The sequence below is a fragment of the Burkholderia sp. COPS genome (genome assembly GCF_019425585.1).
GTDB classification, from domain to species: domain Bacteria; phylum Pseudomonadota; class Gammaproteobacteria; order Burkholderiales; family Burkholderiaceae; genus Burkholderia; species Burkholderia cepacia.
Window position 1 is genome coordinate 223831 of sequence record NZ_WIXR01000009.1, and the last position, 56359, is coordinate 280189.

The 56359-nt window shown below is 66.1% G+C and carries 54 protein-coding genes and 2 pseudogenes (2 of these 56 running past the window's edge); 33 read left to right on the top strand and 23 right to left on the bottom strand.

The features are described from left to right. Nucleotides 1-150, bottom strand: the 5' portion of a protein-coding gene (locus FOZ70_RS06920) for a hypothetical protein (protein ID WP_011356723.1). It extends 84 nt beyond the left edge of the window; only the first 150 of its 234 coding nucleotides appear in the window; it begins with the start codon at nucleotides 148-150; the stop codon falls past the left edge of the window. Nucleotides 151-428: 278 nt separating this feature from the next. Between FOZ70_RS06920 and FOZ70_RS06925 the strand changes: the two genes are divergently transcribed. The 3 genes from FOZ70_RS06925 to fnr all read left to right on the top strand — a co-directional run bounded on the left by FOZ70_RS06925 (nucleotide 429) and on the right by fnr (nucleotide 2740). After that, nucleotides 429-839 carry a DUF3005 domain-containing protein gene (locus tag FOZ70_RS06925; RefSeq protein WP_048021258.1) on the top strand — a complete coding sequence of 137 codons (411 nt, stop codon included), beginning with the start codon at nucleotides 429-431 and terminating at the stop codon, nucleotides 837-839. A 583-nt stretch (nucleotides 840-1422) separates the two neighbouring features. Then, complete coding sequence (locus FOZ70_RS06930) at nucleotides 1423-1890, top strand: universal stress protein (protein WP_021157579.1); 468 nt, start codon at nucleotides 1423-1425, stop codon at nucleotides 1888-1890. 103 nt (nucleotides 1891-1993) lie between these two features. After that, nucleotides 1994-2740, top strand: a complete 747-nt coding sequence (fnr, locus tag FOZ70_RS06935) for a fumarate/nitrate reduction transcriptional regulator Fnr (RefSeq protein WP_042973551.1) — start codon at nucleotides 1994-1996, stop codon at nucleotides 2738-2740. 56 nt (nucleotides 2741-2796) lie between these two features. On the opposite strand, the gene FOZ70_RS06940 is transcribed toward fnr, so the two are convergent. Next, the gene (locus FOZ70_RS06940; RefSeq protein ID WP_039344521.1) at nucleotides 2797-3690 is read right to left on the bottom strand and encodes a LysR family transcriptional regulator ArgP; all 894 of its coding nucleotides are present in this window, start codon (nucleotides 3688-3690) and stop codon (nucleotides 2797-2799) included. Nucleotides 3691-3800: 110 nt separating this feature from the next. Between FOZ70_RS06940 and FOZ70_RS06945 the strand changes: the two genes are divergently transcribed. From FOZ70_RS06945 to FOZ70_RS06965, 5 genes are all read left to right on the top strand, one after another. Then, nucleotides 3801-4421, top strand: a complete 621-nt coding sequence (locus tag FOZ70_RS06945) for a LysE/ArgO family amino acid transporter (RefSeq protein WP_021157577.1) — start codon at nucleotides 3801-3803, stop codon at nucleotides 4419-4421. A gap of 381 nt (nucleotides 4422-4802) precedes the next feature. Further along, nucleotides 4803-5750 carry an aldo/keto reductase gene (locus FOZ70_RS06950; protein ID WP_219705293.1) on the top strand — a complete coding sequence of 316 codons (948 nt, stop codon included), beginning with the start codon at nucleotides 4803-4805 and terminating at the stop codon, nucleotides 5748-5750. A 252-nt stretch (nucleotides 5751-6002) separates the two neighbouring features. Next, nucleotides 6003-6743 (top strand): hypothetical protein, encoded by a 741-nt coding sequence (locus FOZ70_RS06955; RefSeq protein ID WP_346656394.1) that lies wholly within the window; start codon nucleotides 6003-6005, stop codon nucleotides 6741-6743. 203 nt (nucleotides 6744-6946) lie between these two features. Then, a complete protein-coding gene (locus tag FOZ70_RS06960) occupies nucleotides 6947-7927 on the top strand; it encodes a helix-turn-helix domain-containing protein (protein ID WP_219705296.1) in 981 nt (326 codons plus the stop codon). A gap of 145 nt (nucleotides 7928-8072) precedes the next feature. After that, nucleotides 8073-9638: a GMC family oxidoreductase N-terminal domain-containing protein gene (locus FOZ70_RS06965; protein WP_219705297.1), complete on the top strand. Its 1566-nt coding sequence runs from the start codon at nucleotides 8073-8075 to the stop codon at nucleotides 9636-9638. 94 nt (nucleotides 9639-9732) lie between these two features. On the opposite strand, the gene FOZ70_RS06970 is transcribed toward FOZ70_RS06965, so the two are convergent. Next, nucleotides 9733-10713 carry a helix-turn-helix domain-containing protein gene (locus FOZ70_RS06970; RefSeq protein ID WP_059489722.1) on the bottom strand — a complete coding sequence of 327 codons (981 nt, stop codon included), beginning with the start codon at nucleotides 10711-10713 and terminating at the stop codon, nucleotides 9733-9735. A gap of 184 nt (nucleotides 10714-10897) precedes the next feature. Between FOZ70_RS06970 and FOZ70_RS06975 the strand changes: the two genes are divergently transcribed. The 6 genes from FOZ70_RS06975 (at nucleotide 10898) to FOZ70_RS07000 (ending at nucleotide 16770) form a co-directional block, all read left to right on the top strand. Continuing rightward, complete coding sequence (locus FOZ70_RS06975; protein ID WP_021157568.1) at nucleotides 10898-11431, top strand: 2,4'-dihydroxyacetophenone dioxygenase family protein; 534 nt, start codon at nucleotides 10898-10900, stop codon at nucleotides 11429-11431. 18 nt (nucleotides 11432-11449) lie between these two features. Continuing rightward, nucleotides 11450-12754: an MFS transporter gene (locus FOZ70_RS06980; protein ID WP_060057851.1), complete on the top strand. Its 1305-nt coding sequence runs from the start codon at nucleotides 11450-11452 to the stop codon at nucleotides 12752-12754. A gap of 1 nt (nucleotide 12755) precedes the next feature. Next, a complete protein-coding gene (locus FOZ70_RS06985) occupies nucleotides 12756-13877 on the top strand; it encodes a 2,3-butanediol dehydrogenase (RefSeq protein WP_219705299.1) in 1122 nt (373 codons plus the stop codon). Further along, nucleotides 13855-14577 carry an SDR family NAD(P)-dependent oxidoreductase gene (locus FOZ70_RS06990; protein WP_059863578.1) on the top strand — a complete coding sequence of 241 codons (723 nt, stop codon included), beginning with the start codon at nucleotides 13855-13857 and terminating at the stop codon, nucleotides 14575-14577. Before FOZ70_RS06985 ends, FOZ70_RS06990 begins: the two co-directional genes overlap by 23 nt. 175 nt (nucleotides 14578-14752) lie before the next feature. Further along, nucleotides 14753-15844: a porin gene (locus FOZ70_RS06995; protein WP_219705301.1), complete on the top strand. Its 1092-nt coding sequence runs from the start codon at nucleotides 14753-14755 to the stop codon at nucleotides 15842-15844. 386 nt (nucleotides 15845-16230) lie between these two features. After that, entirely contained in the window at nucleotides 16231-16770 is a 540-nt protein-coding gene (locus FOZ70_RS07000) for a cytochrome b/b6 domain-containing protein (RefSeq protein ID WP_060331826.1), read from the top strand. A gap of 49 nt (nucleotides 16771-16819) precedes the next feature. Here FOZ70_RS07000 and ansP read toward each other — a convergent pair whose 3' ends face one another. The 3 genes from ansP to FOZ70_RS07015 form a co-directional block, all read right to left on the bottom strand. After that, nucleotides 16820-18310 carry an L-asparagine permease gene (ansP, locus tag FOZ70_RS07005; protein ID WP_048021232.1) on the bottom strand — a complete coding sequence of 497 codons (1491 nt, stop codon included), beginning with the start codon at nucleotides 18308-18310 and terminating at the stop codon, nucleotides 16820-16822. Between the two features lie 498 nt (nucleotides 18311-18808). Beyond that, the gene (locus tag FOZ70_RS07010; RefSeq protein ID WP_258025561.1) at nucleotides 18809-21598 is read right to left on the bottom strand and encodes a TOMM system kinase/cyclase fusion protein; all 2790 of its coding nucleotides are present in this window, start codon (nucleotides 21596-21598) and stop codon (nucleotides 18809-18811) included. Then, a complete protein-coding gene (locus FOZ70_RS07015) occupies nucleotides 21595-22596 on the bottom strand; it encodes an FHA domain-containing protein (protein ID WP_060049883.1) in 1002 nt (333 codons plus the stop codon). The genes FOZ70_RS07010 and FOZ70_RS07015 overlap by 4 nt, the downstream gene beginning before the upstream one ends. Nucleotides 22597-23675: 1079 nt before the next feature. Between FOZ70_RS07015 and FOZ70_RS07020 the strand changes: the two genes are divergently transcribed. After that, entirely contained in the window at nucleotides 23676-25187 is a 1512-nt protein-coding gene (locus FOZ70_RS07020; RefSeq protein ID WP_258025562.1) for an AlkA N-terminal domain-containing protein, read from the top strand. Nucleotides 25188-25254: 67 nt separating this feature from the next. Then, the gene (locus FOZ70_RS07025; RefSeq protein WP_219705305.1) at nucleotides 25255-25905 is read left to right on the top strand and encodes an alpha-ketoglutarate-dependent dioxygenase AlkB; all 651 of its coding nucleotides are present in this window, start codon (nucleotides 25255-25257) and stop codon (nucleotides 25903-25905) included. Between the two features lie 305 nt (nucleotides 25906-26210). Here the strand turns inward: FOZ70_RS07025 and FOZ70_RS07030 are convergent, their stop codons facing one another. Next, nucleotides 26211-27770, bottom strand: a complete 1560-nt coding sequence (locus FOZ70_RS07030; protein WP_258025563.1) for a fatty acid desaturase family protein — start codon at nucleotides 27768-27770, stop codon at nucleotides 26211-26213. Here FOZ70_RS07030 and FOZ70_RS07035 point away from each other — a divergent pair. Next, entirely contained in the window at nucleotides 27769-28458 is a 690-nt protein-coding gene (locus tag FOZ70_RS07035; RefSeq protein WP_224052336.1) for a hypothetical protein, read from the top strand. The genes FOZ70_RS07030 and FOZ70_RS07035 overlap by 2 nt on opposite strands. 4 nt (nucleotides 28459-28462) lie before the next feature. Beyond that, entirely contained in the window at nucleotides 28463-29569 is a 1107-nt protein-coding gene (locus FOZ70_RS07040) for a hypothetical protein (protein WP_219705309.1), read from the top strand. Here the strand turns inward: FOZ70_RS07040 and FOZ70_RS07045 are convergent. Both FOZ70_RS07045 and FOZ70_RS07050 read right to left on the bottom strand, forming a co-directional pair. Then, nucleotides 29557-30477 (bottom strand): hypothetical protein, encoded by a 921-nt coding sequence (locus FOZ70_RS07045; protein WP_059857940.1) that lies wholly within the window; start codon nucleotides 30475-30477, stop codon nucleotides 29557-29559. The genes FOZ70_RS07040 and FOZ70_RS07045 overlap by 13 nt on opposite strands. Continuing rightward, complete coding sequence (locus FOZ70_RS07050) at nucleotides 30474-31358, bottom strand: metal-dependent hydrolase (RefSeq protein ID WP_258025564.1); 885 nt, start codon at nucleotides 31356-31358, stop codon at nucleotides 30474-30476. Before FOZ70_RS07050 ends, FOZ70_RS07045 begins: the two co-directional genes overlap by 4 nt. A gap of 50 nt (nucleotides 31359-31408) precedes the next feature. Between FOZ70_RS07050 and FOZ70_RS07055 the strand changes: the two genes are divergently transcribed. Genes FOZ70_RS07055 through FOZ70_RS07065 form a run of 3 tightly spaced genes read left to right on the top strand, consistent with a single transcriptional unit; the run spans nucleotide 31409 to nucleotide 35116 of the window. Then, nucleotides 31409-32407 carry a fatty acid desaturase gene (locus FOZ70_RS07055; RefSeq protein ID WP_226167908.1) on the top strand — a complete coding sequence of 333 codons (999 nt, stop codon included), beginning with the start codon at nucleotides 31409-31411 and terminating at the stop codon, nucleotides 32405-32407. Nucleotides 32408-32414: 7 nt separating this feature from the next. Further along, entirely contained in the window at nucleotides 32415-34001 is a 1587-nt protein-coding gene (locus FOZ70_RS07060) for a GH3 auxin-responsive promoter family protein (protein WP_258025565.1), read from the top strand. After that, nucleotides 33995-35116 carry an aromatic ring-hydroxylating dioxygenase subunit alpha gene (locus tag FOZ70_RS07065; RefSeq protein WP_081052588.1) on the top strand — a complete coding sequence of 374 codons (1122 nt, stop codon included), beginning with the start codon at nucleotides 33995-33997 and terminating at the stop codon, nucleotides 35114-35116. The genes FOZ70_RS07060 and FOZ70_RS07065 overlap by 7 nt, the downstream gene beginning before the upstream one ends. 145 nt (nucleotides 35117-35261) lie before the next feature. Here FOZ70_RS07065 and FOZ70_RS37995 read toward each other — a convergent pair. Next, nucleotides 35262-35413: pseudogene (locus FOZ70_RS37995) on the bottom strand (aromatic alcohol reductase); the annotation flags it as partial. A 28-nt stretch (nucleotides 35414-35441) separates the two neighbouring features. Then, on the bottom strand, nucleotides 35442-35840 hold the full coding sequence (locus FOZ70_RS07070; protein WP_021157545.1) for a nuclear transport factor 2 family protein: 399 nt from the start codon (nucleotides 35838-35840) through the stop codon (nucleotides 35442-35444). Nucleotides 35841-35922: 82 nt separating this feature from the next. On the opposite strand from FOZ70_RS07070, the gene FOZ70_RS07075 reads away from it, so the two are divergent. Further along, on the top strand, nucleotides 35923-36864 hold the full coding sequence (locus FOZ70_RS07075; protein ID WP_059857938.1) for a LysR substrate-binding domain-containing protein: 942 nt from the start codon (nucleotides 35923-35925) through the stop codon (nucleotides 36862-36864). Between the two features lie 29 nt (nucleotides 36865-36893). Here FOZ70_RS07075 and FOZ70_RS07080 read toward each other — a convergent pair whose 3' ends face one another. The 11 genes from FOZ70_RS07080 to FOZ70_RS07130 all read right to left on the bottom strand — a co-directional run bounded on the left by FOZ70_RS07080 (nucleotide 36894) and on the right by FOZ70_RS07130 (nucleotide 46587). Continuing rightward, on the bottom strand, nucleotides 36894-37331 hold the full coding sequence (locus FOZ70_RS07080; protein ID WP_021157543.1) for an Lrp/AsnC family transcriptional regulator: 438 nt from the start codon (nucleotides 37329-37331) through the stop codon (nucleotides 36894-36896). Beyond that, the gene (locus tag FOZ70_RS07085; protein WP_219705312.1) at nucleotides 37328-38257 is read right to left on the bottom strand and encodes a homocysteine S-methyltransferase family protein; all 930 of its coding nucleotides are present in this window, start codon (nucleotides 38255-38257) and stop codon (nucleotides 37328-37330) included. The genes FOZ70_RS07080 and FOZ70_RS07085 overlap by 4 nt, the downstream gene beginning before the upstream one ends. Before the next feature lie 104 nt (nucleotides 38258-38361). Then, a complete protein-coding gene (locus FOZ70_RS07090) occupies nucleotides 38362-39531 on the bottom strand; it encodes an aminotransferase class I/II-fold pyridoxal phosphate-dependent enzyme (protein WP_021157541.1) in 1170 nt (389 codons plus the stop codon). 43 nt (nucleotides 39532-39574) lie between these two features. After that, nucleotides 39575-40270 carry an ABC transporter permease subunit gene (locus FOZ70_RS07095; RefSeq protein ID WP_021157540.1) on the bottom strand — a complete coding sequence of 232 codons (696 nt, stop codon included), beginning with the start codon at nucleotides 40268-40270 and terminating at the stop codon, nucleotides 39575-39577. Between the two features lie 13 nt (nucleotides 40271-40283). Then, a complete protein-coding gene (locus FOZ70_RS07100; RefSeq protein ID WP_021157539.1) occupies nucleotides 40284-40961 on the bottom strand; it encodes an ABC transporter permease subunit in 678 nt (225 codons plus the stop codon). A 71-nt stretch (nucleotides 40962-41032) separates the two neighbouring features. Next, nucleotides 41033-41812, bottom strand: coding sequence for a transporter substrate-binding domain-containing protein (locus FOZ70_RS07105; RefSeq protein WP_219705314.1), 780 nt, complete (start codon nucleotides 41810-41812; stop codon nucleotides 41033-41035). Nucleotides 41813-41843: 31 nt separating this feature from the next. Further along, a complete protein-coding gene (locus FOZ70_RS07110; RefSeq protein WP_219705316.1) occupies nucleotides 41844-42641 on the bottom strand; it encodes an ATP-binding cassette domain-containing protein in 798 nt (265 codons plus the stop codon). A 78-nt stretch (nucleotides 42642-42719) separates the two neighbouring features. Continuing rightward, nucleotides 42720-44150, bottom strand: coding sequence for an aldehyde dehydrogenase family protein (locus FOZ70_RS07115; RefSeq protein ID WP_219705318.1), 1431 nt, complete (start codon nucleotides 44148-44150; stop codon nucleotides 42720-42722). After that, nucleotides 44147-45226 carry a homoserine dehydrogenase gene (locus tag FOZ70_RS07120; protein WP_060321457.1) on the bottom strand — a complete coding sequence of 360 codons (1080 nt, stop codon included), beginning with the start codon at nucleotides 45224-45226 and terminating at the stop codon, nucleotides 44147-44149. The genes FOZ70_RS07115 and FOZ70_RS07120 overlap by 4 nt, the downstream gene beginning before the upstream one ends. A 151-nt stretch (nucleotides 45227-45377) precedes the next feature. Beyond that, complete coding sequence (locus tag FOZ70_RS07125; RefSeq protein ID WP_048021211.1) at nucleotides 45378-45875, bottom strand: Lrp/AsnC family transcriptional regulator; 498 nt, start codon at nucleotides 45873-45875, stop codon at nucleotides 45378-45380. Nucleotides 45876-45906: 31 nt separating this feature from the next. Further along, complete coding sequence (locus tag FOZ70_RS07130) at nucleotides 45907-46587, bottom strand: hypothetical protein (RefSeq protein ID WP_193093221.1); 681 nt, start codon at nucleotides 46585-46587, stop codon at nucleotides 45907-45909. A 36-nt stretch (nucleotides 46588-46623) separates the two neighbouring features. Between FOZ70_RS07130 and FOZ70_RS07135 the strand changes: the two genes are divergently transcribed. Further along, nucleotides 46624-46839 (top strand): hypothetical protein, encoded by a 216-nt coding sequence (locus tag FOZ70_RS07135; RefSeq protein ID WP_155643698.1) that lies wholly within the window; start codon nucleotides 46624-46626, stop codon nucleotides 46837-46839. Here FOZ70_RS07135 and FOZ70_RS07140 read toward each other — a convergent pair. Beyond that, complete coding sequence (locus FOZ70_RS07140) at nucleotides 46815-47735, bottom strand: LysR family transcriptional regulator (RefSeq protein WP_059489803.1); 921 nt, start codon at nucleotides 47733-47735, stop codon at nucleotides 46815-46817. The genes FOZ70_RS07135 and FOZ70_RS07140 overlap by 25 nt on opposite strands. A 132-nt stretch (nucleotides 47736-47867) precedes the next feature. Here FOZ70_RS07140 and FOZ70_RS07145 point away from each other — a divergent pair, with 132 nt between their 5' ends. The 10 genes and pseudogenes from FOZ70_RS07145 to FOZ70_RS07190 form a co-directional block, all read left to right on the top strand. Further along, nucleotides 47868-48818, top strand: a complete 951-nt coding sequence (locus FOZ70_RS07145) for a 2-dehydropantoate 2-reductase (RefSeq protein ID WP_059863561.1) — start codon at nucleotides 47868-47870, stop codon at nucleotides 48816-48818. Further along, nucleotides 48815-49207, top strand: a complete 393-nt coding sequence (locus FOZ70_RS07150) for a VOC family protein (protein ID WP_219705320.1) — start codon at nucleotides 48815-48817, stop codon at nucleotides 49205-49207. Before FOZ70_RS07145 ends, FOZ70_RS07150 begins: the two co-directional genes overlap by 4 nt. Nucleotides 49208-49209: 2 nt before the next feature. Then, nucleotides 49210-49668, top strand: coding sequence for a MaoC family dehydratase (locus FOZ70_RS07155; RefSeq protein ID WP_059496710.1), 459 nt, complete (start codon nucleotides 49210-49212; stop codon nucleotides 49666-49668). Continuing rightward, nucleotides 49668-50888, top strand: coding sequence for a CoA transferase (locus FOZ70_RS07160; protein ID WP_219705322.1), 1221 nt, complete (start codon nucleotides 49668-49670; stop codon nucleotides 50886-50888). Before FOZ70_RS07155 ends, FOZ70_RS07160 begins: the two co-directional genes overlap by 1 nt. Beyond that, nucleotides 50888-51721, top strand: coding sequence for a shikimate dehydrogenase (gene aroE / locus FOZ70_RS07165; RefSeq protein WP_060341423.1), 834 nt, complete (start codon nucleotides 50888-50890; stop codon nucleotides 51719-51721). Before FOZ70_RS07160 ends, aroE begins: the two co-directional genes overlap by 1 nt. Nucleotides 51722-51740: 19 nt before the next feature. Beyond that, a complete protein-coding gene (gene aroQ / locus FOZ70_RS07170) occupies nucleotides 51741-52184 on the top strand; it encodes a type II 3-dehydroquinate dehydratase (RefSeq protein ID WP_021157525.1) in 444 nt (147 codons plus the stop codon). Nucleotides 52185-52389: 205 nt separating this feature from the next. Then, nucleotides 52390-53817: an MFS transporter gene (locus FOZ70_RS07175; protein ID WP_059496704.1), complete on the top strand. Its 1428-nt coding sequence runs from the start codon at nucleotides 52390-52392 to the stop codon at nucleotides 53815-53817. A gap of 144 nt (nucleotides 53818-53961) precedes the next feature. Continuing rightward, nucleotides 53962-55164 carry an MFS transporter gene (locus FOZ70_RS07180; protein WP_219705525.1) on the top strand — a complete coding sequence of 401 codons (1203 nt, stop codon included), beginning with the start codon at nucleotides 53962-53964 and terminating at the stop codon, nucleotides 55162-55164. A gap of 52 nt (nucleotides 55165-55216) precedes the next feature. Then, nucleotides 55217-55504 (top strand): annotated as a pseudogene (locus FOZ70_RS07185) (helix-turn-helix domain-containing protein); the annotation flags it as partial. Between the two features lie 17 nt (nucleotides 55505-55521). Further along, nucleotides 55522-56359, top strand: the 5' portion of a protein-coding gene (locus FOZ70_RS07190) for a LysR family transcriptional regulator (RefSeq protein ID WP_027790154.1). It continues 86 nt past the right edge of the window; 838 of the gene's 924 nt are visible here — the first part of the coding sequence; its start codon is at nucleotides 55522-55524; its stop codon lies beyond the right edge, outside the window.

Sequence of the window (56359 nt, forward strand, 5' to 3'; positions counted from 1 at the left end):
GAGCTCGATCGGGAAAAAGCGGTTCGCAACGAGCTCCCCGTCGCTCGATCGGGAGATCACGACGTAGGGCTTGAATGAACCGTCGCTGGCACGCGCGGGCGCGCAGTTCAACAGATAACCGCGGTGCGTGAAGGCAGTAGTCGCTTGCATGAATCCGCCACCTCTAGTCCCTTGCTTTGTTGTTCACTGCCCGTCTTTAAGGGTGCTGCGGCGCCCCGGCGCGGGCAGAGGCGGCGCGACTCAATCCCCTGTCGCCGCTTCGCAGGAAAAGAATCATACTCTGTAGAAAACGCGTCTTCTAGCTGAAATAAATCACGACAAATCAGTGCGCGTCGCGCGACCGCGGCGATCGCCCGCGCGCCTTTTCCCGTCATGCCCGGAACGGGATTTGCTTCGATCCGGAACGCTTCGCCGCGAGGAGAGCCGCGATGGAATCATCCGGTCAAACCGAGCGCTCGCGCCCACGCAGCATCGAGCTCGACAACGACGACACGCACGACAGCACGGTCGACACCGACGGCAAGAACCGCGAGGCGTCGCGTCTCGCCGGCGGCGGGCCGATCTCGCCCGACCAGATCACGCGCAGCAACGCGTCGCTCGTCAATGCGATGCCGGAAGCCGGCGACGGCTTCGCCGGGTTCGACAGCCGCCCCGGCGGCAACCATCCGGCGTTCGCGCTGCGTGCCGGATACATGGTGATCGAGAAAGGCTTCGACGCGCCGCCGGCGATGAGCGATGCGCCGTTCGGCCCCGTCCACCGGATGTACGGCAGCACGTACTGGCCCGGCCACCAGCGGCGGCCGGAGCGCGTATTCGAGCTGACCGCCGTCCCGAGATAGCCGGCGCGGCGTTTGAATCGATCGTTCGTTTGCCAACCGGTATCGGCCGACAGCCGATGGCCGAGGATCGGCGCACGCGACAGTGCGCCGACCGTGGGCCGTCAACCGCGCGATGCAGAAACGAACGATTCCGCGCGACGGCGCCGGCGGTCTCATGCACGCCGGGAATCGCACCGATGCAGATGCGTTGATCGAGGTCATGTCGAAACGGCGCGATTGCGATTGAATGGCGAGGCGGGCGATGCATCCGCGTGACCGTCGCGCGGTGTCGCCTCGATCGGCGCGCGTGGCGATGCACATGCATGCGCATGTGCCGCGCGCGACAACGCTGCCTGCGCATGCATTTCCACCGACGATGCGGACGACGGCGGGGGCCACGCCGCACGACACGCCTCGCACGTCACTGCATGCACCCTGTGCATGGCGTGCGCCGCGCAATCGGAGGCGGCACCGCCGCGCGGCACGACCGGCACCTCGCTGCAAAGTCCCGGCCATTGGTTTACCCTGCCTCGCAGCATCGCGCATCACCCAGCCCGATCGGCCATTCGGCCGACTTCGTTTCAACCCGCCACTCGGAGACACTATGTACAAGCGTATTCTGGTTGCCGTCGACGGCAGCGACACGTCCCGCCATGCGTTCGATGCCGCGCTGGCGCTCGCGAAATCGCACGGCGCCGAGCTGCAACCGTTCTACGTCGTCGAGAACGCCGCGATCTACTACAACGTGCCCGGCTACGATCCGTCCGTGCTGCGCGACCAGCTCGTCGCGCAGGGCGACGCGCTCGCGAAGGATTTCACGGCGCTGATGCAGGCAGCGGGCGTGAAGGGCGAGACGCGGCGGAGCGAAGCGACGTCGCTCAACGACGTATCGTCGCTGATCCTGGACGGCGCGAAAGCGTTCGGCGCCGATCTGCTGGTGCTCGGCACGCACGGCCGCCGCGGGTTCCGCCGTCTCGTGCTCGGCAGCATCGCCGAGCAATGCGTGCGCCACGCGACGCTGCCCGTGCTGCTGATCCCGGCGGCCGCCAACGCCGACGAGCCGGCCGCGTGAACGGCGTTCGGCATACGCGGCCGGTCGCGACGTTTTGTCACCCGACAGCGGCAAGTTGCGGTGGGACAATGATTCCGTCGATTCAATGCCGGAGTAAACGATCATGCTGACGCCCGTCGCCACACGTCCCGCCGCCACGCCTCATGCCGGTAGCTGGGCGCCTCGCCAGGCCGCCCACTGCTCGACGTGCGCGATGCGGCACCTGTGCATGCCGCAGGGGCTGGCGCCCGAAGCGCTCAGCCGCCTCGAATCGGTCATCTGCGCGGCGCGCCCCGTCAAGCGCGGCGAAGCGCTGTTCCGCGAAGGCGACGCATTCGACAACCTGTACGCGGTGCGCTCGGGTTCGCTGAAAACCGTCGCGACGCGCCACGACGGCCGCGAGCAGGTCACCGGCCTGCATCTCGCCGGCGAAGCGCTCGGCCTCGACGGCATCTGCGACGACACGCATCCGCGCACCGCGGTCGCGCTGGAAGACAGCTCCGTCTGCGTGATTCCGTACAGCGCGCTCAAGGCATTGTGCTCGGAAGCCGGTTCGATGCAGTTGCGCATGCACAAGCTGATGAGCGAACAGATCGTGCGCGAAACGTCGCAAACGATGCTGCTCGGTTCGCTGAATGCCGAAGAGCGCGTCGCCGCGTTCCTGCTCGACGTATCGTCGCGTTACCTGAAGCGCGGCTACTCGCCGTCGGAATTCAACCTGCGGATGACGCGCGAAGACATCGGCAGCTACCTCGGCATGACGCTCGAAACGGTCAGCCGCACGCTGTCGAAATTCCAGAAGCGCGGCCTGATCGAAATGCAGGGCCGCCACGTGCAGATCATCGATTTCGACGGCCTGCACCACGTCTGACGTGATGCCGCACGGCGCGCATCTCGCGCGCCGCGCTACCTGTGTCACGCGATCGGTCAATCGAGGAACAGCGCGGCGCGCGCCTTCAGCGCCGCGCTGAAATCGTCGAGCCAGCCGATCGACAAACGCCAGCTCTGCCAGTAAAGGTCGATATCGATCGTTCGCCCGCGCGACATGTCGACCAGTTCACCCGCCGCCAGTTGGCGATCGACCATCCGGTCCGGACACATCCCCCATCCCAATCCCGTCTCGCATGCGCGCAGATAGCCCGCGACGTGCGGTATCCAGTGCTGCGGCGGATCGAGATCCGCGCGCGTCACGCGCCGGATGAAACGCGCCTGCAACCCGTCCTTCGGATTGAACATCACACACGGCGCGCGACGCAGCGCATCGCGCGTAATGCCCGCGCCGAAGTAGCGTTCGTAAAACGCCGGCGAGCATACCGCGCGATAGCGGATCCGCCCGAGCCGCTCCGACCGGCATCCCTGGATCGGCTCGGCCTGCGCGGTCACGGCGCCCTGCACGCTGCCGTCGCGGATGCGCGACGCCGTGTAATCCTGATCGTCGATCACGAGATCGAGCAACGTTTCGCGCTCCGTGCAGAACGGCCCGACCGCGTCGATGAACCACGTCGCGACGCTGTCGTCGTTGACGGCCACACGCAACGTCGGCCATGCGCTCGCGATCTGGCCCGGCAGTGCTGGCATCCGCCCGCCCAGCTCGGCCTCGAGCAGCTGCACGCGCTCGGTGTGACGGCACAGCAGCGCACCCGACGTCGTCGCGACGCACGGTTGCCCGCGCTTGACGAGCACGCTGCCGACCCGCTCCTCCAGCAATTTCACGCGCTGCGACACGGCCGACGGCGTGACATTCAGCTCCTTGGCCGCACGCTCGAACGAACCGTGCCGGATCACCGCCGCGAGGGCATCGAGCAACGCGTAGTCGAGCATTAGATTTCCTTAATCTGCATTAGGTGATTTAGCTTCTCTTATTTTCATGCTGACCGCAGACTAGCGCTACCCGATTCATCCGTCTACTGCTTCTCCTGCTGTCATCCATCATGAACTGGCTCGCTTTTTCCCACGGCGCCGCGCTCTGCGGGTCGCTCATCGTCACCATCGGCGCGCAGAACGCATTCGTGCTGCGGCAGGGCATCATGCGCTCGCATGTCGGCAAGATCGTGCTGCTGTGCGCACTGTCCGACATGATCCTGATCGGCGCAGGCGTCGGCGGCGCATCGGCGCTCGTCGAACGCTATCCGACCTTCGTCCATGCGGTGCTGTATGTGGGCCTCGCCTATCTCGCGTGGTTCGGCATCAACGCGCTGCGCCGCGCGTTCAAGCCGGGCCACGAAACACTCGACGTGCGCGGCGATGCGGTCGCCCCGCCGCCGCAGAGCGGCCTCGCGATCGTGCTGATGACGCTCGCGTTCACGTGGCTCAACCCGCACGTGTATCTCGACACGTTCCTGCTGATCGGCACGGCCGGCGCGCGTGAACCGGAAGGCGCGCGGCTCGCGTTCGCGATCGGCGCGATGTCGGTCAGCGTCGTGTGGTTCCTCGGGCTCGGCTATGGCGCGCGATTGCTCGCGCCGTGGTTCCGCAAGGCCGTTGCGTGGCGCGTGCTGGACGGCGCGATCGGCAGCATGGTGCTGTTTCTCGCGGCCGTGCAGTTGCGTTGACCGGCTCACCGACGCACGGGCGGCCGCTTGTCGCCCGTCTTCCCGCCCGCGCCGGCGCAACGCCGGCACATCCGCCTTCGCGCCCTCCCGCCCGCGCCACCCACACGCCGTTGCGCATCCCACTGCGCCAGCAGCAACAAAAATCGGTTCTCGATCGAACGCAGCCATACAAAGCGCTCACGAAGCGGACGAGGTGTTCGTCATGCACGTCAAGCCGTCCGTCATCACGACGGCGCGCCGCCTGCACGAATCGGAGCGATCGGCGAGAATGTCCGGCGCCCCGCGACAACGGCGTGACCGCACGCACCCGTCGTCTCGCGGTGATCGATTCGGCCCATCCCGCAGTTCAATTCCGTCATCCCGCAGAAATCGGAGCAGAACATGGCACACCGCCCCCTCGGCACATCGAACATCCAGGTTTCGCCGCTCGCATTCGGCGGCAACGTCTTCGGCTGGACCGTCGACGAAAACGCATCGTTTGCGCTGCTCGACGCGCTCGCCGACACCGGCATCAACTTCATCGACACGGCCGACGTCTATTCGGCCTGGGTTCCCGGCAACCACGGCGGCGAATCGGAAACGATCATCGGCAAGTGGCTGAAGCGCTCGGGCAAGCGCGAGCAGGTCGTGATCGCGACCAAGGTCGGCCTGCTCGCCGCGCGCGCGGGGCTGTCGAAAGGCAACATCCTGAAAGCCGTCGACGATTCGCTGCGCCGCCTGCAGACCGACTACATCGACCTGTATTTCTCGCACCGCGATCTCGCCGACACGGCCCCGCTCGAAGAAACGCTCGGCGCGTATCAGACGCTGATCGATGCGGGCAAGGTGCGGATCATCGGCGCGTCGAACTACAGCGGCGCACGCCTGCGCGAAGCCGCCGCGATCAGCGCGCGCGACGGGCTGCCCGCGTACCAGGTCATCCAGCCCGAATACAACCTGCTCGACCGCGCCGACTACGAACGCGATCTCGAGCCGGTCGTGCGCGACCTGAAACTCGGCGTCGTCAACTACTACGCGCTCGCGAGCGGATTCCTGTCGGGCAAGTACCGCAGCGAGGCCGACCTGAAGAAGAGCGTGCGCGGCGACCGCGTCGCCGGCTACCTGAATGAACGCGGGCTACGCATCCTCGCGGCACTCGATGCGGTGGCGGCGAAACACGGCACGCAGCCGGCCGCGATCGCGCTCGCCTGGCAGATCGCGCGGCCGACGATCACCGCACCGATCGCGAGCGCGACGTCGCTGGCGCAGCTGGAATCGCTCGGCGACGCGATCCGCGTCACGCTCGATCAGGACGACATCCGCCGGATCGACGAGGCCAGCGCGCCCTGAAGTCATCGGCAGCGGGCCGGCCGACCGGATCGCGCGGCCCGCGCGGTTCCGCGACCGGCCCGTGTCGTGTGCGCGCCCTTGTCACCGCATGCGTGGAGGCGGGGCATTCGGGTGGGGCGGATGGATACAATGGCGGCGCACGGCTCGACACGGCCGGACCGATATCCGTGACGCCCGGCCCCACACCTCGCACAAAAAACGCCCATGCCCCGGAACACCCACCGCGCCCGCTACGCCTCCCCGTTCGCCGCCATGCTCGCCGTGCCGTTCGCCTGCGCGCCGGCCGCGTCTTACGCGGGCTGGTACGAAATCGCGAACTACACCGGCACGATCGGCAACGCGCAGGTACACGTGTCGCTGCAGACTTACGACGCGATCAACCACAACGACGCGGGCCGCTGGCGCGTCGACGGCAGCTATTACTACGACGCGCATCGCAAGCCCATCCCGTTGCAGGGCCGCCGTGAGCCCGATGGTCGCATGACGCTGTGCGAAGCATCGCCGCCGGCATCGAACGCCGACTCGCCGGTCGTACCGGCCGCCTCGCCGTCACGGCCGAAGCCCTGCCCGATCGCGCTGAACGTCACCGGGAAAACGGCAACCGGCACGTGGGACGACGGCCGCAAGACGCTGCCGATCACGCTGGACGAAGTCGGCCGGCTGAACGACACCGACGACCAGCACCCGCAGTTGGACGGCAACGTCGATATCCCGATGTGGTATCGCACGAAGACGCACATGCTGGTCGGCGTCTACGCGCTGTCCGACAAGTGCGGCGTGGCGATGCAGTCGCTGCGGGCCGTGAACATCGCGACGGGCCGCGTCGACCGCACGATCGCGCTCGACTGCGACGCGGGGATGGTGATGACGTCGATCTACGCGAACGTCACCGACGCGCGGCGGGCCGGCCACGTGAGCGTCGAGTACCGCGGCGGCAAGATGGGCTACGAGCAGGACGTGTCGCTCGGGCTGCCGTCGTCTTCGTCGAAGTAAGCCGGCCACGCTTAGCCCAAAGCCGCATCCGTGTCTTGACTCGCACGGCCGCTTTCGTTGATCCGAACGGACATCGATCGCGCAATCGCCCGCCGCGCCCCGCTGCAAGCGCGTCACGCGCGTGCCCCGGGTCTTTCACGGATTGACCACGCGCTCCGGCGTGCCCGAGACTGCGCCGCTCAGGCGGTCATCGGGAGAACGTCATGCCGGACACCAGCACGGAGATCGCGACGATCTCGACGCGCGCCGTGCGCGGCCACGAACGCGTCGACTTCTGGGTCGACCATGTCGCTCGCACGCTCGTGCGGATCGAATGCAGCGGCAAGTCGTCCGAAGGGATCGATGCGTCGCTGCGCAAGCGCGATCTCGGGCTGTTCCGCGCGTGCGACATCGTCGCGAACCGGCACGCGGTCGTGCGCACGTCGCACAACATCCACGCGGACCAGCGCGATGCCGTGTTCATCTGCCTGATGCACGCAGGGCAAGGCTATACGTTCCAGGACGTCGACTGCATGCAGCACGGGCCCGGCGACCTCGTGCTCTACGACACGTCGATGCCGTACGGGCACGGTTTTCCCGCCGACATGGCGATGACCGTGCTCGACGTGCCGCGCGACGTGTTCGAGGCGCGCGTCGGCCCGTGGCGCTACCGCAGCCTCGTCAAGATCGACCGTGACGACGGCGTCGCATCGTGGGCCGTGCGGCAGGTGTATGCACTGCTCGCCACGCCGCAGGAGCCGACGCCCGGTGCGCGCGAACGGCGCGCCGCCACGATCCTCGATCTCGTGCAGTCGATGCTGCGGCTGCGCGACGGCGACGCGTCGCCGACCAGGTCGACCGTCCACACGCTGTCGCGCGCAAAAGCGTTCATCGACAGCCATCTCGCCGACGACGATCTCGACAGCCGGTCGGTGAGCCGCGCGATCAACCTGTCGCCGCGCCAGCTCTCGCGCGTCTTCGAGATCGAAGGAACGCCGCTCACGCGCTACATCCTTGCGCGGCGGCTCGAACGCTGCCGCGCCGACTTGCGCGACCGGTCGCTGAAGCACCTGACGGTCAGCGAAATCGCGTTCCGCTGGGGCTTCAACAACAGCGCGCACTTCAGCCGCAGCTATCGCGCGCGCTTCGGCGAGACGCCGAGCGAGTCGCGCGCGTCGGCGACGGCGCCGGCCGACGCGCGCTAGCCCGCCACCGTCCACCCGCCGCCGTGTCCCGGCGAGGCAAACACCCCGTCCGTCCCGGTCAAACGGGGCCGCATGGCGGTCGCTAAGCTGGCTTCCTGCGCGGCGGCACTCGTTTCGCCGCCCGACAACAAGGAGAAGAAGCGGGATGGAGACGTACGACCATATCGTCGTCGGCGGCGGCTCGGCCGGCTGCACGGTCGCGCACCGGCTGGTGAAGGCCGGCAGGCGCGTGCTGCTGCTCGAGGACGGCCCGAAGGACGACAGCCTGTTCATCCGGATACCGGCGACGTTCATCCGCGTACTCGGCACGCGCCGCACGGTCACGTTCGAGAGCGAGCCGCAAGCCGGTGCGGCGGGCCGCAAGACCTACGTGCCGCAGGGCCGCACGCTCGGGGGCGGCAGTTCGGTCAACGCGATGCTGTACGTGCGCGGCACGCGCGACGACTACGACGACTGGGCCGCGCTCGGCTGCACGGGCTGGGGCTGGGACGACGTGCTGCCCGTGTTCAGGCGCGCCGAATCGCACCTGCGGCTCTCCGAGCCGTTTCACGGCACCGACGGGCCGCTGAAGGTCGGCGACACGCGCTTCAGGCATCCGCTGAGCCTCGCGTTCGTGAAAGCCGCGCAGGAAACCGGCATCGCCTACAACGACGATTTCAACGGCGCCGCGCAACATGGCGTCGGGTTCTACCACACGACGATCTTCGACGGCCGGCGCGGCAGTACCGCGGCCACCTATCTCGCCGACGCGCTGCGGCATCCGAACCTGCGCGTGCTGACCGGCTGCCGCGCGACGCGCATCCTGTTCGACGGTCGGCGTGCGACCGGCGTCGAATGGCTGACGGCAAGCGGCGCGACGGGTTCGGCCGCCGCGCGCGCCGACGTCGTGCTCGCAGCCGGTGCGCTTAGCACACCGAAGCTGCTGATGCTGTCGGGCATCGGGCCCGGCGCGCACCTGCACGCGCACGGCATCGACGTGCGGCACGACAGCCGCGACGTCGGCGCGAATTACCAGGATCATCTCGAAGTCTCGATCTACGGCCGCAGCCACGCGCCCGTGAGCCTGCTGGGCGAGGATCGCGGGCTGAAGGCATTGCGGCACGGGCTGCAGTGGATGCTGTGTCGCACGGGCCTGCTGACGTCGAACGTCGTCGAATCCGGCGCGTTCGTCGACACGACCGGCAGCGGCCGCCCGGACATCCAGTTCCACGTGCTGCCGACGCTCGTCGGCGACGTCGATCGCGAGCCGTTGCCCGGCCACGGCCTGTCGATCAACCCGTGCCTGCTCAGGCCGCGCTCGCGCGGCTCGGTGCAACTGCGCGGCAACGATCCGGCCGCGCCGATCCTGTTCGACAGCGGCGCGCTGTCCGACCCGGCCGATGTCGACGGTCTCGTGCGCGGCGTCGCGCTCGCGCGGCGGATCATCCGCGCGCCGTCGCTCGCGCGCATCGTGCGCGAAGCCGAGACGCTGACCGAGTCGGCACTCGCCGACTACGTGCGGCGCCGCGCGAAAACCGTCTATCACCCGGCCGGCACCTGCCGCATGGGCAACGACGAACACGCGGTCGTGACGCCGCGCCTCTCGGTGCAGGGCGTCGACGGCTTGCGGATCTGCGATGCGTCGGTGATGCCGCGGATCGTGTCCGGCAACACGAACGCGCCGACGATCATGATCGCGGAGCGCTGCGCCGAATTCATGCTGGCGGAATGACGCGGCGCGGCGCATCTGCGCCGTCGTTCACTGCACGAAAAAAAAGCGGCGCATGGGACACGCGCCGCCGCTCCATCCGCATCGACCGCCGGTATCAGCGGCCGGCCGCGTGCGCCGCATCGCGCAACGCCATCGGCGACGCGCCGTAGCGCTCGCGAATCGCCCGGCTGAAGTGCGCCTGGCTCGAGAAACCCCAGCGAAACGCGATCTCGCCGATGCTCGTCTTGCGCAGCCGCGCATCGGTCAGCTCGCGATGCGCGTGCGCCAGCCGCTCCGACCAGATGTGCTGCGTGATCGACTCGCCTTCGGCCGCAAAGAGCCGGCTCAGATGGCGCAACGACAGCCCGACCGCGTCGGCAACCGCCTGCGGCCCGAGCTCCGGGTCGCCCAGGTGCGTCGCGACGTACTGCTTCGCGGTCAGCAGGTACGACAACGACGCGCGCGACGCGCCCGCGCCGTTCACTTCCGCATCGACGAGTTCCGCGATCAGCGTGCGCGTGTGCTCGGCGAATCGCGCGGCATCGCGCTCGAGCGGGTCCTTCATGAACCGCTCGACGCTCGCGCGCAACGTCGCGCCGAGCATCGCGCCCGCGCCCGGCTTCGGCGCGATCCGCAGCGGCAGCGCCGCCAGTTCCGCGTCGAGCCGGTCGTCGAGCGTCGTGACCGGGATATCGATCAGCAACTGCCGCATCGGTGTCAGGAATCCGAACAGATAAGGCACACGCGTGTCGTAGACGACGACATCGCCGGCTTCCGCGAGCAGGCACCGGTCGTGCTGGATGAAATACGCACGCCCGCTCAGGATCTGGCACGCGAACAACGACTCCTTCGGCAACTGGCGCACCAGCGCGGGGCTGCGTTCGATCACGTGATCCTGGCCGCTGATGTCGGCGATGCCGAGGCCCGGCAGCGCGATGTCGGTCTTCTCGACCTCGAGCCCGGCCGGCGACAGCGACGAGCAGCGCAGGCCGACCAGCGTCTCCGCATTGAACGCGTCCCAGTACGCCATCCGGTCGCGCACCGGCACGTCGGCCGTCGAGCCTCGCGTGCGTGAAAAAACGGTCGAATTCGTCACGTCGCCTCCTGCTGGCGCCCGTCGTGCGGAGCGCCATGCATTGCGAAATTGGGGGATGGATCGTTTAAACGTCGTGCGGTGCGATGTCCGGCCCGATCAAGCAATTCGTCCAGCCCAGTCAAGAGCGGCGCGCACCTGCTGGCTAAAGTCGAGCCCACGACACTCATACACAAGGAGACGAACCGTGGTCGACCAAGCCGTAGCCGAATTCTGGCAAAACATCCCGCCGATTGCCAATCCGTTCAAGCCCGATGCGCTTCCGGAAGCCTACATCGCGAACGCGGCCACCGACGACGAGCGTTATTACGTTCCGTTCACCGAAACGGTTTCGTCGCGGCCGCTGTGGATCTCGCCGTCGCAGAACAAATGGTGCGACATCCTGATGGCGAAGGAAGCCGGGCTCGTGAACCGGCACTATCACCCGCACGAGGTGTTCGCTTACACGCTGTCGGGCAAGTGGGGTTACCTGGAGCACGAATGGACCGCGACGCGCGGCGATTTCGTATACGAGACGCCGGGCGAGGGCCACACGCTCGTCGCATTCGATCACCCCGAGCCGATGCGCGCGTTCTTCATCGTCAAGGGGCCGCTGATCTGGCTCGACGACGAAGGCCAACCCGACGGCTACTTCGACGTGCACTCGTACATCGCGATGTGCAAGGCGCACTACGAGAAGGTCGGCCTCGGCGCGCAAGCGATCGAGAAGCTGTTCCGCTGACGCGCGGCGAGGCTCACCATGACATCCCCCTCCTCCTCCCGGCCCGCCTGGACGTACGAGAACAGGCTGCTGCTGATCCTGTTCATGACGTTCGGCTTCGTGTTCTTCGACCGCCTCGCGCTGTCGTTCCTGTTCCCGTTCATGTCCGCCGAGCTGCACCTGACGAATGCGCAGCTCGGCATGGTGTCGTCCGCGCTCGCGCTCACGTGGGCGCTGTCGGGCGCCGCGACCGGCGCGTGGTCCGACGCGCGCGGCACCCGCAAGCCGCTGCTGATCGCCGCCGTGATCGGCTTTTCCGTGTGCTCGGCGCTGTCGGGGCTCGTCGGCGGTTTCGCGAGCCTGATCGCGTTCCGTGCGCTGATGGGCATCGCCGAAGGCCCGGTGCTGCCGCTCTCGCAGTCGCTGATGGTCGAGAGTTCGACGCCGAGCCGCCGCGGGCTGAACATGGGCCTGCTGCAAGGCTCCGCCGCCGGCCTGCTCGGCGCGATGATCGGCCCGCCGGTCGTGATCGGCATCGCGACTGCGCACGGCTGGCGCCACGCGTTCTTCGTATCGTGCATTCCCGGCTTCCTGATCGCGTTCTGCATCTGGCGCTGGGTGCGCGAGGTGCCGCCCGGCGGCGCACGGCATGCGCAGGCCGACACCGTCGGCGCACCGGCCGCGGGAGGCGCGGCGATCAGCCGCTGGGCGCTGCTGAAGGAACGCAACATCCTGCTTTGCGTGCTGATCAGCTGCTTCTTCCTCACGTGGTTCGTCGTGATCATCTCGTTCGCGCCGGTGTTCCTCGTCGACAGCCGCCACCTGTCCCCAGCCGACATGGGCGTCGTGATGACCTGCCTCGGCGCCGCGTGGGTGTTCTGGGGTTTCGCGGTGCCCGCGATCTCCGACCGGATCGGCCGCAAGCCGACGATGGTCGTGTTCGCGCTGATCGCCGCCGCGTGCCCCGTCGCGATGATTCACGCGAATTCGCTGTGGGCGCTCTGCACGCTCGTGCTCGCGACCTACACGGGCCTCGGCTGTTTCACGCTGTTCATGGCGACGATCCCGGCGGAAACGGTGCCGCCGCGCGCGATCGCCAGCGCGCTCGGGCTGATCATGGGCGCCGGCGAGCTGATCGGCGGCTTCGTCGCGCCGACCGTCGCCGGCTTCGCCGCGGACAAGTACGGCCTGCAGTTCGCGATGTGGACGTCGGCCACCGGCGCGATCCTCGCGTGCGTGCTGTCGTTCGGCCTCGTCGAAACCGCGCCCGCCGTGCTGCGCAAGCGCGCGCTTGCCGGCACGGCCGCGAACCGTCTCGATACACAGAACCTCGGAGGACGCTGACATGCGTGCGCTTCAATGGCATGGCCCGCGCGACGTCCGTCTCGTGGAAGTCGATACGCCGCGCGCCGGGCCGGGCGAGGTGCGCATCGCGGTCGCGTATTGCGGCATCTGCGGCAGCGACCTGCACGAATACGCGGACGGCCCGCACGCGATTCCGGTCGACACGCCGCATCCGCTGTCGCGCCGTACCGCGCCGCTGACGCTCGGCCACGAATTCTGCGGCACCGTCGTCGAAGTCGGCGAAGGCGTGACGACGCTGAATCCAGGCGATTGTGTCGCCGTCGAGCCCGAATATCGCTGCCACCAGTGCGCGTACTGCCGCTCGGGGTCATACAACCTGTGCGTGTCGATGGGCTTTGCCGGGCTGATGGGCGACGGCGGGATGGCCGACTTCGCGGTCGTGCCCGCCTACATGCTGCACCGGCTGCCCGACGGCGTGAGTCTCGAGCAGGCCGCCGTGATGGAACCCGCGGCCGTCGCGCTGCACGCGCTGCGCCGCGCCGAGCTCCGGCTCGGCGACACGTGCGCGGTATTCGGGCTCGGGCCGATCGGCCTGCTGCTGATCCAGCTCGCGAAGCTGCAGGGTGCGACGACTCTCGTCGCGGTCGACGTGTCGACCGAGCGCCTCGCGGCCGCCGCGCGCTTCGGCGCGACGCACACGTTCAATGCGCGCACGCTCGACGCGTCCGTGCTGCGCGATGCGATCCACGAGGCATCGGGCGGACTCGGCGTCGACGCGAGCTTCGAGGCGGCCGGCTTGCCGGCCACGTTCGAAGCGGCGATGCAGGCGCTGCGCAAGGGCGGCCGCGTCGTGATGGTCGGCCTGATGCCGCAGGCGGGCTTCGACGCGTTCCGCGCGGTCAACGACGAACTGACCTTCACGGCGAGCGTCGGCTACCGGCATGCGTACGAGGACCTGCTGCGCATCGTCGCGTCGGGTGCGCTCGATCTCACGTCGATCGTCACGCGCACCGTGTCGCTGGAGGACGCCGTCACCGACGGCTTCGACGCGCTGCTCGCCGATCGTACGCAGATCAAGATCCTGGTTTCCCCCGCGCAGCGGCATGCGCGCGCCACCCACGCCGTCGAGAGTGTCCAACATGAGTCGCCAGTGGTTATTTGAGGGGAAAACCGTCGTTGTAACCGGCGGCACATCGGGCATCGGCGCAAGCACGGCGTGGCGTTTCGCGGAAGCCGGCGCATCGGTCGTCGCGCTCGGGCTCGATGCTACCGGCCCGCATGCGCCGGTGCATCCGCGTGTCCGGTGCGTCGAGCTCGACGTGACCGACAACGCTGCACTGACGCGCACGATCGCCGCATTGCCGCGGCTCGACGTGCTCGTCAACGGCGTCGGCATCAGCCGGCACGCCGACGAATACCGGATGGACCAGTTCGAACTCGTGCTGAACGTGAACCTGACGTCGGTGATGCGCGCCTCCGACGCTGCGTTGCCGGCGCTGTCCGTACAAGGCGGCAGCATCGTCAACGTCGCATCGATGTACACGTACTTCGGCAGCAAGGACCGCCCCGCGTACAGCGCGAGCAAGGGCGGCATCGCACAGCTCACGCGCTCGCTCGCGCAGGCGTGGGCCGATCGCGGCATCCGCGTGAACGCGGTCGCGCCCGGCTGGATCGACACGCCGCTCAGCAGCGGCCTGATGGCCGACACGCAGGCGTCACGACGCATCCTCGAACGCACGCCGCTCGGGCGCTGGGGCACGGCCAACGAAGTCGCGGACGTGATCCTGTTCCTGTGCTCGCCCGCTGCGTCGTTCGTGACAGGTGCGGTCGTGCCGGTCGACGGCGGTTATTCGACGGTCTAGCGCGCGCGTTCGACAGGCATCGTCGGGCACGCGGTTCCAGCCCATGCCTACCGCATACCGGTCGCTCCGGTTGCCACCGAACCGGGAATCGCCCGGCTCGGGTTTGTTCATATCAATCAGTAGTCCAATCAAAAATATCCGATCCGACCGGAAACATGTGAGGAGCACATTGGAGATGACGAAAAAGACCCTTCTGGCGCTCGCGGCATGCGCCCTTCCCGCCGTGTCGTTCGCGCAGAGCAGCGTGACGATGTTCGGGCTGATGGATGCCGGCATCAGCTACGTCAGCAACGAAGGCGGCCACGGCAACGCGAAGTTCGACGACAACATCTTCTTTCCGAACCTGCTCGGTTTCGAAGGCAAGGAGGATCTCGGCGCGGGCACGCGCGCGATCTTCCGGCTCGTGAACCAGTATTCGCTCGGCAACGGCTCGATCATCGGCGGCGGGCTGTTCGCTCGGCAGGCCTACGTCGGGCTGGAGAACGACCGTTACGGCAAGCTCACGCTCGGCAACCAGTACGAGTTCATGGTCGATGCGCTCGCCGCCAGCGGCAACGAGATCGCGCAGGATCTCGTCGGCCTGTACGGCTTTCGCAACGGGCCGTTCGACAGGCTCGCGTTGCCGAACAACCCCACCGGCGCGTTCGACTGGGATCGCGTCGCGGGCAGCAATCGCATCGCGAATTCCGTCAAGTACGCGAGCCCGTCGCTGTCGGGCCTGACCTTCGGCGCGTTGTACGGCTTCGGGAACGTCGCGGGGTCGGTCGGTGCGAACAACACGGTCAGCGTCGGCGCGAGCTACGACAACGGCCCGTTCGGCGCGGGCGCGGCCTATACGAACCAGAAATACGGCGCGTCGGCGGGGCTCCCGCCGACCAGCGTGCGCAACTGGGGCGCAGGGGTGCACTACACACTTGGCACGGTCACGGGGAAAGCGCTCGTGACGACCGTACGGAACTCGGCGAACGGCGCGGGCGCGTGGTCGGCGGAAGCCGGGGCGTCGTGGCATCCGTCGCCTGCGTGGGTGGTCGGCGCGAGCTACACCTACATGAAAGGCAACGACACACTCGACAATGCGCACGCGCACCAGTTCCTGGCGGCCGTCCAGTACTGGCTGTCGAAGCGCACGATGGTGTACGTGGCAGGCGTGTATCAGCGCGCGAACCACGGCAGCAATGCGCAGATCAACGGCGTGATGGACGCGAACGGTGCGTCGAGCGGCGCACTGCAGTCGATCGCGCGGGTCGGATTCAGTACGCGGTTCTGACATGCAAGGCGGCCGGCCGCGCGACCCGCGTGGCCGGCCCGAAGCTTTCGTTGCGGCACATGCTCGACTGCAACGACTTCGGTACGACGAGGGTCGGCTTCACGCAGAAGCCATCGCGCGCATCGCAGCTGCGCGCCAGGGCCTGTCGCCCGACCGGCTGGCAAGCACATCGAACGCATCGACGCGCACGCGCTACGGCGCACTCGCCGCAACCGACCATACGCCGCAGAACCGGATCCGGGAATACCGGCTGCAAGCGAGACACGGCGGTCGACACATGCAACGGGAATAAATCCGGCCCGGCTCCGGTATATCGGAGGTCGCCACGCCGTTCGCGCCCCGGACGTGCGGGCGGGCGAACCCCACCCGAAACAGCGAGACCGCTCATGTCACAGCCCAACCACACCGCGTACGCACGCTTCGCGATCGCCCTGCACTGGTCGATCGCGATCCTGATCCTGTCGAACCTGTCGATCGGGCTCTACATGGATACGTTCCCGCACAGCTCGCCGCAGTTCAACGGCATCCTGTTCTATCACGCGTCGATCGGCAGCCTGATCTTCATGCTGACCGTGCCGCGCCTCGTGTGGCGCGCGACGCACACGCCGCCGCCGCTGCCTGGCAGCGTTCCGGCGTGGCAGGCGCGGATCGCCGGCGCGCTGCACGGCGTGCTGTACCTGCTGCTGTTTCTCGTGCCGCTGACCGGCTACGTGCACCGCCTCGCCGGTGCGCATCCGGTCAGCTTCTTCGGCATCGCGGACCTGCCGATGCTTGTCGGCCGCGACGAACCGTTGCGACTCCTGACCGACGCGCTGCATCGTGCACTGGTGCTCACGCTCGGCTTGCTGCTGGCCGTGCACGTCGCGGCCGCACTGAAACACAAGTTCGTCGATCGCGACGGTGTTGCCGAGCGGATGGGTATTTGAGCGGGCGCGCCACAATCGAGCCGGCGCCCGCCCCTCGTCGCGCATCCCGTCAGTCGCCGTCCTTCTCGAGCACGTTCTGCGTGAGCGCGACCGATGGAATCGTCGGCTTGAGCGACGCGCGGTGCGCGCGGCCGCTCAGCCACTTCCAGCCGGCCACGAGCAGCAGCGCAACGAGCGGGATCGACGCGATCGTCCACGTGCCGTTCGGATAGTCGAATGCCATCAGGACCAGCACGCCGAGCAGGAACAGCAGCGTCAGCCATGACGTCACGGGCGCACCGGGCATCCTGAACGACACGTCGTCCACCTCGCCGCGCGCGACCGCCGCGCGGAACTTCATCTGGCACACGACGATGAATGCCCACGTACTGATGATGCCGAGCGACGCGATGTTCAGCACGATCTCGAACACGCTCGACGGCACCAGGTAGTTGAGCAGCACGCCGACCACGTAGATCGCGACCGTCACGAGAATGCCCGCGTACGGCACGGATTGCCCGCTCATCTTCCCGAGGAACGCCGGGGCCGAGCCGCCCATTGCGAGCGAACGCAGCACGCGCCCGGTCGAATACAGTCCCGAGTTGAGACTCGACAGTGCCGCGGTCAACACCACCAGGTTCATCACCGAGCCGATGCCGGGCACGCCGAGCGCGCCGAAAAACGTGACGAACGGGCTCTGGCCCGCCTTGTACGCGCTCCACGGCAGCAGGCAGACCAGCAGGACGACCGACGCGACGTAGAAGATCGCGATGCGCCAGATCACGTTGTTGATCGCGCGCGGCAGCACCTTGCGCGCGTCCTTGCATTCGCCGGCGGCGGTGCCGACCAGTTCGACGCCCGCGAACGCGAACACCACGCCCTGCACCAGCACCAGCGCCGGCATCAGCCCGTGCGGGAAGAACCCGCCGTTGTCGGTGATCAGGTGCATGCCCGTGTCATGGCCTGCGACATGCCCGCCGGTGCCGAGGATCGCGCTGCCGATCACGAGAAACAGCACGATCGCGGCGACCTTGATCAACGCAAACCAGAATTCCATCTCGGCGAACCACTTCACGCCGATCAGGTTCATCGTCGCGACGATGCACAGTGCGGCGAGCGCGAAGATCCACTGCGGCACGCCCGAAAACGGCGCCCAGTAATGCATGTAGAGCGCGACCGCGGTGATGTCGACGATGCCGGTCATCGCCCAGTTCAGGAAATACATCCATCCGGCGACGAACGACGCTTTCTCGCCCAGGAATTCGCGCGCATACGACACGAAGCTGCCGCTGCTCGGGCGATGCATCACGAGCTCGCCGAGCGCGCGCAGGATCAGGAAGGAAAACACGCCGCACACCAGATAGACGATCGCGAGCGACGGCCCGGCAGCCTGCAGGCGCGCGCCCGCGCCGAGGAACAGGCCGGTACCGATTGCGCCGCCGATCGCGATCATCTGCACCTGACGATTGCCGAGGGTCTTGTGATAGCCGGCCTCGTGGGATTCGAGCCAGTTCCGTTTGCTGGTGTCGCCGGTCGGCGCGGGTTCGGGAATCGATGCCATGACTGCATCCTCATGTGCTTGCGTGATCTCGTTCGGACCGTACCGCGATCCGGGCCCGTCGGCGCCCGCAGCCGTGCGACGCGCCATCACGCCGCGCATCGAGGCCGCTGCGCGCCGGACATGGCGCGCGGCACCGTCAACCGCGAACGTATGCAGCCGTAATTCCGTTCACAAACGCTATGCAAATTTCGACTGTCCCGGCATCGAATCGCGCATGCGGCATGGATGGAAAGCATTTTGAAATACGTCAGGATTTCGAAAGACGAAAGCGGGAGCACGAGATGAAACTACGCCACGCCCGACGTTGCGCCCGGAACCCGGCGCCACTGGCGGACGACCGGTCAAGTCACGGAAACAGCCGTGCCGGATTCAACTTCGCTTCGCTGCGTGGCCGGGTGCACCACCCCGGTTCCACCGGCACCGGGTAAAGCCGTCGTGCCCAAAACGCAGCCAGAAATGAGCGACGCCAAACGCATGCGCACCGGCGCCGCGAGCGGCTCACGCAACCCGCGCGCGGCCGACGCGCGCATGGTTGCCGCGCCGCAGGTCGGGCGGCATCGACGCATACACCGCATCGCGAATCAACGCATGGCGGAACGAATAGACCACGCGATCGCGCCGATGTTGCGCGTACAGGATCCGTTCCTCGAGCAGCAACTGCAGGTGCGCGTCGAGCGTCGCGCGATCATGCGGCGAAGCCGCGACGAGCAGTTGCGCATCGACCTCGAGCCCGATCGTCGCGGCGAGCTGCGCGGTGTCGCGCGCGTCGTCGATCCGGTCGAACGCTCGACCGAGTATCCCGCCGAGACTGAGCGGAAGCGGGCGGGGTTCCGTCGTCAGCAGCCCGGCGAGCGTGTCGTCCGCGCCGCCCATCGTCAGCTCGCGCGCGACGGCCTCGATGAACAGCGGAATGCCCGCCGTGCGCCGGGCGAGCGGGTCGAGCCAGAGCGGATCGAGCTCGCCCGGGCCCAGGCATGCCGACATCAGGCGCTGCGCGTCGTCGCGCGGCAGGCGGCGCAACAATAGGCGCTTCGTCGCGCCGCGCCAGCGCGCGAGCTTGTCGGGGCGCGACGTGAGCACGATGCCGAGCGCCGCCGCGCGCGGCGAGCGCCGCAGGTACGCAAGAAAATCCTCGGTCGTGCGGTCGATCCACTGGACATCCTCGACGACGAACAACACCGGCGCGCCATTGCCGAGCGACACGATCAACTGCTCGAGGACGTCGAACAATGCGTGTTGTTCGCGCGCACTCGACCATGGAGCCCTCGTCCCGCCGCAGGGCACCCCCAGCCAGGTCGCGAGCGCGACACGGGCCGCCGCGTGATCGCATTCGAGCGGCGCGATCATGGTGTCGATCGCCGCGAGCGCGAGACCCGCCGGGTCGTCGGCGTCGATATGCCAATGCGCGGCGATGAATCGCAGGACCGGAAACAGTGCGTGATTCTCCCGCTCGGGCAGGCACCCGCAATACGCGCACGCAGAACCCTCGCCCCGGACGGCCTCGCACAACTCGTGTACGAGGCGCGATTTGCCGAGCCCCGCGTCGCCGACGACCAGCCGCGTCACACCGCTCGGCACAGGCTCGCCGCGCATCACGCGACGATGTCGTTCGAGCGTTTCATGCCATGCGCGCAACAGCACGTCGAGTTCGCGCGCGCGGCCGATCATCGGTGCCCGCATGCCGGCGTCGAGCGAATCGAACGGCGTATCGGCGCGCCGCTCGCCGAGCAATTCGTGAACCGGCTGCGGCACGAGGCCCGCCCGCGCGAGCCGCAACGGCGTCGGCCGACAGTCCGCATGCCGTTCGAGCACCAGCCGCGCATCGTCGCTGATCAGAATCTGTCCGGGCCCGGCAAGCCGCAGCAGCCGCGCGGCCGCGGCAGGCGTCGATACGCCCGACATATGCGACGCATGGGCGAGAACCTGCCCGACGTGAATCGCGGCGGCCACTTCGACGCGCCAGCTCGCGCCATCGGCGTCGCCGCCGGCCACCGCGGGCACCGGCAGCCGGGCGCGCCCGGCCACCCGCACCATGTCGAGTGCCGCGCGCGCCGCGCGGCGCGCCGGCCGATCGATGTCGCCTTGCAGGCCGAAATGAAACAGCAGCGTGTCGCCGAGCCGTGCGTCGACCTGCGCGCCGTAACCGACGGCGATATCCGCACACTTCGTCTGCCATTGCGCCTCGTAGCCGTCGAGCAAGGCGTCGTGATCGACTTCGGCGCGGCGTCGCCGGCCTTCCCCGGTGATCGTCACACAACAGCACAGCGTGGTGATCTGACGGTACCCGCCCGCCGTTGCGATCGGCTCGCCGTGCGGCGCGAACGGGCGCGGATGCGTCGGTCCGCTTGCGCGGCCGGCATCGAACTGGCCGACGAGCGCCGCGAAGTTGAGCGCGCGAAACGGTTCCGCGAGTTCGTCGGCCGACGCCGCGCGCTGCTCCGGATTCTTGCTCAGCGCGCGCCGCAATACCGCGCCGAGCGGATGCGACGCGATCGGCGGAGGGAACGCGACATTCACCGGGCTGAGCTGCTGATAGAGAATGTCGGCCACGCTCGCACCGCGCATGACGACCTCGCCCGTCAGGCATTCGATCACGACCAGGCCCCACGCATACAGGTCGCTTCCTGGCGTCGGCGGCTCGTTGCGCAATTGCTCGGGCGCGCAATAGGACGCCGAACCAAGCACCTCGGTCGCCAGCGTCAGGGTCTGGCGCCCGATGTCTTCCGCGCCGGGCAGCAACGCACCGATGCCGAAATCGAGGAGCTTCGCGTGCGGCCCGTCGTCGGCCATCGAGATCACGATGTTCTGCGGCTTCAGGTCCCGATGCACGATGCCCCGGCGATGCGCGGCCGCGAGCGCGTCGAGCACCTCCGCCATCAGCCGGCCCGTGTCGACGGCCGACAGCGGCCCCTGTGCCGCGAGCCGGTCGCGCAAGGTCCGGCCCTGCACCAGCTCGAATACGGCGAACAGCCGGCCGTCGGGCGCTTCCCCCTTGTCCAGCAATGCCACGATGTTCGGGTGCCGCAGCGCCTCGCACAGGCTCGTCTCGCGCTGGAAACGCGCACGCTGACGCGCGCGCTCCGTCGCGGTCCGCGCGGCGTGATCCCGCATCAGCTTGATCGCGACGGCTTGTCCCGTTTCGCAGCAGGTCGCGCGAAACACCACGCCGTTTCCGCCTTCACCGAGCAACGAACCGAGCCGGTAACGCCGCTTGCCGGCCAGTTCCGCAAACGGCGCGAGGGGCGCGCGGGGCACCGCCGGCGCCGAGACCGGTTCTCTCGCGTTCATGAGCAATGGACTGCCGGGGCAGGCGCCGGACGATGCACGCCGATGCGCGGCTGAGCGGGCGGCACCGACTCGCATTCGAGATGCGCGCCGCGCATGACGCGGAACGGGACATCGCCGAACCTGACGCTGCCGCGCCGACGCTCGACGAGCTGGCTCGCGCCCAGCCCCGGCAGGGCCGCGAACTGGCTCCGGGCGCGGTGAATCTGCACGTTGACATGGGACGTATCGATGCCGAGCATGCGCGCCAGCCGGTCGAGTTCGATCCAGCCTTGCGTGGCCGCGTCGTAGCCGGCCTGCATGTCGGCCGAACGTGCACGGGCAAGCGTGACGAGACTGTAGTGATGCGCGCGCTCGCCGAGATCGACCACGCCGCCGCGAACATGCAGCAGCATGCGCACATGCTCTTCGTCCCGGCTGACGAGGAATTCGAGCAGTTGTGCCGGCACGGCCGGATCGGCGGGCGCGGCGAGCCTCATCGTCGAACCATTGCGCGCGAGTGCCAGGCGCCACGTGGCGTCGCCGGTCGATACTTCGTCGCCGTCATGGAGCGCGCGCGGCGGCAACGTGTCGTCGCACAGCCATTCGCCGGCCGGCGACCGGACGATCGTGACCGGCTGCGCGGCGCGTGCGGCCAGGATCTGGCGCGGCGCGAGCACGATCGGATGCGCAGCACCTCGTATCGGCCACAGCGTATCGGCCGGATCGTCGAGCGCTTCAACGCGCCACGGCGCGATGCCGGCCCTGCCGAACCGGATCACGTCACCCGGCTGCAGTACCGCGTGATCGCCGTGGCGCAACGGTACGCCGGACAGCGACGTGCCGTTGCTGCTGTGATCGTGGAGTTCCCACAGCCCGCCCACCCAGCGGATATGGGCGTGAACACGGGACACCGACGCATCCCGGATGACCGTATCGCAACGCGCGGCGTCCCGGCCGAACACGTGATACGCGCGGAGCAGGCACGCTTCCCCGGAAGAATCGTTCATGAGTATCGCCATGGCTGCCCCGTATCGAATCCGCCCGGGTCGCTCGAGTGACGCATCGACGCCCAGGCAAACGATTGCTTCAGTGAACGCGAACGATGTCGCCCGTTCGCCGCCTCGTTATCCGTTTCTTCGTCAGCTTCTTTTCGGATCGTTGCTCATCCGGCACGCGTTGTTTCGACTGATTGAATGGCCGGCTGTATTGTTGTCTTGAAATCGAGCAACCTGATGAAAATCCTGCCAAATAAAATCATGCATCGCAATCGAAACACTCAAATTATTCCTTGATATTGCAATGCTTTACATTTTCGACCGATTTTTAGATCGCATATAAAGGGTCGTAAATTTGAATCCCCCACAGAGCCCCGTCTGGCTTATGCGGAGCGGAAGCAGTCACATTGAATGACGAGACGAACTTAAATACCTTTGCAGGCGCGGATGTTTTGTTTGATTAAAAGGAAATAAATTAAATAGTTTCGTTGGTTTAAATAATTCCATTCGATGTTTTGGCGGATTGCATTAAAAGAGTTACTGCGGGGTTAAGGTGTCGCATCCGATATTTCGGCGGGTGTCGGCGGCCAAGCGGGTACCGGCACGCCGCCGCGTCACGATCGATTGCCGGCAACGGCTGAAAGCAGGCAAGACGTCGACGATTCGATCGCCGTGATCGCCCGGCCGGAAGGTCGATGGAACGCATCGGCAACAACCGCCGCTGCAAGCGGCAGGCTCGCAAAAAACGGGGCCGCTATCGCCCGTGCAACTCACGGCTTGATCATCCGGCCTGCGCGTGGCGACACTTTGTCGGGAAGAAGTCGCGCGGCAACTCCGATTCTTGCGATGGAACGGGAATGCGCCATCGTGAGGGCCGGTCCGTTTTATGAGCGCACCGCACGGCCTCACGCACGATCCAGCTTCCCGATCACCTTGAAGTCAAGCGCATACCGCGTTCCGTGAGGTTGGCGGGGCCGAACCGCGCAATCATTCCCCGCCGTCCCGGATGCTCGAGATGCCCGGTGTTCGGCGGCGCAAAGCCGACAGACCACATGTCCGAAAATGGCGCACGTCGCGGGCGCCCGGGATATACGATGTCACTCATGCCTACCCCCATCGACACCCCCGACAGCGACGCCTGCTACCTGGCGCTGAAGGCGCACGACGCGCGCTTCGACGGCTCCTTTTTCGCGGCCGTCACCAGCACCGGCATCTACTGCCGTCCGGTGTGTCGCGTGAAAACGCCACGTCGCGAGAACCTCCGCTTCTACCGTCACGCGGCAGAAGCAGAAGCGGCCGGTTTCAGGCCCTGCTTGCGTTGCCGCCCCGAATTGGCCCCGCGCGCAGCATCCTGGAGCACGGAGGACGCTTCGCGCATCCTGGCCCTGCAGGCCGCAAGGTTGATGGATGAACCCGACGCATGGCGGCACATGACCTCCGCGCGCCCGATCTTCGGGCAGTCGAGCGGCGGCTTGATGCCGCGCATTGCGCAACGGCTGGGCGTGACCGACCGCCATCTGCGCCGCATTTTCGACGCACACTTCGGCGTATCGCCGCTTCAGTACCTTCAAACACGCCGGCTGTTGGCAGCCAAGCAGCTGATTGCCGACACCCGATTGCCGATGAGCCAGGTCGCGGCGTCCAGCGGCTTTTCCAGCGTCCGACGCTTCAACGATGCCTTCTCGCGCCACTACGGCCTGAATCCCAGCGCCTTGCGCCGGGCCAGATCCGCGTCCGATGGACAAGGCGTGACCGTGCGACTCGGCTGGCGACCGCCCTATGACGTACAGGCAATGGTGGGCTTCTTGCGCCTGCGCGCGTTGCCCGGCGTGGAGCAGGTCGCGGGCCTGGAATACACGCGAACGCTGCGGCTTGTGCAAGGTGCGCAGGCGCGTAGCGGCTGGTTGCGCGCTCGCTTCGACGAAGATCGCGCGCAGGCCGTGCTGACGATCAGCGATTCATTGGCCGCCGCCCTGCCGGCGCTGATCAACCGTGTGCGCGCCGCGTTCGATCTGGACGCCGACCCGATCGCCATCCACGCGGCTCTGCACGCCGCGTTCCCGTCGGGCGAAGGCTTGCGCGTGCCGGGCACACTCGACGGCTTCGAGCTGGCGGTGCGCGCCATACTGGGCCAGCAGGTCACCGTGGCCGCTGCACGCACACTGGGCGCGCGACTGGTTGCGGCCTTCGGCGATCCGATCAAAACGCCTGTCGCGGGTCTGGACCGTCTCTTTCCCACGCCTGCTGCCCTGGCGGCCGCCACCGGCGATGAGCTCGGCCGCCTGGGCATCACGCGGCAACGCCAGACCGCGCTGCATGCGCTGGCGCATGCCGTGCTGGACGGGCGCATCGCTTTGCATCCCGGCGTAGACGTCGCTGCGACTTGCGCCGAATTGTGTGCGTTGCCCGGCATCGGCGACTGGACGGCGCAGTACATCGCCATGCGCGCGCTGCGCTGGCCCGACGCCTTTCCCGCCGGCGACGTCGCGTTGCAAAAAGCCCTGGGTGTAGGTAGCGCCCGTGCCGCGGCACAAGCCGCCGAGAAATGGCGGCCCTGGCGCGGCTATTCGGTGCTGCGTGCGTGGCATGCGATGAATCACGGTGCTTCTGCCTGACTACGACTCATATCGACATCTTTCCCGGCCGCGTGACTCGTCACACCGGAAGCGATCAACTTGCACGATGAATTCAATCACACGGATCCCGAGCACGGTACCTGCTCAGAGCGATTTGTTCGGAAGCAGCGACGCCGAATTCTCGATAGACGAGTCCTTCGGATCGGCAAGGCGTTTCGATCTCGACGCTCATTCCTGGATCGACATCGTGCCCGGATGGATTTCGGGGGCTTCGCTGCTCTATGAGCAGTTGCGCAACAGCGTTCCGTGGCTCGAGTACGATCGGCGCATGTTCAACCAGGTGTTCCGCGAGCCGCGCATGACGGCGGTGTACAAGCATGTCGCCGATGTGCCCGACGCGCGCCTGCTGCAGGCCGTGCGCGCGCTATCGCGTCACTACGGCGTGGAATACGACGGCCTGTGGATGAACCTCTATCGCAACGGGCAAGACAGTACAGGCTGGCATCGCGACCACGGCTCGTGCCGGAAGCTCGACTGCATCGTGCCCGTCCTGACGCTCGGCACGATACGCCGGTTCCTGATCAAGCCGATCAAGGGCGGCCGCTCCATGACCTTCAAGCCGTCTTCCGGAGACCTGGTGGTGATGGGAGGGCGCGCGCAGCAAGACTGGGTGCACTGTGTGCCCAAGGAACCGGAAATCGACGGCACGCGGATCAGCGTCAACTTCATGAGCTCGGCGCAGGGCGTGAGGGATTAGCACACGAAGCCGCCGAGATCTGGCGGTGTGACGCCTCTCGACACGAAGACAATCCGCATGGGTATTCATCCGGGCCGCGTGCGCGTGGAGGCCGCCTTACCGCTGCGCAGTGGCGTGAAGTTGACCCCGTCGTTCCGGACAAAGCCTCGCACTGCGGTCGATGAATCCCCGGTGCGTCAAGACAATGGCTGCGCTCAATTCACGATCGGGGTTGCGCGGCACGCGTCAGACGGATCGCATCGGGCCGTGCCGATCTTTCGCTCCTGGATCGATGGGGCACTTCATCGTGTCTTGAAAGGGATTTTCTATCTTCGACTACCACGACGCGAGGCGCCCGACCAGAGCAATGCAGGCAACTGCCGCGAAGACAGAACCGGCTCGTCGGACGCACGCAATCCGGGCAAGCGATGCCACGCCACGCCGGGTTCACGATGATGCTGTTGGTGGTAGTTGATGTTGTACGGCCAAATAAAGAAGCGGCCCAGTAACCCGACACGCCACGAATAAGTCCAGTCATTCCAGCCAGCCGTGACACCCGGCCCGCCGCTGTGCTCGGCAATGCTACGGATCTTCTGCACCAGCGCGCCAATTGTCACGAGAGGCACGAACCAAAGCGCCGCCAGCGTCAACAGCTCGCGTACCGTGCAGGCATGCACGAGCGGCACGAGCAGGATGCCCCATGTCGATATCGCAGCGAGCAGCGGCAGTGACATGGGCGCACCACGCCCGTTCGCTCGCCGGTATGCGCGCATGTTTTTCACCATGTTGACCACGAACAGGTCACCGAGCAGTTGCCGGATGAGCGGGAGTGTGTCGAGTGGCTCGAATTTCCATGGCTGCGCGTGGTACAGATAATTCCGCTCAGGATCGTCTGCAGTCCCGACGTGTCGATGGTGTGCAAGATGCAACGGGCGATAGAATTCGATGGGCACGAGCCCCGGTACGCCGATTGCCAGGTTGATCAGAAAGTCGTTCGCGAAACGGCGGCGGGTCAAATGGTAGTGTGTCGCGTCGTGATACAGAATGAACAACGCGTGTTGCCGCGTCGCGACAATGACGGCGGCGACGAGGTAACCGCCCCAATGGCCCACCGACAACGCAACTCGTAGCGTAACTACGATACATAGCCATTCAAGCAGCAGTGCCGCAGCCGTACGCAGGTCGACATCGAGACGAATGAGCGCGGTCGTCGCACCGCCAACGCCGACGCCGAGTGCGAGCCCCGCGAGCATGTCCGCGAGCAGATGCTGCCCGGTCGTCAAGACCGTGAGCGCGAGTATTGCGCTCCACGCCGCGTAATAGCGCGCTGCGCGGACCCGTAGCGCAGCCAATACCACGGTTACCGCCACAGGCAACGCAACATGCCCGCATGGACTCGCGGCAAGTGGGGTGTCGATCCGATACAGCCATGCGATCCATCCCGACACAGCCGGCGACCGGCTCACGGCAGTCGGCCAGAACAGATGACTGACGATGCACAGGCCTGCGGCAAGCGCGCCGGCGAAAAACGCGGGCAGCAGCCAATTGCGGCCTCGGCCGAACCAGACAATCGACGGCATCACGAGCGCGTAACTCAAATAAAGCGGCACACTGGCGGACACGCGCGGAATAACCGCATCGTACGGCCACGGACGCAGCACCACCACGGGCGCCATCGGCGCGTGCGTAACCCAGAAGTAGAGCGCGCCCGACACGACGACATAGATTGCGAGCCACCGCCACGCGTCGAACGCTGACGGTATATAGGAGAGGGAAACAGAAGGTATGGCGCGCATGTGAAAAATGGAGCGGCTCGATCGCGTATCATGATAAATCGTTTCAGCTCGCATGAATAACGACGCTATGCCGCTTCGAGCCAGTTCCATGACACGTGCGCAGCTGCGCGACGTCGACGTTGCACACATGTACGCGCTCTACTCGACCTGTTACCGGGATACGGAACAGGCACGCTTCGAACACGATCTCGACGACAAGACACATTGCGTCATCATGCGCGATGACACCGGCAAGCTGCGCGGCTTCTCCACGTTGAAACTGTACGAACAGCAGTGGGGCGACACCACACTGCGCATCCTGTTTTCCGGCGACACGATCGTGGATCCGGCCTGCTGGGGCAGCCAGCAACTCGCGTTTTGCTGGATTCGACTCGCCGGCGAGCTCAAACGCAACTCGCCTGACCGGGCACTATACTGGTTCCTGATCTGCAAAGGGCATCGCACGTACCGCTACTTGCGAGCGTTCGCGCATGATTTCACCCCGCGATTCGACCGACCGGCTGAGCCCTTGCGTCAGGCACTGCTCGATCATCTGGCTGTCGAGCGCTTCGGGCACGCATACGACGCCGCGTCCGGCGTGCTCAATTTCCCCACACCGCAAGGCCGCCTTGCTCCAGCCCTCGCCGAAGTGCCGGACGCGCATCGGCGGCTGCCGGATGTCGCCTATTTTCTGGAGCGCAATCCAGAATACGCGCACGGAAACGAGCTCGTCTGCCTGTGTGAACTGACGCCGGAAAACCTGCGCCCGATGGCAAGACGCATCTTCACCGGTGAATGAGCCAATGACGCGGATCCGGCCAGCCACAGCGTCCGACAACGAACGGCTTCTCGCGTTTCAAACACGTTACGCGATGCTCGGCGGGATGCCGCTTCGCTTCGATCGCTCACCGGATTACTTCGCACTGCATCGTTGTCATTCGAACGACTATCGAACCTGGCTTGCGGAGGACAGCGCCGGGCACGTCAAGGGAATGGCCAGCATGGTCGTTCGTGACGGCTACCTCGCCGGCGAGAAGCAGCGCATCGCTTACCTCGGTGACTTGCGCATCGCACCCGATCGAGAACTGGCACGCTCGTGGGTCGATTATGTCGTCGATCGCCTCGCTGATCTCGCCCGGCACGAAGATGTGCAGCATACGTACTGCTGCGTCATTCGCGACAACCGGATCGCAGCGCAATCGCTATTCAGGGCAGGCAAGCGGACCCGGCTCGGATTTCGACATTGGCGCGGCTACAGTAACGTATCGATCTATGCGCGACGTATTGCTGCGCGGCGCGCCGACTCCGTCAGGATCACGAACGCGTCGTCCAGCGATGCCGACGCGCTCCGCGCATTCCTGGACCAGGAGTCGCGCTCCCAACCCTTCGGCTGCGTCTTTACGGCGGACGAATTCGCGCGCCGCCTGAACGCCTGGCCCGACTTCGGAATCGAGCGCTTTCTGGTCGCACGCAATGCGCAGGGGCGTATCGTGGGCTGCGTTGCTCCGTGGGATGCGGGACGTATCAAGCGCATCGTACTGGAACGTCTGCCGCGCTCACTCGGTGCGTTGCGTCACGGCGTCAACGCCATCGCGCCGTTGCTCGGACGCCCTCCCATCGCAGCACCCGGCCAGCCGCTTCAGGACATCTACCTGACTCATCTGCATGTGAGCGGACGCGACCCGGACATCGCACAGGCACTGCTCGATGCAGTCTGGCAACGAGAGCGGAGCCGCTATGCGTTGCTGCAGCTTTGCCTGTACGATCACGATCCGCTATGGTCCGCGTTGCGTGGCTATCGGTACACCGCGCTGCCGATGGATCTGTATACGCTATCCACGCCCGGCGCGACCGCACTCGATCCGGGCGGCACCGAAGCGATCCCGGGATTCGAGATCTATCTCGTCTGACCGCTCGCGACCGCTGCCGCTCGCGTGTCGTTCAGGAGCGCAACGAGTGCAAGCCAGAAACGCCCCGCATCGAAACCGGCGCCGCCGAGTACAGGCTGGCCATGGTCGAGATGCGGCACGCATACTTGAGGCATGCCGCGAATCGTCTGGTGGTCCAGGTAGAACTGTCCGTCATGCGCACAACCGGGACGGTAGCGGTCGAGGCGTGAGTGATGTGCGTCGAACCGGGACGTGCGTTCGATCGACCAGCTCACGACATGCACGCAGTGCAGGTCACCAGGCACCGCAGACAGCAGATTCGCGATGCCGGCGTCGCGCTCGCTGCCGATATCTCGCGAGCCTGCATACAGCCAGCGTGTGCGCAACAATCTCCCGGCGGCTCGACCCAGCCATGCGGGACCGATGCGCGCCCCACGTTGCCCGAGCAGCCCGTCGACGATCGCACTCGGGCCGACCGGCGGCTGAACGAGTGCGATACCGTCGCAGCGAGCACGAAGCCCTGAATCCGCATGCAGCGCCGCCAATGCATCGAGCCCGCCCTTGCTATGGGTGAGGACAATAAAGCGGCGATCGGCAGGCAGGCGCGCATGCAGGTAGCGCACGATATGCGCGCCCTGCTCGGCAACCGCGCGCGACGAGCGGACCGGCACACGCAGGACTGGGTACCGCGCGGCACGCAACGCCCGCACGGCATGCCGGAAGCAGGCAGGTATCCACTCGGAATAGAGTCCCGCAATCAGCACGACGACGGTCTCCGGGCATGCGTGGGTGCCGTGCGCATGCCAGCATTCGATGAAGTGCCCGGTCCAGTCGATTGCTGCGGGCGCCGGTTCGAACGGCGTCGACGGGTAGTGTTGCCGCCACTCGTCGAAGCCGGACGGCGACCATGCCGGACGCCGTGCGTTCATGCCGGCTCCGTTGTCACGCCATCGGCAGCGAGTGCCGCACGGGCAGCAGCCAGCGTGGCCGGATTCCCGATTCGCGCAGGGTGAAAACGCGGCGAGAACCAAGCCAGCCACGCGGGCAGCACGCGGGTGACGATGCCCGGCGCGCCGAACAGCCACCAGCCAAGCTGTGCCCAGCTTCGCCAATTGCCGGCGCCGCGGTCGGCACGCGCGAGACGAACGATGAAATAGCCCAGATCGACGATGAAGCATGCCGTGACGCCGAGCATCGCCGCCGTCCGTATGAAATAGCGCTTGATCGCGCCACCGCCGCAAGCGCGAAATACGTCGAACGCGACGGCCTTGTGTTCGGTTTCCTCGATCGCATGCCATCGCCAGATCGCGGCCATCGACGGGTCGACGCCGTCGAGAATGGCCGGATCACGCAACAGCAGATCGGCCAGAATGGCCGTGTAGTGCTCAAGACATGCCGTGAAGGTCAATTGAAGCAGCGGCGACGCGACACGCCGGCATTGTTGCTGCCGTCTCCGCATGAGCGCCTCGAGTGCGTCGACCGGCATGCCCTGGCGAGCCAGGCGCCGGTTATACGCGCGATGCTCGCGGATGTGGGCGGCTTCCTGGTACAGGAAAGCATCCACTTGAGCGGCGAGTGTGTCATCGACCGGCAGCGCGTCGCGGTACTGCCTCACGCTATCGACAAAGAACTTCTCGCCGAGCGGAAACATGATCGAGAACGCGTCGAAAAAGCGCGTCACGAGGCGTTTGTCACGATACCAATAGCGCGGAATGTGGTCGGCAAAACAAAAACGCGGATTGCGCCGACGGATGTCTGCCGCGTCGTTGCAGCGCTCATGCATGGAATCGTCGGTTCGTTTGGCGGACATGGTCGCGGTCGATCGTGGCGTAACGCGCAAGATCAGCGCAGGCGGGCGTATTGTTCGATGATGGCGATCGAAGGTATGCTCTGCGTCGCCGCCACCATCCATGTCCGAATTGTATGTTCGTTGCCAATGCAAGCGCCATAGATAAATGTTCGCGACGGTTCGATCGGCTGAATCTCTGCGTGCTCGCGCTGCAGAGCGTTGCATGGGCCGGCATCCTGACGTGGCTGTCGCACGGTACGAGCCCCTTGCGCTGGGTGTCGCTCGTACCGTTCTGCCTGATCATGCAAGGTGTGTTTTCGATGATGCACGAAACTTTCCACGGTTTCGGGCATCGGCGCGGAGCAGTCAACTACCTGATGATGTGGTGGGCATCGGCGATGTTCGGCGCGGCCGCAACGCTGATCCACGTGAATCATCTCGGCCACCACGTGCGGAATCGAACGCTCGCGGAGCGGGTGGACTTCGTCGAGCCGGACGCTTCGCTGTGGCGCAAGCGAATCGAATACTACGCGGCGATCGTCGGCGGCATCTGGTTCGCGAGTTTCGCGGGCAGCTTCGTCCTGGCCGTGCTTCCGAGTCGCGTCCCGTATGGCTGGGCGAAGTACGGACGCGACAACACGTATGCGGCTGCGTTCAAAGACTTCGACCAGGCCGATTTTCGACGAATTCGCTACGAAACCCTCGCAGGCGTGGCCGCGTGGATCGCACTGGGCGCATTGCTGGACTGGCGCGTGCTCGATATCGCGCTTGCCTATCTCGCATTCGCGTTTTCGTGGTCGTCGCTTCAGTGGGTGTATCACATGCACACGCCGCTCGACGTTGTCGAGGGCACATACAACATGCGCGCCCCCACACTGATCCGCTGGGCATTCCTCAACTTCAACTACAACCTGACGCATCACCGGCATCCGAGCCTGCGCTGGCAGGAGCTTCATGCCTGCTCCGACGCGGCGGAGACGCGACCGCTGTGGTACGGTTGGCTGCATGTGTTCGACGCGCCCCGGCGCTTGCCCGGCGATCTGACACAGCTCGAAAAGACCTATTTCTGACGAGAGGATGCACGTGCGTGCACAAGATGCGTGGGCCGCGTTTAGCGCTGCTGCAGAACCCTTCCGTCACGCGTGGCTCACCGCGCTCGATGCGCCGGGCGACGCGCAGGCAACCGTTCTGTCACGCTTGCTCGCCGCGAATCGGAACACGGCGTTCGGCATGGCCAACGGGTTTGCCGATATCGCGGATCCAGCGCAATTTCGCGAGCGCGTGCCGGCAACCTCCTACGCCGGCATGTCCCGATGGATCGATCGTGCCCTCCAGGAGTCCGCTCCGATCCTGACCGACCAGGCGCCACGCTTCTTCGAGCGCACCAGCGGCGGCAGCGAGCTGCAAAAGCTCATTCCCTATACGCCAGCCTTTCTCGAAGAATTGCAGTTCGCGCTGATCGTCTGGCTCGCCGATCTGCATCGCACCGTGCCCGGCGTCGCGGCCGGGCGCGCTTACTGGTCGATGTCGCCGCCAATGCAAGCGCGCGAACGCGCCCCCAACGGCATCATGATCGGATCGGACAGCGATCTCGATTACCTGGCTGGCAGCCCGCTCGTCGATCTACTGCCGACGCTCGTCGCCCCGTCGCTGTCGGGTAATGGTCGGGCGTGGCGCAACGAAACGTTACGCGCGCTTATCGCCGCCGACGATCTCGCCTTCATCAGCGTATGGAGCCCGACCTTCCTGACCAGTCTGCTTCGTCCGCTGTTCGACCACGCCGCACCGCAGCGCCGCGATACGCTCACCTTCCTGTTCGATTCGCTGCCGTCGATCCGTATGGCAGCGCTGCGACGCGCACTCGACGATGGCCACTGCGGCCGGCTGTGGCCGCAGCTCGCGGCAGTGAGTTGCTGGATGGACGGTCCAAGCAAAGGCTACGCCACTCATGCCCGCACCTTGTTTCCTCAGGCGGCATGGCTTCCGAAAGGCTTGTTTTCCACCGAGGCGGTGGTCAGCCTGCCGTTCGGCGATACGACCGGCTGTCCCCTCGCCGTCTGCAGCCACTTCCTGGAGTTTCTGCTCGACGACGGAACCGCGATTGGCGTGGAAGAACTGAAGCCGGGCGATACCGTCGAGGTCGTCGTGACGACGGGAGGCGGCCTGTACCGCTATCGGCTCGGCGATCGGGTCCGTGTGACCGGATATGCGGGACGGACGCCATGCGTGGCCTTCGTCGGGCGGGCTGGCACGCAAAGCGATCTGGTCGGTGAAAAGCTGGACGAAGCCTATCTGGCTGCGTCGCTTTCCGACGTGCTGCAACCGGGCGATGAAGGTTGCGTGATTCCGTGCGCAGACGCGGATCCGCCCCATTACCTGCTGTTGCTTGCCAGCGGTACGCAGGACGTCGCCGCCTTGCGCGATGCGCTGGAACAGGCTCTCGCCCGCGCTTTTCACTACCGGCACGCACGCACGGTCGGCCAGCTTGGCCCGTTGCGCGCGGTTCGCATGCCCGGAGGCGCCGCCCAGCTGGCGGATCTCGTCCAGCGAGCCCACGAGCGTGCAGGTATCCGGGCCGGCGATGTCAAACCCCGCGCCCTGGTGGCCAAGCCCGCCGTGGTGAACGCACTCCGCGCCTTCATCGAGGACACGTGCTCATGTTGAACATATCGATCGCATCGACGCATCCCCCGTGCGACGAATCCGTGCCGGACGCCGATGGCGAAGCCTTCGGCGCGCTGGTCGAGCAATGGTACGTCGCGGGCACCGAAGCCGACGTCAAGCGCGACAAGCCGTTCGGCACGCGGGTACTCGGCCTCGGCATCGTGCTGTTCCGGACGGCCGGCGGCGAGATCGTCGCGCTCGTCGATCAATGCGTGCATCGCGGCACCCGGTTGTCGGCCGGGAAGGTCATCGACGGCTGCCTCGTCTGTCCGTATCACGGCTGGCACTATGACCAGCACGGCAGCGTCACCCGAATTCCCAGCATCGACGGCGCGAGCGCCGCACCGCCCGGTACGACCTACCCGTATCGTCAGCGCAGGTTACCGGTGCTGACTCGGCATGGCCTCGTCTGGGTCTATCGCGGGCGAGACGATCCAGCGCTGAAGCGGCCGTTCGACATGCCGCACTACGGCGAACGGCCGTGGCAGTCGTACTACATGGTCAATACGTTCGATGGCGACCTCGGTGCGCTGGTCGAGAACTTCATGGACGTCCCGCATACGGTGTTCGTGCACGACCGGATCTTCCGCTCATCCACTGGACGGCGACTACGGGCATCCGTCGAACTCAAGCAGCAGAGCGTCGAGGTCACGTATCACGATGACGGCGACAAGATCGGCATGCTGGACTGGCTGACCAATCCGTCCGGGGAACCGCTTCGGCATACCGATCATTTTTATGCACCGAACGTCACGCGGTGCGACTATCACTGGGGCAGCCGATCGAGTTTTCTGATCGTCAGCCAGATCACGCCGCTCGACACGCGTCGATCGCGTGTCTATACGTACATCGCCTATCGCTTTGCGTTGCCCGCTGCGGTGCTGCGTGCGCTGAAACCGCTGCTGCACCTCTACACGCATTCCGTGATCCAGCAAGACGTGCGAATCATGCGTGCGCACCGCGAGGGACTCGACAACGCCGCAGGCTTCACCCCGTCGAGCGTGCGCGCCGATGTGGTCCACATTGCGATCGGCCGGTTGTTGGCCGCGGCGCAGCGTGGCGAGCCGTTGCCCGATGCGCAATGCGGCACGAAGCCGATGGAATTCGTGATCTGAGCGTCACGGGCACGATCGGGCGAAGCCGGTCGGCTTGACCGGCGCACCGCCCGCGTGCCCCGTATTTCCGTTAGCCGCCGGTCTGATCCTGGCTCGCGATCAGGCGTGCTCCGCATGCCAGCAAGTCGCCGTCGCAGGCGGCAACTTGCCCTTGAGCAAAAGCCGCACGATACTTGCGCATCATATTGTTCGGGTCGCGCGCCAGCTCGTCCGCAAATACTGCTCGCTCCACACCGAACGGCTGAACGGCCGGCCGAGGCCCGCTTGCAGCTTTTCGGCAACCTCCCCGTAAATCAGCCTTCGGTATTGAGCGACATCGATTCCGCTACGCGTACTTGTCGCCGACCGTACTACGAATCGGATGAGTGTCGTAGACGATGATCATCCGTTCGATGAGCCCCGCGATGTCGAACTCGAACACGTCGACGCACTCGAAGCGCGCCGCCGATCCGTCTTTCAGGCCCCAGTCGTAGATGAAGTAACCTGTCGCACGTCGAGCCCCGCTCGCGCTGACGCAGATATCGATCGGTGTAATCTTGCTTTCTCCCGACGCGGCAGCGACCTTCGAAAAGAAGGGCTCAGGGTGCATCCAGCCGAGAAATGGCGAGAAAATCTGCGCGTCCGGCGTAAATAGCGCGCAGATGGCACCGACATCGCCTCGCTCCAGTTCCCGAAGGTACGCGCGAACCTGTTCCGTATATAGTGATCCCGACGTTGAGTCCAAAATTATCCTCCGATCATTCGTCGACAACCCCGTTCATTCGCAAGAACAGGGCATCCGGTAGACGCACGATAGCGACGCACCGATGACCGAACAATCGAAAAATATGCAATCCGGGTATGCAGCGCATACATATCCGCTGGCTGACCTGACGCGGCCCCTCCCACCGCTGGCAGCGATTCAGTCATTCGTCGCCGCGGCGCAGCTTGGCAGCGTCAGCAAGGCCGCGGCTCATCTATGCCGTACGCAAGGCGCGGTGAGCCGCCAGATACAGCAGCTGGAAACACATTATCGATGCGCGCTCTTTGTGCGCCATGTATCGGGGCTGACGTTGACGGCGGAAGGAAATGGACTGCTGACGGTCGCGGTCAACGTGCTCACGCAATTGGTTCAGCACGCGGACATCCATGCACGGACGACCTCGGTTCTCACCTTGACGTTGCCGTCCACGTTCGCCATTCGCTGGTTGCTCCCGCGGCTGCCGGACATTCATCGCGCCATGAGCGGGACGGAGCTTCGTATTTCGACATCCGCGGACGATACGCCAGATTTCACTACGTCCGACGTCGATGCGATCATTGTGCGAGGCACGGGACAGTGGACCGGTATGGAAGCGCTACCGCTGTTTTCCGAGACGCTCACGCCGATGTGCGCGCCCGCATTGGCAACATCACTGCGATCCGTTGCCGATCTTGCGCATGTCGAGTTGCTCCATCCCGGGCCCAGCCACGCGGAGTGGAGATGCTGGCTCGATCATGTTGGGGCGCTCCAGATCGATGCGGACCGTGGACTTGTATTCGATACCCTCGAATTGACGCTCGCGGCATCGGCGGAAGGACACGGAATTGCAATCGGCGACCCACGAATGGCACGAGACCGGCTCCGTGCCGGATCGCTGGTGACGCCGTTTGAGGAGGTGGTTCACGACGGCCTTTCCTACTTCCTCGTATATCCGTCCCAACGTGCGGCACAACCGAAAATTCGAGCCCTCGCCGACATCTTGCTGCGGCTTGCGCGAGAAGACTGACCTGCTCTTTTCCCGTCGCGCCGGTTTGGTCAACGCTTGTGGACAACCGAATCGAGCACGAAGCTGGTCGTCATGTTCTGCACACCGTCCATCGCACTGATCGTCGCCCAGATGTCGCTGATGCGCTCGTGTGTGGCGGCTTCTATCTGTACGAGCAAATCGACCTCGCCGCTGAGCACCGCGCAATCGCGCACCTCGGCGATCCGCTCGAGTGCGGCAAGCACGTCCGCACCGCGCATCCGGTCCTTGCGGTAAACCAGCATCACGGCGCGCACCGGCACGACCTCGTCGGGCAATGCGAGCCGCACCGTATAGCCTGCAATGATGTTCAGCGCTTCGAGCCGGTCGATCCGGTTCCGGACCGCCTGCCTGGACAGACCGATCCTGTCGGCCAGCACCGCGAGCGGAATCCGCGCATCGGCACACAACGCGTCGATTATCTTCTGGTCCAGGCCGTCGATCTTCATTCGCCGAACCCGGTATGCCGGGCGCCGCGTGCATCGACCGCGTCGCGTAATGCCGCGATGTGGTCGGGGCCGATTCCGCAGCATCCGCCGACGATCTGCGCGCCCAGCGCAAGCCACTGCTCCGCCCATCTTGCATAGCCGGGCGGATCGACGTCGCCGCGCAAACCGTGGAGTTCCTCGTTCGCACGCGCATCGGCGCGCTGAGGCGGAAACGCGTTCGCATAGGCACCGATCACGAGCGACCTCCCCGTTCGCGCGAGCGTGCGCTGCACCGTCTCGATCGCCGCACCCATCGCCTCCGGCTGGCTGCAATTGAACAGCAGCGCGGTCGCGCGCGCGGACACGGCGGCGTCGATCGCTTCGTCGAGCGTCTGCCCCGATCGCAATACCGGCGTGGCGCCTGCTTCGACGTCATCGCGCAGCGTGAACGAGACCCAGAGCGGCTTCGGATTCTCACCCAGCGCTCGCCGGACCGCGCCGATCTCGTCGGTCAGGCTCTGCGTCTCGGCCAGCCAAAGGTCGACGTACGGATCGAGCCCATCGACGAGCGTCGCCAAGATGGCATCGGCGCGCGCCGCGTCGAACAGGTCGGGGCGGTAGGAACCGCCCGTCGGCGGAAGCGATCCTGCAACGCGCACGGGCCGCCCTGCGCGGTCCGCCGCTTGCCGCGCGAGTTGCCCGGCAAGGGCCGCGAGCGCGGCTCCGTCGCGACGAAACCGCTCGTCGCCGATATGGAACGGTACGACCGCATAGCTGTTCGCGGTGATCACGTCGGCACCCGCCGCGACGAATGCGTCGTGCGCAAGGCCGACGTAATGCGGCGCTTCCATCAGCGCGAGTGCCGACCACTCCGGCTGCCTGAACGGCGCTCCCATCCGCGCCAGTTCGCGCCCCATGCCTCCGTCGAGTACTGTGATGTCATGCATAGTCCGTGCTCCGTCGTTGCAATCCGCGCATCTCGTGCCCGAATCGATTCAAAGGTCGGCGCGACGCGCGCGAGTCGTCGATCGAGCGTGCGCGCTGGTCCGTGTCAGATCTGCTCCAATGCTTGCGCGACATCGCTTTTCAGGTCGTCGATGTGCTCGATGCCGACCGAATAGCGGATGAAATTGAGCGGAATGTCGGCAGCGCGCATTTGCTCCGCCGACATCGTGCCCGCCCACATGGATGCCGTATGGATCGCGAGCGAATCGACGCCGCCGAGATTGCCTGCATTCAGGGGCAAGCGCAGCGCCTCGACAAAGCGCTGCGCTTCGCCGTAGCCTCCCCGCACGCCAAACGCCACCACACCGCCGAAGCCGCGCATCTGCCGGCATGCGAGTGCGTGCTGCGGATGGCTGCGCAGGCCCGGATAAAACACGCGTTCGATCTTCGCGTGCGCTTCGAGGAATTCGGCGAGCGCCTGGGCGTTCGCGTTGATCCGCTCGACGCGCATCGGCAGCGTGCGCAGCCCGCGCAGCAGCAGCCACGCGTCCATCGGGGACAGCACCGAGCCGAGCGTGATGTGCGTATGCCAGATCTGCTCGGCGAGCACGCGGCTCGTACAGATCACGCCGCCGGTCAGGTCGTGATGGCCGCCCAGATACTTGGTCGCGCTGTGCACGACGATGTCGACCCCGAGCCGGTGCGGCTGCTGGTTGACCGGCGACGCGAACGTGTTGTCCGCGAGCGTCAGGATGCCGCGCGCCCTTGCGATTTCCGTCACCGCGGCGATGTCGGTCACGAGCAACAGCGGATTGACCGGCGACTCGAGCACGATCAGCCGCGTGTTCGGCCGGATCGCACGATCGAACGCGCTCACGTCGGTCTGGTCGACGAACGTCACCTCGACGCCGAACCGGCGCAGCATGTCGTCGAGCATTTTCGTGGTGCTCATGTAATGACGCGTCTGGCCGACGACGTGATCGCCGGCCTTCACGACACTGAGGATCGCGGTCGCGATCGCGCCCATTCCGGACGCGGTGACGAGCGCGGTCTCGGTGCCTTCGAGCTCCGCCATGACCGCCTTCACGCGCTCGTGAACCGGATTGCCGTAGCGGGTGTAGTTGCGCGGATGCTGCGGCACGCTCGACATCTCCGCAAACTCCTCGCTGCCGGCTGCCTTGAACACCGCCGAATAGTGAATCGCCGGCGCGACCGACTTCTCGTCGGTCACGTCGCGGTCCGCAGCCAGCGCCAGCGTTTCAAGCTTGTATCCCATGTCGTCCTCGGATCGTTCGTTGTGTCGCGTTATGCAGCGTCCGTCACGCACGCGCGCTGCCCAGATGGCGATTCAGCAGACCTTCGACACGTTTGAGTACGGTCGAAAGTACCGCAGTGATACCGACGTACACGATGCCGGCCAGCATCAGCGCGTCGGTCGTATAGGTTTCGATGGAGATGCGGCGCGCGACACCGGTCAGGTCGAGCACGGTGATCGTGCTGGCCAGCGCGGTCGACTTCAGTTGCAGCACGATCTCGTTGCCGAGCGTCGGTGCGACGATGCCGATCGCGCGCGGCACGATCACGAACCAGGTGAGCATGAACCGGCTCATCCCGAACGCGAGCGCGGCTTCCTTCTCGCCGGCGGGGACGCCGGCAATCCCGCCCCGGATGTCTTCGGCCATGTACGCCGCCAGATTGAGCGTCAGCGCGCACAACGCACACGAGAACGATCCGCCGACCAGCAGCCACAGAGGCGACGCACGCACGACCGAGAACTGCGCAAGCCCGTAATACAGCACGAAAATCTGCACCAGCAGCGGCGTGCCGCGAAACACCGACATGAACAGGCGGCTCGGTGTCGACAGCCACGGGCGTGCCGACGTGCGCGCGACCGCCAGCGGCACCGCAAGCGCGAATGCAAGCGTGCACGACAGCACCAGCAGTTCGAGCGTGATCCATATGCCGCGCGCGATATCCGGGCCGGACTGCACGATGAGGGAAAGAAAGTCGTTCATCGCATGGCCCTCCTCAGGTGCGTTTTGCGTAACCGCGGCCCGCGATGCGCTCGAGCCACGCGAACACGGGGTTGGATGCGGCGAGAAAGCCGAAATAGACGATGCCGACCGTCACGTAGAAGACGAATGGCTGCTTGGTGAACTGCGCGGCGATGTTGGCCTTGCGCAGCATGTCCTCGAGCCCGACGATCGACACCAGCGAGGTGTCCTTCAGCAGGTTCTGCCACATGTTGTTCAGGCTCGGCAGGCAGATGCGCCACGCCTGCGGCAGGCGCACATGCCACAGTGTCTGCAGGCGTGACATTCCATACGCGCGCGCCGCCTCGATCTGTCCGGCCGGCACCGCGATGAACGCGCCGCGAAACATCTCCGACGCGTACGCGCCGAACACCACGGCGAGCGCGATCACGCCGGCGGAAAACGGGCTGATGACGATGGCGCCATCGAATTGCGCGTTGAGCAGATGCGACAGCCCGAAGTAGCAGATCAGCAGGATCAGGAACTCGGGAATGCCGCGCAGGAAATTGGTCAGCGCATAGGTCGCATGTCTGAGCCACCCCAGGCTCGACAGCTTTGCCGATGCGCCGGCGATGCCGAGCAGCATGCCGACGCACAGCGCGGCGACCGCGAGCTCCAGCGTGACGAGCGCGCCAGCCGCGATCTGCGCGCCGTAGTTCACCAAGATGTCCATCGTTATATCGCTCCTTGTGAGCCCGATTCGCGCAGGCCGCCGTCCGGCGACCGCGCGGTCCCGATGCGCGGTTATTGCGGCGCGATGCTGAACGGGAAATAGCGCTTGTTGGCTGCGGCGAACGTGCCGTCCGCCTGCACCTGCGCGATGCCCTTGTCGAACAGCGCCTTCAGCGGCGCGTCGCCCTTGCGTACCGCGATCGCCGTACCGTCGCCGAAGATCTCCGCATCGGCGATCGGCTTGCCGACGAAGTCGAAGCCTTCCTTCCTGCCGGCCTTCGTCAGCCAGTCGTACGCGACCGTGTTGTCGGCGAACACCGCATCGACGCGCCCAGCCTCGAGATCGAGCCAGGCCTCGTCGAGCGTCTGATAGACCTTCACGTTGACCCCCGACTTGCCCGCCGGCAGGCGGCGGCGCAGATAGGATTCGTGCGTCGAGGCCGTCTGAACGCCGATCGTCTTGCCGCGCAACGTGGCGGCGTTGTCCGTGATGCCCGAGCCCTGCTTCGCGACGAGCTGCACGGGTGCCGTCGTGAAAATGCGCGTGAAGTCCACCGACTGCTCGCGCTCCGGCGTCTTCGACATCTGCGCGAGCACCGCATCGATCTGTTTCGCCTTGAGCGCCGGAATCAGCGCGTCGAAATCCATCGTCACCCACTGGCACTTGACCTTCATCGTGTCGCACATCTTCTTGCCGATGTCGATCTCCATGCCCTGCAGCTTGCCGGATGCATCCTTGTATTCGAACGGCGCGTAATCGGCGAGCGTACCGATCCGCACGGCCTGCTCGGCATGCGCGACCGATCCGAGCAATGCCGCGCCCACGCACAGCGACTGAAGCAGCTTCTTCATGGTTTCCTCTCCCGTTGACAACGAATCCGCATCAGATGATGCTGGACAGAAACTTCTGGAAACGCGGCGATTTCTGGCTCGCGAACACCTCATCGGGACTGCCGTCTTCCTCGATTCTTCCCTGGTGGACGAACACGACGCGGTTCGCGACTTCGCGCGCAAATCCCATCTCGTGCGTGACGACGAGCATCGTGCGTCCCTCGTCGGCCAGCGAGCGCATCACCTTCAATACTTCGCTGACGAGCTCGGGATCGAGCGCGGACGTCGGCTCGTCGAACAGCATCACGTCGGGGTCGGTCGCGAGTGCACGTGCAATCGCGACGCGCTGCTGCTGGCCGCCCGACAGCTGGTTCGGATAGTGTTCGCACTTGCCGGCGAGCCCGACCCGTTCGAGCATCGCGATCGCCTTGTCGCGTGCGTCGCGCTTCGGCACGCCGAGCACGCGCGCCGGCACGAACATCACGTTCTGCAGCACGGTCATGTGCGCCCAGAGATTGAACTGCTGGAACACCATCGCGAGCTTGCGGCGCACGCGCATCACCTGCTGCGCATCGGCCGCGACGAGCGCGCCGTCGCGGCCCGCCGGCTTCAGCGCGAGCGTTTCGCCGTTCACGCAGATCCGGCCACGGTCCGGCGTTTCCAGCAGGTTGATGCATCTGAGGAACGTACTCTTGCCTGACCCGCTGCTGCCGAGGATCGATACGACCTCGTGATTCCTCGCGGTCAGCGAGATGCCCTTCAGCACCTCGACACCGCCGAACGACTTGTGAATATCCTCGACCACCAGCGCGTCCGCCGCCGGTTTGCATGCAGGAATTGCTGCTGGCATCCTCGACTCCTTCTTCGATACGTTGCTCACCACACCGCTCCGGTTCGCGCCGGCCCGCCAGGTGCCGGCGCTTGCGCATCAGCTCGACAGCCGCCGGTTGCGCCTGAAGCACACCACCTTCGGCTGTGTCATTTCCGTCATCGCGAACCGAACGCCTTCGCGGCCCAGCGACCCATGCTTGAATCCGCCGAACGGCATGCCGTCGAAGCGGTAATCGGACGAATCGTTGATCATCACGCCGCCCGCCTGGAGTCGCTCGGCCGCGCCAAGCGCCACCTCCAGCCGGCTGGTGAACACGCCAGCATGCAGGGCGCTCTCCGACGCATTGGCCGCGTCGAGCGCCTGCTGCAGGTCGGTGAATTTCTCGATCGTCACGACCGGCGCGAACACCTCGTCGGTCCATACGCGCGCGTCGTGCGGCACATCCGCCAACACCGTCGGTTCGTACAGCGCCCCGCGCCGCCGATGGCCGGTCAGCACCGTCGCACCGCGCGACACCGCTTCGTCGACCCAGCGTTCGACGCGGATCGCCTGTTCCTCGCCGATCATCGGCCCCATGTCGGTCGCATCGTCCAGTGGATCGCCGACGACCATCCTGCCGGTCAGCTCGACGAAATACCGGACGAACGGCTCGTATGCCGCCTCGGCGACGAAGATCCGCTGCGTGCCGATGCAGTTCTGTCCCGCTGCCCAGAACGCACCCGACACGCAGGATTCGGCGGCATCCTTCAGGTCGCAGTCGGCCATGACGATCACCGGCGCATTTCCACCGAGATCCATCGCGACCTTCTTGAGCCCCGCATCGCGCGTGATGGCTTCGCCGGTCTGCGGGCCGCCGGTAAAGGTCACCATCCGGATCCGCCGGTCGCGCACCAGCGCCGACGCGATATCCGCGCCGCCGTGCACGATCTGCAGCGCGTCGCGCGACGCCCCGGCTTCCCACAGAACCTCGACGAGCGCCTGCGCCGACAGCGGCGCGAGCAACGAGGGCTTCAGGATGACCGCATTGCCGGTCGCGAGCGCCGGCCCGAGCTTGTGGGCAACGAGGTTCAGCGGGTCGTTGAAGGGCGTGATCGCGAGAATCACGCCCAGCGGCTCCAGCGTGTAGTAGCCGCTGCGATCCTCGGAGCCTGGATACCCGTCGAACGGGATCGTCTCGCCGGCCAGTCGCTTCGCTTCCTCGCCCGACAGGCGCAGCGTGTTCACGCAGCGCGCGACTTCCTTGCGGGCCTGCCGCAGCGGCTTGCCCGCTTCGAGCGCGATCGTGCGTGCAAATGTCTCCGCCTGTGCTTCCACGCTCGCGGCCGCGCGAAACAGGATGTCGGCCCGCCGGCTGCGTGGCAGGGTTGCGGCCGAGCGCGCGCCGTCGAGCGCGCGCTCGACGAGGGCCGGTACCGCATCGGCTCGCGACAGTCGAACCTGGCCGACGATCGAGCCGTCATAGGGCGACCGGACATCGGCCACGCCGGCTCCCGTGCAGTCGGCCATCACCGCATCGCGCGCGCTCATGCCGCCACCTCGTGCGAGGCTGCGCCGATTCTGTCCGCGAGTTCGATCAGGTCGGAGAGAATCGCGAACGCCGTTTCCTCACGGCCGGCACCCGGCCCGCTGATCGTCACGCCGCCGAGCACGTCGGTGTCGAACGTGATCGCGTTCGTCACGCCGCTCGCGGCAAGCAGCGGATGGCCGGCCGGGAGCTTGCGCGGTTCGACGCTCGCGGTCACGCTGCCGTCCGGATGACGGACGGCAGAACCGATCAACCGCCACGACATGCGCTCCGCCGCCGCCGCGCGCACGTCGTGCTCGGTCAATTCCACGATGCCGCGGCACGTCACGTCGCCCCGCTTGAGGCCGGCATTCCACAGCGCGTTCGCCAGAATCACGACTTTCAGCTGTACGTCCGAACCGTTGACGTCGGCCGCCGGATTCGCCTCCGCATAGCCGCGCTGCTGCGCATCCCGGATCGCCGCATCGAAGCTCGCGCCGGCCTCGACCTCACCGAGCACGTAATTCGACGTGCCGTTCAGGATGCCGGCGAAGCCGTTGATGTCGCAGCCGCGCAGCGAGGTCGCGAGCTGCCGCAGCACCGGCGTGCCGCTCATCACCGTGCCCTCGTACATCACGCACGCACCCGATTGCGCGGCGATCCGCGCCAGTGCCGGCTGCGCGAGCGCGATCGGCCCCTTGTTGGTCGTGATCACGTGCTTGCCGCATTCGAGCGCGGTACGGCAATGCGACAGCGCAGGCTCGCCGGTGTTCGGATCCGTGAAGGTCGCCTCGATGACGACATCCACGTGGTCCGACGCGATGGCCTTCAGCACCGCACCGAGGCCGACGTCCGGCGACACCAGCGTGCCGGGATCGCGGCGCAGCGCCTCCGCATCGACGCCCCGCCGCGCGGTTTCGTCGAGGACATCCAGCGCGATACCGCGAGGATTCGTCGCGATCCCGAGCCGCAGGTCGGCGACCATCGTCACCGATACGTCGAGTCCCGCCGCCCCCAGCATCCCGCGCTTCTTTTTGAGCAGTTCGACCAGTCCCTGATTGACTCCGCCGAAACCGACCAGTGCCAGTTTGAGTTCCATCTCGATCATCTCCTGTTCATTGACCACACGACACAGGTTAGTTATGCGAATCGATTTTCAAATTAGTCGTTTCGCGCGATTCAGGTCGTCATCCATTGCGGTTTGTCATGCGGGACGGACGGATCGCCCGTTCCCGCGCGAAACAGGTACGTCAGGTGGCCGGCGGTTCGTCGTCACCGTCCTTGTCGACCGGCACGAACAGCCCGACCTTGACCGCACTCAGCACGACATTCGTGTTGATCCGGCGGATCATCGGGTTGCTCTGCATGATCCGCGCAGACAGCCGGTCGTACGCCTCGACGTCGTGCGCGGTGATGATCGCGATCAGGTCGACGGAGCCGGTCACGTAGTAGATCTGCTGGATTTCGTCATGCGCCTTCGACCACTCGCGGAACCTGGCGACCGTCTCGTAGTTTTCGCGTTCGATCTCGATTGCCGCAATGAACGTCATCGGCCTGCCGACCGCCGCGCGATCGACCACCGCGATTTCCGCCGAAATGATCTTTTCGGTGCGCATGCGCTTCAGGCGCTTCTGCACGGCCGAGGTGGACAGGCCGATCCGTTCGGCAATGGCGTCCGCCGTCGCGGTGCAATCGCGCTGGACGATATTCAGGATCTTGCGGTCGAAGGAGTCGAGTGCGTCGGTCATGGCGTGGCCTGCCGGAGAACGGGTACTTGCGTCAAAGATAAAAAGGGCGGGCCGACCTGAGCCCGACCAGATGCCGGACACGGTCGAACGCGGTAACCAGCGTTTCGCGCCACTGCGCGACTGGCCCGCGGATGCATACGGGTTCGAAATGGATCGTGTCCACACCTGCAGGAATACGGAACGGGCGCTCGACGCCATCGTCCGATTCGGTCACGAGTGCGGTGCCGTCGACTTCGGTCAGGCTCATCAACAGATGGGCGGGCGCAGTCGCGCCAAGCAGGTTGCGCAGAGGCGACTCGTTCGCGGACAACTGTTCGAGCAACGGCAGCTCGTACGCGCCGGGCCACCAGGTGTCGTGCTCGTCGAGCCACGGGCCGACGCCCGGCATGCCGACCATCTCGAGGACCTGGTCCGCACCGAGATGCGCATACGCGCGACACCGGCCCGCCTCGTCGGTCGAAGCGTGCGCCAGCCAGCCGCCGGCGCTCGGCACGGAGTCCGTCAACACGACGTTCGCAGGCTTCAGTCGGCCGAGCATTTCAGCCGCGCCTGCAGCGGATCGGCGCCCTTCGCAGGATCTCCGTGCGTGATCCGTGACGATGCGGCACACCCACTTGGGACCCTCCTGCAAGGCGGCGGGGACGTCGCCGGACCGGACTTGGGCGGTTCGCCTGCGGGCGTGTTCAACGATGACGATTGGCGTGTCCGGCATACAACTCTCTCGTGCTTGCGGGGCCGCGTCGCAGCGATGCTGGCGCGCTTCATGGATCGGCCGACGGTGTTGGGGCTGGAGAAATCATATCGCCTCGATGCGACTGAAAAAATCTCAACCGAATCGAACATCGACGTAAAACGTCGAAAAATACGGCTTCCAGGACGTTTCGCATCCAACCCGACGCCGGCCAGTCCGGCATCCGTCGCGAACGCCAAACCCGCAGGTCAATCCGATGCACCGAACAGTTGAATCACGACACCACGCAGCCATCGATTGCCCGCCTCATGGTGATATCGCGCATGCCAATGCTGCCGTACCGCAAACCCGTCGACCGGGATCGGGCACGCATGAACCGCCAGATCGCTCGCCTGAGCCAGTGTCTGGCCTATATGACGGGGGAGCGTCGTAATCAGGTCGGTCGTCTGGACGATCGCCCCCAGCCCCAGAAAACCCGGCAGCTCCAGCACGACGTCGCGCTCGATGCGCGCCTGCCGCAGCGCCTGCTCGAGGAGTTGCGCGCCCGTTCCCGCCGTAATGGCGACATGTCCTTCGGAACGATACTGCTTCGCCCCGAGGCGACCGCGAATCCTCGGGTGATGCCGGTTGGCCAGGCATACCCAGTCCTGGTCGTACAGCTTCTGCTGATAAATGCCGCCGCCGAGCCACGGCACATAGCCGATCGCGAGATCGGCTTCGCCGGATTCGAGCGCGCGCTCCGTATTGCCGTCGATCCGTGCGGCTTCCAGCCGGACGCCGGGCGCCTGCGCCCGGACATGGGCCAGCAGCCGCGGAAGCAGTGTGATGTGGCTCGCGTCGGTCATGCAGATGCGAAACCGTCGCTGGGCCGTCGCCGGATCGAACGCGATCTCCCACGCGGTGAAGCGCCGCAGGGATTCGAGAATTTCCCGGCATGGCCCGATCAGCGCGTCGGCTTGCGGTGTCGGCGCCATGCCGCCGGGCGTCCGGATGAAAAGCGGATCGTGCAGGTGTTCCCGCAAGTGCCCGAGCCAGATGCTGACCGTCGGCTGGCTCTGGCCCAGTTGCTCGGCTACGCGCGTGACGCTGCGCACGTCGTACAGGAGATCGAAAAGCTGAAGCAGCTTCAGGTCGGGCAGGTCGGCGGACATCGCGGCGTTATTGTCGATGGCAATGACGCCATTGTATCCATTGCATTGGCGGCATGAGCGGCAACGCCTATCGTGAGGCCATACGTCAGCTTTGCATGGGACCGGGGTAAGGCGCCAAAGCGCCAACTCCGGTCGACACAGGAGAATCCATTGAAAATAGCAATTCTGGGCGCCGGCGCACTGGGCTGCGCGATCGGCGCCACCCTCACCCAAGGCGGCCATGAGACCTGGCTGATCGACCGCTCGCCCGCGCACGTCGGTGCGATGAGCCGCGACGGCCTGCGCGTCGACGATGCCGGCGGCACCCGCCACGTGCGCGTCCACGCGACGACCCGGGCTGCCGATGTCGGCGTGGCCGACCTGGTGGTGGTGCTGGTCAAGTCGTTCCATACCGATGCGGCCATCCGCGGCGCCCAATCGCTGGTGGGGCCGGATACCGCCGTGCTGTCGCTGCAGAACGGCCTCGGACACGAGGACATCCTGATCGACGTCGTCGGCCGCGAGCGCGTCCTCGCGGGCAAGACCTACGTCGGCGGCGTGCTGCGCGGCGCGGGCCATATCGAATCCGGCGTGATCGGCAAATACACCTACATCGGCGAACTCGACGGCCGCATCACACCGCGTGTCGAGGCGATCGCCGCGGCGTTCAATGCCGCCGGCCTCGCCACGACGATCAGCGACAACATCGTCGGCACGATGTGGGACAAGCTGCTGGTGAACGTCGCGACGGGTGCGCTGACGGGCCTGACCGGCCTCACCTACGGGCAGCTTTACGACGAGCCGCTGCTGAAGGCGACGTCGCTCGCGGCCGTGGCCGAGGCGATCGCGGCGGCGCAGGCTGCGGGCGTGAAGCTGTCGATGACCGATCCCGAACAGGCATGGACTCTGGCCGCCGAGGGGCTGCCCGCGACCTTCAAGACGTCGATGCTGCAAAGCCTGGAGAAGGGCTCGATCACCGAGATCGACTTCATCAACGGTTCGGTCGTGCGCTGGGGCCAGCGCTACGGCGTGCCGACCCCGGTGAATGCAACGCTCGTCGCCTGCATCAAGGGGCTGGAACGCGCGATGGCCGACCGCCAACGGCAGGAGGCGGCCGCATGAATGCCAAGAAAGCCTATCTCGAACACGTCGCGATCTGGGTGAAGGACATCCGCTGGCACATCCGTTTCTTCGAGGACGTGCTCGGCATGACACTGCGCGAAGTCGACGGCACGCTCGACGCACCGCGGCAGTACTGGACGCTCGGCGGCCTGCAGTTCATTCACGCGCCGGAATACGAAGGCCCGGAAGGCCGCCTCGCCCATCTCGGCGTGATGTGCGAAGACCTCGAGGCCGCGCTGGCCGCGGCCCAACGATTCGACGTGACGGAGATGCCGCAGGGGCGCAACTGGCTTCGCCTGCCCGACGGGCTCGCCGTCGAACTGATCCAGGCCCGGCCGGCTTCCTGCGTCGCACAGGCGCTGGCAATCAATCCGCGCGCGGAGGCGTGACCATGACGATCGTCGAAAAATACTGGGACGACGCCCGCGAGGGTGACACGTGCACGAGCCCGAACTACGTCGTGACCAAGGAGCGCATTCTCGCGTACGCCGACCTCACCGGCGACCATACGCCCGTCCACGTGGACGAGGAATACGCGAACGCGAGCCATTTCGGGTGCCTCGTCGCGCACGGGCTGTTCGGCCTGTCCATCGCCGACGGCCTGAAGACGCAGAGCGACTATCGCTTTCTGCCGGGCATGTCGCTCGGCTGGACCTGGGATTTCCTGCTGCCGATCAAGGTCGGCGACGTGCTGCACGTGAAGTTCAGCGTCGGCTCGATGCGGGCGAGCAAGAGCCGCCCGGACTGGGGCATCGTCGTGCTGCCGTCGGAGCTGATCAATCAGGACGGTCAGGTCGTTCAACGCGGCGAGCATCGCCTGATGGTACCGCGCCGCCCGGAGGCACTGTAATGCAGGCTCGCCCACTCGAAGGCATTCGCGTCGTCGACTACAGCCACTTCCTTGCCGGGCCGTATGTCGGGCGCTGTCTCGCGGCGCTCGGCGCCGAAGTCATCAAGGTCGAACGGCCCGGGTCAGGCGACGCCGGACGGCAGCATGCGACCGTGCTCGACGACCAGCAAAGCGGCTACTTCCTGCAGCTCAACATGGGCAAGCGCGGCGTGAGCGTCAACATGAAGGACGCGCGCGGCAAGGCGTTCATGCAGCGGCTGTGCGACTCCGCCGACGTGTTCATCGAGAACTATCGGCCGGGCGCGCTGGACAAGCTCGGGCTCGGTTATGCCGAACTGTCCGCGCGCAATCCGGGCCTCGTCTACTGCTCGATTTCCGCCTACGGGCATACCGGCCCCGACGCGCATCGCGCGGGCTTCGGGCTGATCGCGGAAGCCAAGAGCGGGATCATGCAGATGGTCGGCACGCCGGGCGAGCGGCCGCCGCTGCTGCGCATCTCGCTCGGCGACATGTACACCGGCATCCATGCGGTCGCGGCCATCAATGCCGCGCTGCTCGGGCGCGTGAAGAGCGGCCGCGGGCAACACGTCGACATGGCGCTGTACGACACGCTGGTATCGATGCACGAATACGCGGTGCAGTGCTACACGCTGCAGGGCGTGCTGCCCGAGCAGACCGGGCACGACATGCCGACCTCGACGCTCTACGGCGTGTTCCGTGCCGCGGACGGCGATCTCGTGATCGCCGCGCAAGTCGACGACGCGTGGAAGCGCTTCGCCGAGCTGATCGCGACGCACGGCGGCCCGGCGGGCTTCGGCGCCGATACGCGGTTTCACGACAGCACCGGGCGCAATGCGAACCGCGCGGAGATTCTGTCGGTGGTCGAGCCGTGGGTGGCCGCGCGTTCCGTCGCGTCGGTGCTGGATCTGCTGGACGGCATCGACGTTCCGTGCGCGAAGGTGCAGCGCATCGACGAGGTGTTGAACGATCCGCAGATCCAGGCCAGAGGCATGGTCGTCGAGCAACAGCATCCGCGCTACGGGACGCTGCGCCTGCCCAACCTGCCGTTCCGGTTTTCCGATTGCGATACGACGATTCGCGACGTCGCGCCCGATCTCGGGCAGCACAACGCGGAGATCGCGCGCTCCCTCGGGTTCGATCCGGCCGAAATCGACGCGATGCAGGCCGACGGCGTCCTCTACTCAAAAGCGAGCCAATGATGACCGACCAATACGCGGTGATCGGCAATCCGATCGGACACACGAAATCCCCGTTGATTCACGGCCTCTTCGCGCAGGAGACGCGGCAGGACCTCGGCTATACGGCGATCGAGGGGCCGATCGAACCGGCAGGCGCCTTCGCTGACGCGGTTCGCGCGTTTTTCGACGGCGGCGGCAAGGGCATCAACGTCACCGCGCCGTTCAAGCTCGACGCGTTCGCGATGTCGGACGAACGCAGCGAGCGCGCGCAGCTCGCGGGCGCGGCCAACGCGCTCAAGTTCGAAGGCGGCCGCATCCTGGCGGACAACTTCGACGGCATCGGGCTGGTGCGCGATATCGAAACGAACCTCAATCTGCCGATGGCCGGCAAGCGTGTCCTGGTGCTCGGTGCCGGCGGCGCGGCACGCGGCGCGCTGCTGCCGTTCCTCGAAGCCGGCCCGGCGGAACTCGTCATCGCGAACCGCGACATCGACAAGGCGCGCGCACTGGCCGCGCAGGTTGCCGGACGCGGCCCGCTCGTTGCCAGCGGTTACGCGGACCTCGCGCGCATGGGGCGTTTCGACCTGGTCGTCAATGCCACGTCGGCCAGCCTGACCGGCGACCTGCCGCCGGTTCCGCCAAGCGTGTTCAGTCCGGCCGGCACGGCCTACGAACTGGCATACGGCAAGCGTCTGACGCCGTTTCTCCGGCTCGCGAAAAACGCAGGCGTACATGGAATCGCGGATGGCGTCGGCATGCTGGTCGAGCAGGCGGCCGAAGCGTTCGCGTGGTGGCGCGGCGTACGCCCCCAGACCAGCGCGGTGATCGATCGTCTGGCCGTGCCCTTTGATTGAACACGCAACGGAGATTCGCATGAAGAAGATCCTGATGCTGCACGGCATCAATCACAACATGTTCGGCAAGCGCGATCCGGCGCAGTACGGGACGATCACGCTCGCGCAGATCGATGCGCGGCTGCAAGGGCTGGCGACGGAACTGGGTGTGCAGGTGGAATCGTTCCAGACGAACCACGAAGGCGCGATGTGCGAGCGCATTCATCGCGCTTTCGAGGAACACCAGGACGCGGTGCTGATCAACGCGGGCGCATGGACGCATTACAGCTACGGCATTCGCGATGCCCTTGCGATCCTCACGTGCCCGATCGTCGAACTGCACATGTCCAACATTCATGCACGCGAGCCGTTCCGGCATCACTCCGTCCTGGCCGAGATCGTCAGCGGGCAGATTTGCGGTTTCGGTGTCCAAAGTTATCTGCTCGCGCTGAGGGCCGCGGTTTCGGCGCTCGGCGACGAATAAGCCGATTCCCGCATCGGCTGCCGATGCGGGACCGACGCGCATGCGCAGCCGTCGCCAGGGCGCGGCGTTGCGCACCGCGCGTGCTCGCCGCGCGCCGTATCGACAGGCCGCGGTCAGGTCGCACGACGGGGTCGACACATCGGGCAGTGACGACTCCCCGCATCACCGCCTTGCCCGGCACACATATCAATATCCGGAGACGACGATGACCACGACCTTGCGAGACGAGCCCAGGGGCAGGCACCAATCGAGAAAAGCCGCGATCAGCGGCTGGATCGGATCGGTGCTCGAATACTACGATTTCTTCATCTACGCCACGGCATCGGCGCTGATCTTCCCGCAGATATTCTTTCCGCACGGGAGCCCCACGACGGCCATCATCGCGTCGCTGGCCACTTACGGTGTCGGCTACGTGTCCCGCCCGATCGGCGCGTTCGTGCTGGGCCATCTCGGCGACACGCGCGGACGGAAAACCGTCCTGCTGTTCTGCATGTTCCTGATGGGCATCTCGACCGTCGGCGTCGGCCTCCTGCCGACCTATCAGCAAGCCGGGCTGATCGCGCCCGCCCTGCTGGTGACGCTGCGCCTGCTGCAGGGTTTCGCCGTGGCCGGCGAGATCACCGGCGCGAGCTCGATGATCCTGGAACACGCGCCGTTCGGCCGGCGCGGCTACTTCGTCAGCTTCACGCTGCAGGGCGTGCAGGCCGGGCAAGTGCTGGCCGCCGCCGTGTTCCTGCCGCTCGCCTACTACATGCCGTCCGCGCAATTCGATAGCTGGGGCTGGCGCATTCCGTTCCTGCTGAGTGCGCTGGTCATCGTCGCGGGCCTGATCATTCGCCGCGAGGTCGACGAGTCGCCGGCCTTCGACGAAGCGGTACGCAACCGGTCGCAAGCGGGCTCGCCGGTGGCCGACGCTTTCAGGTACCACTTTCCCGACATGCTGCGCGTGGCCTGCATGTCGATGATGAACGTGATTCCGGTCGTCGCCACGATCTTCGGCGCGGCCTATGCGGTTCAGCCTGCATATGGAATCGGATTCCAGAAGGATGTCTATCTCTGGATCACGGTGGTCGGCAACATCGTTGCGATGATCGTGATTCCGTTCGTCGGCAACCTGTCCGACCGCGTCGGCCGCCGGCCGCCGATCATCATCGGCTCGCTGGCCGCCGGGCTGCTCGCGTTCGCGTACCTGTATGCGATCAGCATCCGGAACGTGCCGCTCGCATTCGTGATGTCGATGCTAATGTGGGGCGTGGTGTACCAGGGCTACAACGCGGTATTTCCCGCCTTTTACCCGGAACTCTTCCCGACCCGCACGCGCGTCTCGGCGATGGCCATCGCGCAGAACCTCGGTACCGCGGCCACGGCGATGTTGCCCGCGCTGTTCACCGCGGTCGCGCCGCCCGGCGCCCGTCACGTCTGGCTGATCGTCGGTGCGATCGCGTTCGGCATCACCGTGATCGCGTCGCTCGCGGCCTGGAGCGCACGCGAGACCAGTCGTGTCCATTTGAACGACCTGGGCCGAGCGAACGCGCAACCGGTCGGCAAGGCAGAATACGACCTGCTGCGCGCCGAGGCGCTGTCGCACGATCGCATCGCGCGCGAACCCGTGCCCGGATCCGTCGGCAGCTAGCCGGCGTTCGGCGGGGCGTCGGGTTCGGCGCCCCTGCCGCCCAGCCATTTCAGCTCGCCGCGGCCGCCCTCGCCGGGCGAGCAACCTGGCGTAACCGCAGCCCTTACTCGAAGCACGATGCCCGATTCCGTGTCGAAAACCGCCATGCCGGACTCCACGCGACCCGCTCGCCTGAACTTCGCGCTCATGTTGCCGCTTCTGCTGGCGGCTCAGCCGGTGGCGACCGACAGTTACCTGCCGGCGCTGCCCGAAATCGCCTCCACGCTGGGCTCCGCCAGTGTCAGCCTCACGGTTTTCGCGCTGATATTCGGCGTCGGGCAATTGCCGATGGGCAGCCTTTCCGACCGGTTCGGCCGCCGCCCCGTCCTGCTGGCCGGCCTTGCGCTCTATGCGCTGTCCGCACTGGCCGCTGCGCTGGCCTCGACCGCGGCGATGCTGGTGGCCGCTCGCGCGATGCAGGGGCTGGCCATGGCCGCGATACTGGTATGCGCCCGTGCGACAGTGCGAGACCGGTATTCGGCGGGCGACGGCCCGTACGTGATGGCGCGCGGTTTCATGGGGATGGGAATGATGGCGTTCCTCGCCCCGATCCTCGGTGCGTATGTCGCACAGCAAGCCGGATGGCGATGGGTGCTCGCGGGGATGAGCGTGTATGCGTTCGGGCTGCTCGTCATGTGCTGGTACGGCTTCGAGGAAAGCTTCGCGCGAAGCGCGCCGAGCCGGGACTCGACCCGGGAGGTGCGCGAGATATTCGGCAATGCCCCGTTCAGGGTATGGACACTGCTGGCCGCGTCGACGTACACCGGCATGTTCTGCTTCCTGCTGCTGTCTCCGGCCATCTACATCGGGCAGTTCGGCATCTCGCCCCAGCGTTATGGCTGGATACCGGCGAGCGGTACGCTCGTCTATGTCCTGAGCACGTTCGGCTGCCGCGTGCTGCTGCGCCGTCAGAGCATGTTGCGAACGGTGCGGCAAGGCGCAACGCTGAGCCTCTGCGGCGCGGTGATCCAGGCATTGGGGTGCGCGCTGCTTCCCGGCAGCATCTGGCCGCTGCTCGTCGGGCATGGCGTGTATTGCCTCGGCCACGGAATCCATCAGCCGTGCGGGCAGGCAGGGGCGGTCAGCGGCCTGCCTCAACTTGCAGGCCGCGCCGTATCCTGGTCCGGCTTCATCATGATGTTCTTCGCGTTCAGCGTAGGACAAACGGCAGCGGGATTCGCCGATCCGCGTTATCAAGCTGGCGCGTGGCCGATGGTTGTGCCGATGCTCGTCGTCGGCGTGACGCTGGTAACGATTGCGTATGCGTGGCTGCCCAAAGTCATCCACGCGACCTTGGTCGCCCGGTAATCTCCTCGATTTCCACGATCCGACGACCTGCCGCCGCGCAAGGATCACACGCCTCAAAGAGACCGGGCTCTCACCGGCCCGTTACATGCCGGCTGCGCGGGTCGGGTGTGCGAAGGCATGGCTGCAGCGGGCCGACCGGCCGCTCGAACGGATAGCCGAACGATCGGGATCCGGAAGCGTGGACGCGTTGCAGCGTGCGTTTGCAACATGCATCGGCGGATCACCGCGGGACTATCGTGCGCGGTTCGGGCAACCACGGCGGGCAAACCCGAAGACATCGGTTTCAGGCAACGCAACGCGCATGGCGCCGGCGGAATCATGCACAATGCACCGCATCTGAGTGGCGGAGATTTGCCTGTGGGGATCAACTTCGATTTAACCGACTTGCAGGCATTTCGCGCCGTAGTGGAAACGGGCAGCTTCCGAAAGGCCGCCGACGCAGTCAACATTTCCCAGCCGGCCTTGAGCCGTCGTATCGACAAGCTCGAGGAAGCGCTCGGCGTGCGACTGTTCGAGCGCACCACGCGCAGCGTCTCGCTCACCACGGTCGGGCGCGTGTTCGCGCAGAGTGCCGAACAACTGCTCGACGATCTCGATGCCGCCCTGCTCGGCATTCGCGACGTTTCATCGAGTCGCCTGGGCCATGTGACGATCGCATGCGTGCCGTCGGTCGCCTACTACTTTCTTCCCGCCATCGTCGCGCGCTATCATCAGCGCTTTCCGCGCATCCGGGTGAAGCTGCTCGATGCAAGCGCTAACGAGGTGCTCGGGGCTGTCATCAGCGGCGAGGCCGATTTCGGCGTGAGCTTCATCGGCAGCCAGGAGGCTGAGATCGAGTTCAAGGTGCTGCTCCAGGAACGCTTCGTTGCCGCCTGTCGCCGCGACCATCCGCTCGCGCGCAAGAAGCGCGTGACCTGGAACGAGCTTTACGAGCACGATTATGTGTCGGTCGACAAGACTTCCGGCAACCGTCTGCTGCTCGACCAGGCGCTGACCGCCGTCGCGCCGCGCGCGCCGAGCGTCTGCGAGACACGCCACGTGACGACCCTGCTCGGATTGATCGAAGCGGGGCTCGGCGTCGCCGCGGTCCCGTCGATGGCGATGCCTGGGCATGACCACCCGATTCTCACGAGCGTGCCGCTCGTCGAACCGGTCGTCAAACGGCGCGTGGGAATCGTGAAGCGCCGCGGACGAC

Excerpts from the sequence above, each read along its gene's own strand:
- FOZ70_RS06925 (WP_048021258.1), top strand. The coding sequence starts at position 429 with ATGGAATCATCCGGTCAAACCGAGCGCTCGCGCCCACGCAGCATCGAG.
- FOZ70_RS07175 (WP_059496704.1), top strand. The coding sequence starts at position 52,390 with ATGACCACGACCTTGCGAGACGAGCCCAGGGGCAGGCACCAATCGAGA.
- aroE (WP_060341423.1), top strand. The coding sequence starts at position 50,888 with ATGACCGACCAATACGCGGTGATCGGCAATCCGATCGGACACACGAAA.
- FOZ70_RS07110 (WP_219705316.1), bottom strand. The coding sequence starts at position 42,641 with ATGCCAGCAGCAATTCCTGCATGCAAACCGGCGGCGGACGCGCTGGTG.
- FOZ70_RS06940 (WP_039344521.1), bottom strand. The coding sequence starts at position 3,690 with ATGCTCGACTACGCGTTGCTCGATGCCCTCGCGGCGGTGATCCGGCAC.
- FOZ70_RS06980 (WP_060057851.1), top strand. The coding sequence starts at position 11,450 with ATGACATCCCCCTCCTCCTCCCGGCCCGCCTGGACGTACGAGAACAGG.
- FOZ70_RS07030 (WP_258025563.1), bottom strand. The coding sequence starts at position 27,770 with ATGGAACTGGCTCGAAGCGGCATAGCGTCGTTATTCATGCGAGCTGAA.
- FOZ70_RS07100 (WP_021157539.1), bottom strand. The coding sequence starts at position 40,961 with ATGGACATCTTGGTGAACTACGGCGCGCAGATCGCGGCTGGCGCGCTC.
- FOZ70_RS07130 (WP_193093221.1), bottom strand. The coding sequence starts at position 46,587 with ATGCCGGACACGCCAATCGTCATCGTTGAACACGCCCGCAGGCGAACC.
- FOZ70_RS06985 (WP_219705299.1), top strand. The coding sequence starts at position 12,756 with ATGCGTGCGCTTCAATGGCATGGCCCGCGCGACGTCCGTCTCGTGGAA.
- FOZ70_RS07035 (WP_224052336.1), top strand. The coding sequence starts at position 27,769 with ATGACACGTGCGCAGCTGCGCGACGTCGACGTTGCACACATGTACGCG.
- FOZ70_RS07105 (WP_219705314.1), bottom strand. The coding sequence starts at position 41,812 with ATGAAGAAGCTGCTTCAGTCGCTGTGCGTGGGCGCGGCATTGCTCGGA.
- FOZ70_RS07020 (WP_258025562.1), top strand. The coding sequence starts at position 23,676 with ATGCCTACCCCCATCGACACCCCCGACAGCGACGCCTGCTACCTGGCG.
- FOZ70_RS07085 (WP_219705312.1), bottom strand. The coding sequence starts at position 38,257 with ATGCATGACATCACAGTACTCGACGGAGGCATGGGGCGCGAACTGGCG.
- FOZ70_RS07180 (WP_219705525.1), top strand. The coding sequence starts at position 53,962 with ATGCCGGACTCCACGCGACCCGCTCGCCTGAACTTCGCGCTCATGTTG.
- aroQ (WP_021157525.1), top strand. The coding sequence starts at position 51,741 with ATGAAGAAGATCCTGATGCTGCACGGCATCAATCACAACATGTTCGGC.
- FOZ70_RS06960 (WP_219705296.1), top strand. The coding sequence starts at position 6,947 with ATGCCGGACACCAGCACGGAGATCGCGACGATCTCGACGCGCGCCGTG.
- FOZ70_RS06965 (WP_219705297.1), top strand. The coding sequence starts at position 8,073 with ATGGAGACGTACGACCATATCGTCGTCGGCGGCGGCTCGGCCGGCTGC.
- FOZ70_RS07115 (WP_219705318.1), bottom strand. The coding sequence starts at position 44,150 with ATGAGCGCGCGCGATGCGGTGATGGCCGACTGCACGGGAGCCGGCGTG.
- FOZ70_RS06930 (WP_021157579.1), top strand. The coding sequence starts at position 1,423 with ATGTACAAGCGTATTCTGGTTGCCGTCGACGGCAGCGACACGTCCCGC.
- FOZ70_RS07025 (WP_219705305.1), top strand. The coding sequence starts at position 25,255 with ATGAATTCAATCACACGGATCCCGAGCACGGTACCTGCTCAGAGCGAT.
- FOZ70_RS07120 (WP_060321457.1), bottom strand. The coding sequence starts at position 45,226 with ATGGAACTCAAACTGGCACTGGTCGGTTTCGGCGGAGTCAATCAGGGA.
- FOZ70_RS07015 (WP_060049883.1), bottom strand. The coding sequence starts at position 22,596 with ATGGCGATACTCATGAACGATTCTTCCGGGGAAGCGTGCCTGCTCCGC.
- FOZ70_RS06950 (WP_219705293.1), top strand. The coding sequence starts at position 4,803 with ATGGCACACCGCCCCCTCGGCACATCGAACATCCAGGTTTCGCCGCTC.
- FOZ70_RS07060 (WP_258025565.1), top strand. The coding sequence starts at position 32,415 with ATGCACGTGCGTGCACAAGATGCGTGGGCCGCGTTTAGCGCTGCTGCA.
- FOZ70_RS07080 (WP_021157543.1), bottom strand. The coding sequence starts at position 37,331 with ATGAAGATCGACGGCCTGGACCAGAAGATAATCGACGCGTTGTGTGCC.
- ansP (WP_048021232.1), bottom strand. The coding sequence starts at position 18,310 with ATGGCATCGATTCCCGAACCCGCGCCGACCGGCGACACCAGCAAACGG.
- FOZ70_RS07045 (WP_059857940.1), bottom strand. The coding sequence starts at position 30,477 with ATGAACGCACGGCGTCCGGCATGGTCGCCGTCCGGCTTCGACGAGTGG.
- FOZ70_RS07125 (WP_048021211.1), bottom strand. The coding sequence starts at position 45,875 with ATGACCGACGCACTCGACTCCTTCGACCGCAAGATCCTGAATATCGTC.
- FOZ70_RS07010 (WP_258025561.1), bottom strand. The coding sequence starts at position 21,598 with ATGAACGCGAGAGAACCGGTCTCGGCGCCGGCGGTGCCCCGCGCGCCC.
- FOZ70_RS07150 (WP_219705320.1), top strand. The coding sequence starts at position 48,815 with ATGAATGCCAAGAAAGCCTATCTCGAACACGTCGCGATCTGGGTGAAG.
- FOZ70_RS07090 (WP_021157541.1), bottom strand. The coding sequence starts at position 39,531 with ATGGGATACAAGCTTGAAACGCTGGCGCTGGCTGCGGACCGCGACGTG.
- FOZ70_RS07135 (WP_155643698.1), top strand. The coding sequence starts at position 46,624 with ATGCTGGCGCGCTTCATGGATCGGCCGACGGTGTTGGGGCTGGAGAAA.
- FOZ70_RS06945 (WP_021157577.1), top strand. The coding sequence starts at position 3,801 with ATGAACTGGCTCGCTTTTTCCCACGGCGCCGCGCTCTGCGGGTCGCTC.
- FOZ70_RS07075 (WP_059857938.1), top strand. The coding sequence starts at position 35,923 with ATGACCGAACAATCGAAAAATATGCAATCCGGGTATGCAGCGCATACA.
- FOZ70_RS07160 (WP_219705322.1), top strand. The coding sequence starts at position 49,668 with ATGCAGGCTCGCCCACTCGAAGGCATTCGCGTCGTCGACTACAGCCAC.
- FOZ70_RS07040 (WP_219705309.1), top strand. The coding sequence starts at position 28,463 with ATGACGCGGATCCGGCCAGCCACAGCGTCCGACAACGAACGGCTTCTC.
- FOZ70_RS06955 (WP_346656394.1), top strand. The coding sequence starts at position 6,003 with ATGCTCGCCGTGCCGTTCGCCTGCGCGCCGGCCGCGTCTTACGCGGGC.
- FOZ70_RS07095 (WP_021157540.1), bottom strand. The coding sequence starts at position 40,270 with ATGAACGACTTTCTTTCCCTCATCGTGCAGTCCGGCCCGGATATCGCG.
- FOZ70_RS07050 (WP_258025564.1), bottom strand. The coding sequence starts at position 31,358 with ATGTCCGCCAAACGAACCGACGATTCCATGCATGAGCGCTGCAACGAC.
- fnr (WP_042973551.1), top strand. The coding sequence starts at position 1,994 with ATGCTGACGCCCGTCGCCACACGTCCCGCCGCCACGCCTCATGCCGGT.
- FOZ70_RS06990 (WP_059863578.1), top strand. The coding sequence starts at position 13,855 with ATGAGTCGCCAGTGGTTATTTGAGGGGAAAACCGTCGTTGTAACCGGC.
- FOZ70_RS07065 (WP_081052588.1), top strand. The coding sequence starts at position 33,995 with ATGTTGAACATATCGATCGCATCGACGCATCCCCCGTGCGACGAATCC.
- FOZ70_RS06995 (WP_219705301.1), top strand. The coding sequence starts at position 14,753 with ATGACGAAAAAGACCCTTCTGGCGCTCGCGGCATGCGCCCTTCCCGCC.
- FOZ70_RS07155 (WP_059496710.1), top strand. The coding sequence starts at position 49,210 with ATGACGATCGTCGAAAAATACTGGGACGACGCCCGCGAGGGTGACACG.
- FOZ70_RS07000 (WP_060331826.1), top strand. The coding sequence starts at position 16,231 with ATGTCACAGCCCAACCACACCGCGTACGCACGCTTCGCGATCGCCCTG.